The following is a 57,671-nucleotide window of genomic DNA, read 5'->3' as shown; positions in this document are numbered from 1 at the left end:
GTACGCTGGGCCGAGACCTGACGACAGGTGTTCTGCTGTCTCCGTTTAACGGCTACCTCGATGATATCCAGATTTACAACTATGCCCTCAGCTGGGAGGAGGTGGTTGATTTGTACTATCCGGTGATGCAGCAGCGGGTGTGTGTGAATTCGGACAATCTGGACCTTCGTATGGATGTGGCCGGCGGCGGTCAGGCCGGTGACCAGCCGGATTGCCGGGTGGGTTTGGCGGATTTTGCGGTGTTAGCTTCTTCGTGGCTGAATTCCGGGCTGTATCCTGCTGAGGAATAACAGCTGCTCTGTTTCTTGCGTCACAGTGCCGCTGGATGGACCGGTTTTAAGCCGGTCCATCCGGCGGATTTGCAGAAAGTGAAAAATGGATAGGGGGTCAAATGATATTCGGCAAAGAGGCGGGAACTTTCCTGATATGGCTTGCCGCCGTCGGATTGGGTGCCGCTGTGCAGGCGGGTGAAATTGTTCCGGGCCTGGATGACAGTTCGGCCCTGGTTACCTATACAGCGGCCCGGGCGGGTGTAGCCGGCGACCACACCAAGATTACCACGGGACAGATTACCTTGGCGGCCCGGTTTAATCCGGATGTGAGTATGATGACGGGCGGGCCGACCATTGTGATTGAAACCGGCGGCACCACGAACGGGACCGGGTTGTATCTGGGGGACGGAAATCTGATTTTTGCGGCCAAAAGCAATAATCAACTGGGGCTGCCGACCAGCATGAACGATACCGACTTTTCCGACAATGCTCTGGCCATTACGCTGGGGCCGGTCGATTTCGGTGCGGAAAATGTCGTGTATGCTTCGTTTGATGCTGCAGCGGGCAGACTGGTCAGCTGCATCAACGGGACTGTCCGCGTTTATACGATTACCGGCTCAGATGCTTCCAAGAATCTGGACGGCAATACGTCGGTGAGTTTCTTGGGTTCCGGAGAGCTTATTGCCGGTCATATGGGCGGTCTTGTGGAGACCGGGGCTGCGCAGTTTCCTCTGCTGTTCTGGACCAATGCCCGAAATATGACGCTGACGGCTGGTTATGCCAATCAGCGGGGGCAGATTTTTGCGGCCGCGGTCCCTGATGAGATTCTTCCGTATACGGTTCTTATTTCGCAGACAGACGGAACCACGGCTGTGTGGGAAGGCGGGCCTTCGGATACAATCTCCGTTCGTCTCAGCAGCGACCCGGGGCCTTATCCGGTTACGGTTGGGATTGCGGATTCGTCCATGCCCGCTCAGGTTCTGGCAGTTCCTTCCCAGATTGTCTTTGATTCAGGCACCTGGCAGAGTTCCCGAACAATTTCCATTACGGCAGCGGATGATGAGGCCCAAGAACCCAGAGTCCACCCAGCGCTGCTGATGTTTCAGGTGCAGACGGACCCGGCTTCGCCGTATTTCGGACGCCATCCGGACCCGTTGACCGTTTCAATTCACGAAAACGACTGCGGACTGTGGGGGTACGACGCCGTGGATATCAATCAGGACTGCCAGGTGGATTTGGCGGACTTGTCTGTTTTGGTTCAGCAATGGCTGGGGTGCAGTTTTCCGGAAGGAAATTGTACCGACTATCGACCGTAAAACATTTGAACGGCTGAATTGACGGAGAACGAAATGAGATTGTGGAAAGCAGTGCTGCTGCTTTGTCTGGGCGGGGCCGTCCGGGCCGATTTGGTGACGGAGAATCTGATTATTCATTTAAAAGCGGATGCCTTGACGGGATTGACGGACGGCGGCGCGGTGACAGTCTGGCCGGACTCAGCGACCGGCGATTCGGTGGACGGCACCGTGCGGACTGTCAGCGGATACGGCAGCCCGACTTACAAAACCGGCCAACTCAACGGCAAGCCGGCGGTTCACTTTGTCCGTGCCGAGCAGGATGTGATGGTTTCGTATCAGTGGATTTTACCGAATCCGTCGGCGGGGCTGACCGTTTTTATCATGTGTACCGGAGGCAGCAGCGGGTCGGTTGAACGGGCGGCCCAAATCGGTGCGGCTTCGGGTACGGCCTCTCGGATGATGGCAGTGGATGTGTCCAGCGGGTCCTCGGGCTGCCGGTTTAATAACGGCTATGCGCTCAGTCCGGCCGGCAGCAATCCTGTCAGTTCCGGTGTGTATCATATCGGCATCCGGCGGATGGCTCAGGGGGGACGGCACGACAGCCTGTATTATGCGGTGAATGACTTGATTGCCGAACCCCTGACGTGCAATAATCCGGCCAATGTGATTACCTTTGATTCGGCGGGCAACCATCTTTCCATCGGCAACGGGGTGGATACGGCCGGGGCGTGGTGGCCCGATTTTTACAATGGGGATTTGGCGGAGATTCTGGTTTACAACGCCCAACTTTCTCTTCAGCAGATTTCCCAGACGGCCGACTATCTCCGCACCAAGTACGGCATACCGTTTCAGGGTGCCTCCATTCTGATTTCAGAAAGCGGCGGGAATACGACGGTTCGGGAAGGCGGCGGGACGGATGCGATTGATGTGTCACTGACGTTCAATCCGGGTGCTTATCCTGTAACGATTCGGGTCGAGGATGTTTTGAATCCGTCACAGGTTCAGGTATTGCCGACCGAAAGGGTGTTTACTTCGTCCGACTGGCAAAGCCCGCAAAGTTTTGCTGTTGCAGCCCTTGATGACGACCAGATGGAGCGGGCCGTTCATGATACCAAAGTAAAACTGACGATTTTGACAGACCCGTCTTCTCCCTATTATGGGATTTCTCTGAATCCCGTCTGGGTAAATATTGAAGACAATGACTGCGGTTCTCTCGGATTCAGTCCGGCCGATTTCAATCTGGACTGTCGGGTGAATTTGGAGGATTTTTCCATTTTTGTTCTCGAATGGCTGGGATGCAGCATTCCCGACCCTACCTGTCAGAACTTTGCCGGCTGAGTTTTTCCGGGAAATACGCGTGTGGGAGAGTGTGAAAGTTCTTTAAAGAATTTATAACCATTTTGTGGAGGAAAGGAAAGATGAAAAATGTCTGTACAGTTTGTTTGGCGGCGGTTGTGTTTGCAGGGATTGCATCCGGCGGAGTAATTATCCCCAGTTTAAATGACAGCACGGCCCTCGGGACCTACACGGCGGCCCGCAACGGTCTTTTGAATGAAGTGCCGAAAATCACAACCGGAAAAATCACATTGGCTGCCCGGTTTAATCCGGATGTCAGTCAAATGACCGCCGGTCCGGTTATTGTTATCGAAAACGGCGGAACATCTAACGGAACGGGCCTGTATCTGGCCAATGGGAATCTGATTTTTGCCGCCAAGGCGGCGAACGGCCGATATGCCGTTCCCACGAGTCTGAATGATACGGATTTTGCGAATGAAGGCGGTCTGGGCAAGTCCATGGCGGTTTCGGCGGGCCCCGTCAACTTCGGCCAGGAGAACATTGTCTATGCTTCAATGGACCTTGTGAACGGAAAGCTTTTTATCTCCATCAATGGGGTCGGGAGTTTGTACACAATTACGAACGCCACCGGCACGGAGAATCTGGACGGAAACTGTTCGGTCAGTTTCCTCGGCGCATCACCGATTCCTTCGGACCAGTACGGATGGCTGGGCGGTCTGCTGGAGGATAACGGGACCAACAATGCGTTGGCCCTGTATCCGCAGTTATTCTGGATGAACGCCGTGCCGATGATTCAGACGCCTGGGTATGCCAATCAGCTGGGACAGGTCTTTGCGGTGTATGTTCCGGAGCCGGCGACGCTGTGTCTGTTAGGACTTGGGGCGTTGGTTCTGCGGCCTCGACGGCAGCTGTAAACGAAAGTGGAATGCACCATCAGGCGAATGGATGTCGAATGAGTTTTTATCTGCCGCCTGCAGGGAGGGGGTATGAGGAGTTTGCTCCGCACCCTCTCTTTGCAGGCAGCGTTCTTTTCGGATTCTTCTGAGCTGAGGAAGCGGTGAAAATGTGTTCTCTGACTCGACGCGATTTTTTGGGCACTCTGGGAGCCGGGCTGTTTGTTCCGGGTCTCGGCGGATGTTTGGCGGATAAATCCGGCTTGTCTGGCACAAAGACAAAACCAGTCCGGCCGAATATTCTGATGATTCTGGTCGATGATATGGGTTATGCGGACCCGAGCTGCTATGGCGGCGATTTGACGATTCCGACGCCCAACATAGACCGTCTGGCTCGGGAAGGAATTCGGTTTACCCAGTTTTATGTGAACTCGCCGGTTTGTTCGCCGTCGCGTGTGGCCCTGATGACAGGCCAGTATCCGGCCCGGTGGCGTATTTTTACCTATCTGGACCGGCGGGAGCTGAATCGGAAGCGCCGGATGGCGGATTTTCTGGACCCGAGCGCCCCGTTTCTGGCACGTCAGTTTAAAGCAGCCGGTTATGCCGTGGCTCATTTCGGCAAGTGGCACATGGGCGGCGGGCGCGATGTCGGCGATGCCCCGCTTCCGACGGAGTACGGTTTTGATGAGTCTTCCGTGGCGTTCGAGGGGCTGGGCGACCGGCTTTTGATACGCGGCGACGGCCTGTCCAATCAGAGTGCCCGTCTCGGGCGGGGACAGATTACGTGGGTGGAGAAGCACCAGATTACGCAAATCCGCGTGGATCAGACGCTGGATTTTATCCGCCGGAATAAGGACAAGCCGTTTTATGTGAACGTCTGGCTCAATGATGTGCACGACCCGCATTTTCCCGCTCCCGAACAGCTGGAAAAGTTTCGTTCCTATTCGGCCAACCCATATGTGCAGAAGTTTTATGCCGTTCTGGAGGAGATGGACCGCCAGATTGGGCGGCTCTTGGACGGGCTGGCAGAAATGGGTCTGGAGGAAAAGACGCTGGTAATTCTCACCAGCGATAATGGACCGACGGACTGGGCCAGCTATTACAAAGAAGGATGGCCGCCGCCGGGCTCCGTCGGGGACTTTAAAGGCCGCAAATGGAGTCTGTATGAAGGAGGCATCCGGATGCCTTTTCTTGTGCGGTGGAAGGGGACTGTTCCGGCGGGAAAGATCAATCAGTCAACCGTTGTCTGCGGGGCGGATTTGTTCCCATCGCTGTGTACGCTGGCCGGCGTCGGTCTTCCGTCGGGTGTGCAGCTGGATGGGGAGGATATGAGTGCGGCCTTTTTGGGAACAGAGATAGAAAGAAAAGAACCGATTTTTTGGTATTATCCGAATGACCCCAGACCGGGCAAGCCGGAAAACGTCAGTCCGGTGCTGGCGGTTCGGGAGGGGCCGTGGAAACTGCTGGCCGGTTTGAAAGGACAAAACAGACAGCTTTATAACCTTGCGGATGACCCAAACGAGCGGGAGAATCTGGCCCGGCAGAACCCGCAGACGGCTCAGAGGCTTTGGGAAAAACTGCGGACCTGGGCGGATTCGATAGGGTTGGAACGATAGGCAAGGGAGCAGGGACTTAAGACGTCAGGATGCGGCAAAAATGGAAACGTTTTCTTCAGGGATGAGCGGTTTGATGCGGCTGGTTTTTCTTTTTCTGGCTGGATGGGGGGCAGATGAAGTCCGTGCGAAGGAAACCGCCGCAAAACCGCAGGAAAAAATGTATCAAAATCCGCTCCTTGAGGTGCGGCTGGCGGACCCGACGGTGATTCGGCACAACGGACTTTTTTATCTTTATGCGACGGGAGATGTTCGGGGAGGCGGCTATCGGTATTGGACGTCTGCGGATTTGGTCAGCTGGACGCGCGGGGAGGTGGTTTTTCGGAGGGCCCGAAGCTGGGCACCGGATGTATGGCAGGACCCGGTTTCCGGAACGTTTTATCTGTACTACACGGCCCAATCTACTTTGAATCCGGATTGGCAGGTTGTCGGGGTGGCCGATTCCAACAGCCCGAAGGGGCCTTTTGTGAATCCGCAGGATTTATTTGAAAACGCCATTGATGCCCATCTGTTTCGGGATGAGGACGGCCGGCTGTATCTGTATTTTGTGCAGTTTCCCGGTTTCCGGATTACGGTTCAGCCGATGAGCGGTCCGCGAATGCCTTCGGGACCTTCGAAGGTTGTTCTGGAGCCGCAGGAGGACTGGGAGAAAAAGCACGGGGCCGTAACGGAAGGCCCGTGGATGCTCAAACACAACGGTGTTTATTATCTGCTCTACAGCGGCTCCCACGCGGCCTATCCGGACTATGCGGTCGGCTATGCCGCGGCGGACAATCCGATGGGGCCGTTTCGCCGGGCCGCCCACAATCCCATTATCCGGCGGTCGGAAGGTGTTTTCGGGCCCGGTCACGGCTGCGTGATTCGGGATGATGCCGGAAACTGGTGGCATCTGTATCATCAGAAGCAAACCAGTCGGGAAAATGATTTCGCCCGCTTTCTTTGTCTGGACCGGCTGTGGTTTGATGCGGTCGGGAATCTGCACGGCGCGGCAACCCGGGGAGTTCGTCTGCCGGCGCCGATTGTCGAAAGACGCGGCGGCTGATAAACTTGTGGAAAGAGGAAAGCAATGGATAGGCGTGTATTTCTCAAGACGGCGTCGGCGGCGGTGACGGCCGGTTATTTGTCGCGCGGGTTGTTTGCCGCCGAAAATCGCCGCAAACCGAATATCCTGATGATTCTGGCGGATGATGCCACCTACATGGATTTTCCCTTGTACGGCGGGGTTAATGTCCGGACGCCGTGCATCGACCGGCTGGCCTCGGAGGGAATGACTTTTTCGAAGGCATATCTCTCGATGGCGATGTGTGTTCCCTGCCGAACGGAACTCTACACAGGTCTGTACCCGATGCGAAGCGGCTGCTGCTGGAATCATGCTCCCGCCCGCATCGGCACCCGAAGCATTTGTCATTTTCTGCGGGACCTGGGCTATCGAGTCGGGCTGACCGGGAAACTGCACGTATCGCCGAAAAGCTGCTTTCCGTTTGACAAGGTCGAAGGGTTTGAGGACAACTGCGTTGCAGAAACGGCCGATTATGACTGCCGCGGGATTCGGGCTTATATGGAAGCGGATAAAAGCCGGCCGTTTTGCCTGATTGTCGGGCTGGTGCTTCCGCACGCGGTCTGGACAGTCGGCGATGCCGGTCATTTTGACCCGGAAAAACTGAAGCTGCCTGCGAATCTTGTAGATACGCCCCAGACGCGTCAGGATTATGCGAGTTATCTGACGGAAATCGAGGTGCTGGATAAACAAGTGGGGGATATTCTGGATACCCTCGAGCAAAGCGGGCAGTCGGACCAGACCCTTGTTCTTTTCTCCACCGAGCAGGGCTCACAGTTTCCCGGCTGCAAATGGACTAATTATGAATGCGGACTTCATACAGGCATAACGCTGCGCTGGCCGGGGGTTGTGAAACCGGGCGTTCGTACGGAAGCAATGATTCAATATGCGGATATTCTGCCGACGCTGATAGAAGCAGCGGGTGGAACCGTTCCGACCGGGCAATTCGACGGGACCAGCTTCCTGGAGGTGCTGACCGGGAAGAAAGATACACATCGCCGGTACACCTACGGAATGCACAATAATATTCCGGAAGGGGGTCCTTATCCGATTCGTTCGGTTCGGGACAGCCGTTATCGTTATATCCGCAATCTTCTGCCGGAGCGCATTCATATTCAGAGATATGTAATGGGGCCGATGGGGCACAAACACACCCATTACTGGAGTTCCTGGATGCTGGCCGCTGCGGAGGATGAAAAGGCCTATCAGCTGGTGAGCCGGTATCTGAAACGGCCGCCGGAGGAGCTTTACGACAGCGAAAACGACCCGTATGAACTGAATAATCTGGCGGATAATCCGCAATATGCGGATATCAAAAAACGCTTGTCGGAGGAGTTGGACCGATGGATGAAAGAGCAGCATGACCCCGGTGCGGCTTTGGATACGCTGGAGCGCTATAATCAGGCACGACGAAATCAAAATGAAGCATGAGAATTGTTTTAATCAGCAAAAATGATGGAAAACGAAAGAAAGAACGGATGAAAAAGGCAGAATGGATGGTCTGTTTGATGGGGATGGGACTGGGAGTTTATGCTCAGGCCGCAGAAACGAATTGGCAGCCCAAAAGCGGCGGGCTGATGACCCGGTGGGGCAAGGCCCTGACGCCCGATTCGGTCTGGCCGGAGTATCCCCGTCCGCAGCTGGTGCGTTCGGAATGGCTGAACTTAAATGGGCTGTGGGATTTTGCCCTGCTGCCGAGAACCGCCCCGATGCCGAAGGATTTTTCCCAAAAGATTCTGGTGCCGTTCTGTGCGGAATCGGCACTTTCGGGAGTTGGACAAACGGTGACGCCGAAGGACCGAATCTGGTACCGCAGGACGTTTACGGTGCCGCCGTCCTGGGCCGGCCGCCGGATAATTCTGCATTTTGAGGCAGTCGATTGGGACACGGCCGTCTGGGTCAACGGCGCCTATGTCGGCTCACACCGCGGGGCCTATGACCGTTTCAGTTTTGACATTACGGAGTATCTCAAAGAGGGGATGCAGGAGCTGGTTGTTTCCGTCTGGGACCCGACGAATTTCGAGTCGCAGGCCCGCGGCAAACAGCAGATGCCGCAGGAGGGGATTTGGTACACACCCGTCAGCGGCATCTGGCAGACGGTCTGGCTGGAGCCGATTCCCAAGGCGGCCGCCCTTCGCGAGATCAAAATTACAACTGATATTGATAAAAATCAGGTGACTCTCATCCCGATTGCCTGGGAACCGGATTATCGGAAATACACCGTCAAAATCTCCGTCTTCGAAGACCAAAAGCCGGCGGCGGAAGGACAGACCGCTGTCAATAAGGCGCTGACCCTGCGGATAGACAATCCGAAGCTGTGGTCGCCGGACAATCCCTTCCTGTATGATGTCAAACTGGAGCTGCTCGGGCCTTCCGGGGAGGTCCTCGAGCGGCTTTCCAGTTATTTCGGAATGCGCAAAATCAGTCTGGGACAGGGGAAATTCGGGAAGGAATTGTTTTTGAACAACCAGCCGCTGTTCCACTACGGCACACTGGACCAGGGCTGGTGGCCGGACGGCCTGCATACGCCGCCTTCGGATGAGGCGATGAAGTACGATTTGGAGGTCACCAAACAGATGGGCTTTAATATGATTCGCAAGCACATCAAGGTCGAGCCCCAGCGCTGGTACTACTGGTGCGACAAACTGGGGATCCTGGTCTGGCAGGATATGCCGTCGGGGATGGTGGTGCTGCCGGACCCGGACGGCCGTCGCCAGCACCATATCCAGCATGTTCCGGCGGATGGGCCGGATTTGAATCAGCGGTCGGATCATGCGGTCCAGTTTGAATGGGAACTGCGGCGGATGGTGGATCAGCATTTCAACGCACCGTGCATCGTTATATGGGTGCCGTTCAATGAGGGCTGGGGCCAGTATGACACCTGCCGCATTAGTGCGTGGCTGAAGGCGTATGACCCGACTCGGCTGGTGAATGCCGTCAGCGGCTGGGCCCTGCGTCCCTGCGGTGATGTGTATGACATTCATACGTATCAGAAAGATCTGACGCGGCCCGAAATCCAGAAAGACCGGGCGACGGTCATCGGGGAGTTCGGCGGCATCGGTTATCCGATCGAAGGGCATCTGTGGAATCCGAAGATGCGCAATTGGGGTTATCAGACCTACCACAGTGAGCAGGAACTTTTGGACAATTACATCTACAAGTTTAACCAGATTGCCGAGATGAAAAAGCAGGGCGTATCGGGGGCTGTCTATACCCAGACCACGGATGTGGAAGGGGAGGTCAACGGACTGATGACGTATGACCGAGAGGTCATTAAAATGCCTGTGGAGAAATTACGGGAGCTGCATCAGGTTCTGTACAAAGAGAGCCCATAAGGAGTATGCCCGATGAAAAAGGGGTATTTCACTCTGGCGGTCTGTTTGCTGTGGAATGCGGCTGCTCAGATGCCGGATCCGCCCGGACAGGTCAAGCCGGGCCAAAAGCCGGTCTATGAGGCCTACCTGTTTGCGCATATGATGGAAGGCGACTACGGCCGACTGTATTACAGTGTGAGCCTGGATGGTCTGCATTGGACGCTTTTGAACGGAGGCAGGCGGGTATTCGAGGAGTACCGGGGGCATCCGGATATCTGCCGGGGGCACGACGGGCGGTATTATCTGGTTGGGAACCGACGCGATGAGAGTCTGGTTATCAATTTTTGGGTCTCAGAGGATTTGCTCCATTGGAGCAAATACAGCCAATATGAGCCGAACCTGAGAAGCATTCCGGATTATCCGAAGGCTCTGATGCGGGTCGGGGCGCCGAAGCTCTTTTATGATGAGCCGTCCGCTCAGTATATTTTAACCTGGCATACGACACATGATTTGGGGCCGACCAACCTTCCAGAGCCGTACTGGGCGGGCCAGCGGACGATTTACGCCCTCTCCAAGGACCTGAAGACGTTTTCCAGTCCTCCGAAGAAACTTTTCGGATGGGATATGGCCACGATTGATGTGATTATCCGCCGAGCGGGTGAGTTCTATTATGCCGTCATTAAAGATGAGCGCTATCCGACGCTCGATTGGCCGACGGGAAAGACGATTCGAATCTGCCGAGGCCGCAGTCTGTTGGGACCGTATTCAATGCCCGGCCCGCCGGTGAGCCCCAACTTTCGCGAGGCGCCGATGCTGATTCCTTCGCCGGACGGCAAATTCTGGTACCTGTACTATGAGCAGTATCCGGGGATTTCCTATGGACTTTCGATAGCGGAAAAACCGGAGGGGCCCTGGTATCAGGCCTACGGCAATTCACCCAGAAAGGACTGGAACAAATATGAGGTCCCGGCCAAGGCCCGTCACGGGTGTATGCTTCCCATCAGCCGCAGGGAATATGAGGCGCTGGTGTCCGCGCTGAAATGAGCGGATTTTCTTTTATTGCTGCCCCTTTTTCCTGCCCTTGCGGATGGGGCTATCCCTATGTCGCCGGCTGAAGGGGGCTCAAGAGCGATTTGAATTGTCGGCAGGCGGCCAGCGGGTCGGGTGCGGCACAGACAGCGGATGAGAGGGCGACGGCGCGGACCCCGATTTGCAGCAGGCCGGGCAGATTGTCGAACGTGATGCCGCCGATGGCGACGTGGGCGACGGAGGTATCCTTCAGGATGGCCAGGGCCCGGCGGATATAGTCCGGCCCGGCGGGGGGCAGCTGGGGCTTGGTGGGACTGGGAAAGCAGGGGCCGATGCCGACATAATCAGCACCGGATTCAACGGCCCGGCGGACTTCTTCTTCGCTGTGGGCGGTCAGGCCGATGAGGGCGGGTTTGAGAAAGAGCTTGCGGGCTTGCGGTGCCGGCAGGTCCTCGATGCCCAGATGGACGCCGTCGGCCTCTGCAGCGGCGGCGATGTCCGCACGGTCATTGATGATGCTGAGGCAGCCGTGCGAGCGGCAGAGGGCGGCAAACTGTTCGGCCAGACGGAAGAGCCGGGCGTCGGGGATGTCTTCGGCGCGAAGCTGAAGGGCGTCGGCTCCGCCCTGAATGCACAGCTGTACCAGTTCGAGCGTGCGGCTGTCGGACAGGTCTTTGCGGGCGGGGATGAGCACATACAGCCGCACATCGCGAAATCGCACCGCAGGCAGCCGGCACAAGACGTCTTTTTCGAGCGTATAAACGTCGAATCGGATTTGTTCGAGCGGACCGGCGATGTCCGGGCAGGCAAGCTGCGCCGTTTCGGTCAGAACCCGCAGGGCCTCCGAGGCGCGTTTGGCGGCGGCCAGAAAGATATCGGTGAATGTGCGGCGCTGCTGCGGGGATTCGATTTGAAGCGTCCGGCCGACATCGCCCTGACTGTCGCGCTGGGCGAGCAGTTTCTCGGCATCCAGCCGGCCGATTTGTGCGCAGAGGTGATGACGCATCTGTTTAGCCCGGGCGGACAGGGCCGTATCGTCCAGCACAAACCGGCAGAACTCCTCCATTGTGCGGAGGGCCTCTCTTGCGCGATTGAAGTCGGCATCGATGATTCGATAGATTCGTCGCTCCATAGGAATTGTGATTATACGCGGTCGCAAAACGGCGATAAAGCGCAATTTTCGGCAGACTCACGAGGACAGAAGGTGCTCGAGCAGGATTTTGAGGCCGATGCCGATGAGAATCAGACCGCCGGCCAGCTCGATTTGCGTTTCGAAGAAGCGTCCGATGCGTTTGCCGATTTCCCAGCCGAGCAGGGCGATGACGAAGGTAATCAGACCGATGAGCAGAACGGAGGAAAAGATGTGCTCGGTAACCAGCGAGAGCGTCAGTCCTACAGCAAGGGCGTCGATGCTCGTGGCGATGCTCAGGGCCAGCAGGACGATAAGGTTGGACGGGTCGGACGGGGCCTTTTCAACTTTGCCGATTTTGAGGGATTCAAACGCCATTTTGCCGCCGATGAAGGTCAGCAGGCCGAAGGCCAGCCAGTGGTCGAAGGGCTGGATATGAGATTGGAGCCCTTTGCCTGCCGCCCAGCCTAAAAGCGGCATCAAGGACTGAAAAGCCCCGAAGAAAAGGGCCATCCGGATGCCGTGGCGGATATGAAGATGGCGAAAGACAGAGCCGCTGACGATGGAGACGGCAAAGGCATCCATCGCAAGGGCGACGGCAATGGCGGCAATCATAAAAAATTCACAGCAGTTCACGGAGCAGGTTCCTCTCGAATTGGTTCGGATGTTTTTAATGATGGGGTTGCATTCTGAGGGACAATATCGAAGACGGTGATTTCCGGCGGGGCTAAAAAGCGGATGCGCGGCGCCCAGCCGCCGGTCATTCCGAGACCGCGGTTTACATAGATATAAAAGCGGTCTTTACGGTAGAGACCAGCTTCGTAGGTTTTCCCGTGCAGAGACTGGGTTACGAGGGCCCCCCAGAGCGGCAGAGCGATTTGCCCGCCGTGGGTATGGCCGCACAGGTACAAATCGACCGGCGTCTTCTCCAGATAATCCACCAGGTCGGTGTTGTGGAAAAGCAGGATGTTGAACAGGTCCGGCCGGAGCTGCCGGACGGCCTCCCAGCTTCGTCGGCCCTCGGCATGGTCGATTCCGCACAGACCGAAGGATTGACCGTCTTTTTCGAGAATCAGCGCATCCATCGACAGCTCGACAAAACCGGTATTTTCAAACAGCGGGACTCCCGGGAAGAGCCGGTTGTCCACATTGCCTCGAACGGCGAACTTGCCCAGCGTGGCCCGGATGGCCGAGAGTGTCCGGTACAGCAGGGGCAGGGCTCGGATGTCATTGAGTGCATCGCCGGTAAAGACGACTACGTCAGGGTTGAGCCGGTTGACTGCATCCGGCAGGCGGGGCTCCAGCCGCGGTTTGCGGTCGCAGTGAAGGTCGGAAATCTGGACAATTCGGATCGATGTGCCGTGCAGCTTTGGGGTTGGGATGGTGATGAAGGTCGTTTGGATCCGGTAAGGTTCGACAAAAGTTCCCCACAAAAGACACAGCAGGCCGATGAGGGTCAGGAGATGGAGGAGAAGGATTCGGCGGCGGGTGAGAAAGCGAGGCGGGCTCAGACGGCGGAGCCGGCAGGTCAGCAGGAGGATTTCCAGGCCGAAGATGCAGACAGCGGCGGAAACGAAGAAAAAGGCCGGAATCTTGCAGACAAGAAAGTAGCGGAGCGTCATGGCTGCGGTTCCCTCAGACAGAGGCCGGAAAGGTCTTCCGGGACGGGCTGGTTGGGGTTCAAAACGAGAAAGTCCTCGGAATTCCACGGGCCGTTCAGGAGCCGGCAGAGCCAGTCGGGGCTGCCTTGGATTTCGGTATAGTTCCAGCCCGCATAGGCGGCACAATCCTGAACAATTCGGCGGTCTTTGGCACTGTCCGGCAGGTTCCAGCTGATATAGACGGCCTGTTTGTATTTTTTCCGCCAGGCCAGTTCGGTTTGGAGAAGATAGTCCGCATTGTCCGGTCCGTACAGAGCGGTGTATTCTTCCAGCAGACGGCGGTCGTTCTGGGCGGAGGGGACAGGGGCCTCCTGCAGCCAGCCGGCACTGAAAAAGTAGGAGCCGGGGTGTTCCCGAACGTACTGTTCGTGTGCTTCTCGGGAGCCGAAGAGCAGACTGATGCAGTCATGGGCACGGGGGATGACCAAAGGGCGGCGGCAGTGAAGTCCGCGAAGGGCTCCGCCGCACAAACCGTAGGCGAGCAGCAGGGCATCGGCATCCGGGACAGCATCCAGCTTTTTCTGGAGTTGGGTCCGCAGCTCCTCCGGCGTATTGTGGAGTCCCTGCTGCATCCAATCGACCGTCAGCGAGTTTTTCGGCGGCTGTTTGGCCAGGCAAAACTCGATTTCGGGTTTCAGTGCTTTACAGGCGATTGCGTACAAATGAGCCATAAGACGAATTATTGTAAAAGAAAATCGGTTTTTGAAAAGGACGAATTGAGGGCAGAAAAAAAACCGCCTGCGGAGAAGGAGGACCAGGCCGGGGAGGCCTGGCAGGGCTAACCGCAGGCGGCAGAAGGAGCATTAGAATACTCTTATTATGGCATAATTCTTTGGAATTGTCAAGAGAAGGAAACAAAAGAAGAAAAAACAAACAGGATATACTCTGTCTATTAGTTAAAATAAGAAGGGAAAAAGGGTTTTGAGAAACAAATCCGGACTGGAAATCATAGAGCAGATATAGTATGTTTCGAAAGCAGCTGTAGGTGAGCGATGTCAGAGCAAAAAGAAAACAAAAAACCGGTTCGAATCTTGGGAATCTCAGCGTTTTACCATGACAGTGCGGCAGCGCTGGTGGTGGACGGCCGAATCGCAGCCGCTGCGCAGGAAGAGCGGTTCACGCGGAAAAAGCATGACCATAATTTTCCGGTGAATGCGGTCCATTATTGTCTGAAGGAGGAAGGAATTGACGCGTCGCAGCTCGATTATGTGGTTTTTTATGAAAAGCCGCTGGTTCGGTTCGAGCGGATTTTGGAGACCTATATTGCCTATGCCCCGCGGGGATTTAAACAATTTTTGATGAGCATCCCGCTGTGGCTGAAGCAAAAACTGCATCTGCCGCGGGAAATGGACCGAGCCCTCGATTTTCAGTATAAAGGCCGGTATCTGTTCTGTGAGCATCACGAATCGCATGCGGCCAGCGCATTTTTCCCCTCGCCGTTTGAGGAGGCGGTGATTTTGACGATGGACGGCGTGGGGGAGTGGGCTACGGCGAGCATCGGGGCCGGACGCGGCAATCGGATTGAGATGCTCTATGAACTGCGGTTTCCGCATTCGCTGGGGCTGCTGTATTCGGCCTTTACCTATTTTACCGGTTTTCGGGTTAATTCAGGGGAATACAAGCTGATGGGGCTGGCGCCGTACGGCAGGCCGATTTATTATGACAAAATCATGTCCGAAATGATTGATTTGAAAGAGGACGGCTCTTTTCGTCTGAATCTGGATTATTTTGCCTATTGTTATTCGGATGTGATGACCAGTCCGAAATTTGACGAAATGTTCGGCGGGCCGCGCCGCAAGCCGGAAACGCAGATTACCCAGCGGGAGATGGACATTGCGGCCTCGATTCAAAAGGTCACCGAAGAGATTATGCTGCGGATGAGCCGTTATGCGCATCGGCAGACGGGGATGAAGAATCTGGTCCTGGCCGGCGGGGTGGCGCTGAATTGTGTAGGCAACGGGCGGATTTTGCGGGAAGGGCCGTTTGAGCATATCTGGATTCAGCCGGCCGCGGGAGATGCGGGCGGGGCGCTGGGGGCGGCACTCTTTGTGTGGCATCAGCTGCTGGACAATCCGCGAAAGCCCGCCCCGCAGGATATGCAGAACGGCTCGCTTCTGGGCCCGGCCTTTACCACGGAGGAAATCAAGGCGTATCTGGATTCGCAGGGGGCGGTTTACGAGGTCTATGAGAGGGAATCGGATTTACTGGAGGTCGTTTCGGATGCCCTGATTGACCAGAAGGTGGTCGGCTGGTTTCAGGGGCGGATGGAATTCGGGCCGCGTGCGCTGGGCTCGCGGAGCATCCTGGGCGATGCCCGGAACGAGCAGATGCAGTCAAAGATGAATCTGAAGATTAAGTTCCGCGAATCCTTCCGGCCGTTTGCTCCCAGCGTCCTGGCGGAGCGGGCGTCGGAGTATTTCGGGCTGGGGGACGGGTGCAGCAGTCCGTATATGCTGCTGGTGGCGCCGGTGCGGGAGGAAAAGCGGATTGCAACGGAAAAGACGGACGGGCTGTTTGGGCTGGACCTGCTGAAGGTGCGGCGCAGCTGTGTTCCGGGGATTACTCACGTGGATTATTCAGCCCGCATTCAAACGGTGGATGCCCAGCGGCATGGGCGGTATTATCGGCTTCTGAAGCGCTTTGAGGAAAAAACGGGCTGTCCGCTGGTGATTAATACGAGCTTCAATGTGCGGGGCGAGCCGATTGTCTGTACGCCGGAGAATGCGTACCGGTGTTTTTTGGCAACCAATATGGATATGCTGGTGATGGAAAATGTGGTGCTGCGGAAGGAGCGGCAGCCGCAGGCCCAGTCGTACGAGGTCGATGAATATCTGGCGAAGTTCGCTTTGGATTGAGCGGAAGGATAGGCGCGATGGCGATGATGGAAATCAGCTGGAAGCCGTCGGAGAAGACGCTGCGGCAGTTCGGCTTCGGGTGTCTGGTGATGCTGCCGGTGCTCGGGTATCTGCTGCACTGGCGGTTTGGACTGCCTGCAAAGGCCGCCTGGGGAATGGCGGCGGCGGGGGTGCTGCTGTTTGCAGCCGGATTGAGTGTGCCTAAGGCGGTTTGGCCGTTTTATGTCCTGCTGACGGCGGTCGGCTTTCCCATCGGCTGGCTGATCAGTCATGCGGTGATGATTCTGTTTTATTTCGGGATTCTGACCCCAATCGGGCTGGTGTTTCGGCTGATGGGGCGGGATGTGTTGCACTGCCGATGGGACAAACAGGCCCAGACGTATTGGGTGCGGTGTTCGCGTTCGGTTTCGGCCCGCCGCTATTTTCGCCAGTTTTAACAGGACGATTTCGGAAGGTATTTTATGACAGAGTCCAGCGGTTCTTCGGTGCGGAAAGAGTTTGAAGAGCAGGCCCGGCAGGGCCGAACCACGCTGTTGGCGGAGTTTGTTGATTTTCTCAAACACAACAAAAAATGGTGGCTTCTGCCGATTCTGCTGATGCTGCTGCTGTTGGGGCTGATTGTTCTGCTGAGCGGTACGGCCGTGGCGCCGTTTTTGTATCCGCTGTTTTAGAAGGTGGGTGCAGGATGAGCAGGCCGACCTTGGGGAGAGTTTTTTGGACGGCGGTGATTGCGGGGGGGCTGGCGGTTCTGTATTTAAAGCCGGTGCCTCTGGCCTACTGGGTGGCGCAGCATCGGGAGGTACTGCTGGGCCGCTACAGTGTGGGGCAGGTGACGGCACAGCTGATTTTAACGCCGATGGGGCTTTGGCTGCTGTGGGGGATTTGGATGGGCAAAGTCAAGACCCCCCAACAGCGACGGCAGGGTGCGTTTAAAACAATTTCGGTCGTTCTTTCCGTTCTTTTTTGTCTGGTATTTGCAGATATTCTGCTGCGGGTTGTACAGCGAAGTTCCTATCAGAAGGTCGGGGCCAGTTATCACCGCCCCCCCCATCAGCGGATTGAGGGAGTGTTCAGCGATGAACCGGTGTCGGCGTTTACCTATCCGAATGCCCCGAGCGGCTATCCTCCGGTGCGCTATGTGTTCTCCACGGACAGTCGGGGGTTCCGAAATCCCGCCCGGATAGACAAGGCGGATGTGGTGGTGCTGGGGGATTCGTTTGCGGAAGGTTCGAGCGTGTCGGACGAGCAGGCCTGGCCGGTGCTGCTGGGCCGGGCGACGGGCAAAACGGTGTATAATCTGGGTATGTCCGGCACGAGTGCGGCGGGGTATCTGGAGGTTCTCGAACGGTTCGGTTTGGCGCTGAAGCCCCGGTGGGTGCTGTGTCTTCTGTACGAGGGCAATGATTTTCGGGACAGCAATTTCCAGCGGGACGAAAGGCCCGGTCGGGCTTCTTTGGGGGATGTGATATTCAAGGGCTCACCGCTGCGGCGGCGGATTCAGACATTTTTGATTCGGATGCTGGGGCCGGTGGGGAGCCGGCGGTTTTGGGATGCGCCGGAAAAACTCCGTCAGCCCTCTCATCCGATGTATCCGGTGTCGTGGCTGCCGCTGGAGGTGCCCGCCGGTTCAGGCCATTTTTATGCGTTTGAACTCAAGCGGGTGCTGGACCATTGGGTGCGTCCGGAGCAGTTTGCCGGGTCAGCGGCGTTTGAACACACGCGGGCCGCTCTGCGGCGGATGAAGGAACTCTGTTCCGCTCAGGGGGCGGAATTGGTGATTGTGTACGCGCCGGATAAGCCGCACGTGCTTTTGGAGAGTGTCAGGGAGCGGCTCCGTGCGGAGCAGGTGCGGGCCTTTTTGGCCCTCAGGCGAAAAAATCTGCCGCCGGCGGAAACCCTGCTGGAGGACCTTATCCCGTCGATGGATGTCTTTGAGCAGGTTGTCAAGGGATTCTGTCAAAGCGAGGGGATTCGGTTTGTGAGTTTGACCGAGGTTTTGCGGCAGAAGATTGAAGAGGGGGTTTGGGCGTATTACACGTATGACCAGCATTGGAGTCCGGATGGGCATCGCGTTGCAGCGGACTATCTGGCCCAAATCGTGTTTGGTGCGGAGAAGGCAAGGTGAATCGGAGGGATTTTCTTCGGCAGGCCGTTTCGGCGGCGGCCTGCGGGGGGGCGATGGGGCTGGCCGGCTGTGCCGAACGGAAACGCGGACCGGAGCGTTTGCCTGTTCAGCGGCCGAATATTCTGTTTATTCTGGCGGATGACCTCGGATATGGGGATTTGGGTTGCTACGGTCAGCAGCGGATTCAGACGCCGAATCTGGACCGGATGGCGCAGGAAGGGCTTCGTTTTACACAGCATTATGCGGGCAGTGCGGTTTGTGCGCCGTCGCGATGCAGTCTCTTGACGGGGCTTCACACGGGACATGCGCGAATACGGGGCAACGACCGAAGGCCGCTGCTGCCGGAGGATAGCACGATTGCTCAGCGGCTTCGGGAGGCGGGCTATACAACGGGGGTCGTCGGCAAATGGGGACTCGGAGAGGCCGGTTCGACCGGAATTCCGACTCGACAGGGTTTTGATTATTTCTTCGGCTATTTGAATCAGCAGCATGCTCATAATTATTATCCGGAATTTTTGTGGCGAAATGAAGAAAAGGTGCCGCTGCCGAATGTCGTCGAGCGTCCGGCGGGAAGACCGAATCATCCGGGCGGGGTTTCAACGAATCGGGCGGTTTATTCCCATGATTTGTTTATGGAGGAGGCGGAGAAGTTTGTCCGGCGAAATGCCTTCCGGCCTTTTTTTCTGTATCTGGCCCTGACGATTCCGCATGCGAACAATGAAGCGGGGGTCAAGGGGATGGAAGTGCCGGACTGGGGGCCTTATGCGCAGGAAGATTGGCCTGAGCCGCAGAAGGGATATGCGGCGATGGTTACGCGGATGGATGAGGGAATCGGCCGGCTGCTGGCGGTGCTGAAGGAATTGGGACTTGATGAGAAAACGGTCGTGTTTTTCTCCAGCGATAACGGACCCCATCAGGAGGGCGGAGCAGACCCGCGGTTTTTCCAAAGCAGCGGGCCGCTGCGGGGGATTAAGCGGGATTTGTATGAAGGGGGGATACGGGTGCCGATGCTCGTCCGCTGGCCGGGGGTGATTCGCCCGGGCAAACGGACGGAGTATGTGAGTGCATTTTGGGATTTTTACCCGACCTGTCTGGAGCTGGCCGGATTGGAGCCGGAAGAGGGACTGGACGGCATCTCGTTTCTGCCGGTTCTGCTGGGCGAGGAAAACCGGCAGAAAGAACATTCTTATCTGTATTGGGAACTGCATGAGGCGGGCGGCATCCAGGCGCTGCGGAGGGGGCGATGGAAGGCGATTCGACGGAATCTTGCTCAGGAGTCGAATCCGCCGATTGAGCTGTATAATTTGAATTTGGACCCTATGGAAAGCCGTGATGTATCCAGAGACTATCTGCCTATAACCAAAAAAATGCAGCAGCTTTTTCAAACGGCCAGAACCGAAGCGCCGGGTTATCGGTTCGGGGCGGAGCGGACGGCGGCTGACTCGGATTGAGTATCGCAGGGGGTTGTCCGTCGCTGCCGGCAGCCCGGACCGGTGCCGATGGTGCGTCCGATGGAGCGGATACGCTGGGCCAGACAGGACTGACAGGCCTGAGCAGTCTCGCTGATGCAGGCCTTGCCCGGGTAGATTTCATAGAGCTGCCGATAATGCGGCGGGGTGCAGTTGGGCATGACAATATTGGCGCCGCGCTGTAGCCCCAGCTCGCGTCCGCTTTCCCGATTGATCGTCGCCAGCGCGGTTGTGCTGGGGATATTGGCCTCCGGGCAGACAAGTCGGGTCAACGCAATCACTTTGTAGGTCATCTCTTCCGTGTTCGGCACTTGTTCAGCAGGACTGACGGAGGGCCTGATTCGGCCTTTCCCCAGCGGGGTGTGGGGGTGCGGGATATAGGGGCCCACGCCGATCATATCGAGGTCCAGCTGCCGGAACAAATCAATATCTTCCGCCAGCGAGCGGTAGGTTTGCCCGGGAATGCCGACCATCACACCGCTGCCGACTTCATAGCCCAGCGAGCGCAGCTGCCGAAGGATATCGATGCGGGAAAGCGTCTGTCCGCCAACCGGCGGGTGAATGAGCCGAAAGAGCTCCGGGTCGGAAGTTTCAAATCGCAGAAGGTAGCGGTCGGCGCCGGCCTGCCGCCACAGACGCAGCTCATCCAGCGAGCGTTCGCCCAGACTGAGGGTGACGGCCAGCGGGGTCGTTTGTTTGATGGTGCGGATGATGTCGGCCAGCCAAGCGGCCTCGATGCCGTCGTCCTCTCCTGCCTGCAGGACGACGGTCCCGTAGCCGAAGGCGGCGATTTGCCGGGCGGCGTCGAGGATTTCCTCTGCAGTCATTCGATACCGGGCTAGAGAGCGATTGTGTCGGGACAGGCCGCAGTAGGCGCATGAACGGCGGCAGTAATTGGATATTTCAAGGAGACCGCGAAGATGGACGGCGTCGCCGACATGTTCGCGGCGCACCCGGTCGGCGGCCTGCCAGAGTTTTTCCAACTCGGCCGGGTCGGTCTGACGGAGCCAAAACTCGATTTCAGATTTTGTCAGTTTCGGATTCATTCTGTTTTGCAAAGTCGGCGTTCAGGAGTCTGTCGGTCAGACGCTGGGCGAGCGGTGCACAGAGAAACGCGGTTGGATAGGCGGCGGCAAAACCGATGCAGAAGGCCCGCATCCATCGCAGGAAAAAGCCGGGACCTGCGCCGGTGTTGACCAGCGTCATCACGGCCGACATCACAGAGGCCATCAGAAGCGACATAAAAAAGCCGTTCAGCAGCCGGCGTTTGAGCGCATTGTTCCTCTGTACGGTCATTTTTTCTGAAGCTCCCCAAGCATATTTTGATAGACGGCAAGCGTTTCCGGAAACGGTTCAAGAGCACGTTCGAAGAGGCCGAGTGTATAGGCAATCACCAGACCGTAGTTGGTAATGGGGACGCCCGCCTGCTGACAGCGGAGGATGCGGGTGAGCATTTCTCTTCGATTGACCATACAGGCGCCGCAGTGAATCACGAGTTTGTAGGGTGAAAGGTCTTCGGGGAAGTCGTGTCCCTGAACCGTGGTAAACTGCAGCGGACCGCCGACGCGGCTGGTGAGCCATTTGGGGATTTTGACGCGTCCGATGTCGTCGCCGATTGGATGGTGCGTGCAGGATTCAGCGATAAGGACACGGTCGTGCGGGCGAAGGGTATCGACGGCCAGAGCGCCGAGCATCTGGGTGGTCAGGTCTCCTTTGAGCCGGGAGTAAAGGACGGAAAAACCCGTCATTTTGACGCCGGGGGGAACGATTTCAGCGACTTTGGCAAAGGCCTGAGAGTCCGTGACAACCAGGGCCGGCGGTGCTTTGAGTTTTTCGAGGGCCTCCGTCAGGGTATGTTCTGTCGTGACAATGCACATCGCATTGTGGTCGAGGAGGTCGCGAATGGTCTGCACCTGCGGGAGGATGAGCCGGCCTTTGGGGGCCTCTTTGTCAATCGGCACAACCAGCACAGCCACGCCGCCCGGTCCCACAAGGTCGGCGGCGATAACGGGCTGATTGATGAAGTCGGCAGGGACGGTGCGGATGAGGACCTCCCGAAGCGGCTCGATGCCCAGGCCGGATGCGGCGGCTGTTCGGACAAACGGAATGGAGCGATTTTGCAGCTGCTCGAGAATCGACGGGGCGGGCTCGGCCAAATCCGTTTTGTTGAAGACGGCAATCAGCGGAATTTTCCGGGCGGACAGTTCCCGGGCAATCTGCTCTTCGAATTCCCCCCAGATGCCGTCCGTGACGAGCAGGCCGATGTCCGTTCGGTCAAAGACCTGACGGGTTTTTCCGATGCGCATTTGGCCCAGCGCCCCGACATCATCGATGCCGGCGGTGTCGATAAAGAGCACAGGCCCCAGCGGCAGCAGCTCCATCGGTTTTTCAACGGGGTCCGTGGTGGTGCCCGCCTGGTCGGAGACAATAGAGACCTGCTGGCGGGTCAGGGCGTTCAGCAGACTGGATTTGCCGACATTGCGCCTGCCGAAGATGCCGATATGAAGCCGAAATCCTTTCGGGGCTGCCTGCGTCATCGGGTGTTCCTTTCAACGGTCAACAATACACATCGTGCTGGCCGGCGCGGACTTTCTGGAGCATCGCTTCGGTGCGCCGGCGGGTGAGCGGTTCCATTTGCCCAAGGGCCTGGTGAATCAGGACCAGGCCGGCTTCCTTCGTCTGCGGGGAGGCGTAATCGATAAGGTATTCCAGAAACGTGGACAGGGCGTTGGGGTCGCAGTGCTGCTTAATCAGACCGGGTTTGGCCAAATCCATAAAATCCTGTCCGGTGCGTCCGAGCCGGTAGCAGCCGGTGCAGAAGGAAGGGATATAGCCGAGCCGGGTGATGTCGTAAATGACTTCGTCCAGCGGGCGGTGGTCACCGAGCGAGAACTGGGCTTCTTCCAGGACTTCTTTGCCTTCTGCATAACCGCCCGGATTGGTGCGGCTGCCGGCGGAGATTTGAGAAACACCCAGAGCGAAGGTTTCTCGCCGCATATTGGGGGTCTCGCGGGTGGACATGATAATGCCCGTATAGGGGACGGCCAGGCGGAGGATGGCGACGATTTTGCGAAAGTCAATGTCGCTGACAGGCTGCGGCGGATGGAGGGACATATCGGAGCCGGCGGCCGGCTCGAGCCGGGGCACACTGATGGTGTGAGGGCCGACGCCGAAACGCTCCTCCAGATGGCGGATATGCTGCATCAAAGCCAGGATTTCAAAACGCCAATCGAAAAGACCGAAAAGGACCCCGATGCCGACATCATCAATGCCGGCTTCCATCGCCCGGTCCATCGCGGTAACCCGCCAGTTGTAATCCGTTTTTTTGCCGCCCTGATGAACCTTCTGATAGGTCTGGCGGTGGTAGGTTTCCTGAAACAGCTGATACGTCCCGATGCGGGCGGCTTTCAACTGGCGAAACTCATCCGTGGTAAGCGGGGCAATATTGACATTGACCCGGCGGATTTCGCCGGTCGGGGTTTTGACGGAATAGATGGTTTCGATGGCCTTGAGAATATAGGAAAACCCTTCGTTTGGATAGGATTCACCGGCTACCAGCAGGATTCGTTTGTGTCCCTGATTGACGAGGATTTCCACTTCGCGGCGGATTTCCTCCTGCGTGAGGGCACGGCGTTTGACCGCTTTGTTTCGAGCCCGAAAGGCGCAGTAGAGGCATTCATTGGAACAGAGGTTGGAGATATACAGAGGAGCGAAGAGAACCAGGCGCCTGCCGTAAATGGTTTCTTTAACATATTTGGCGGTTTCAAAGAGTTCGCTAAGAAGCTCGGGGTCGCTGATGGAGGTCAAAACGGCGATTTCCTCCGGCTCCAGACCGTGGAGTTCTTTTGCTTTGGCCAGGATGCTCCGGACACAGGATGCATCTTTGGCGGCGGCAGAGGAAAGGGTTTCTGCAATTTGCTGTTCGTTTATGAACGGCTCGAGTGTTTGTTCAGTTTTCATAATTAATGCGCCTTAAAGGGAAAAGTTATTCAATTTTCTATGGCCAATTTAACGAATCTATTCTACAGATGCAACAAGAAAGAACATAAATCTTTTGATAGAAGTTTTTATTGATTTGTAATGAAAATATATTGTTATATAATATACAACATATCCTATCTTAATATGACAATTATGTTTTCCTTGTTCTGTATATTTTACCGGTTATAATGCGTCCAAGAGAGAAAAAATGTTTGCAAAGGAAGGGCCCATGAAAACAAGTCTTTTTTGGATTGGAGCGGTATTTGGAATTATTGGGATTGTCGGCTGCAACGAAAAGGACAAGGTAAAAACAGATCCGGCGGTGGAGGAGTTGGTGCAGGAGGTTGTACCCGCCAAGGAGCCGGCGGCTGAACCGTCGATGCCGGCAGCGGTTTCGGGAACGGCGGACCAAGAGAAGAAGGAAGAACAGCCGGCGTATCCGAAGGTCAAAATGATCACATCGATGGGGGTCATCGTGCTGGAGCTGTATCCGGACAAGGCACCGGTGACGGTGGAAAACTTTCTTAAATATGTGGACGATGGGTTTTACAACGGGACTATCTTTCATCGGGTGATTCGGCGGTTTATGATTCAGGGCGGCGGGTTTACGGCTCAGATGGTCCAGAAGCCGACCCGCAGTCCGATTGTCAATGAGTGCGGGCCGCAGCTGCGAAACCTGCGGGGGACGATTGCGATGGCTCGAACCAGCCAGCCGAACAGTGCGACCAGCCAGTTTTTCATCAATCAGGTGGACAATCCGTTTCTGGATTTTGACGGGCCGAACAAGCCCGGTTATGCGGTGTTCGGCCGGGTGATTGACGGAATGGATGTGGTGGATCGGATTGCAACGGTGGCGACCACCCGCCTGCCGAACGGAATGGCGGATGTGCCGGTTGAGCCGGTGGTGATCGAGCGTGTGGAACGAGTGCGGTAGCAAAGGGAGCGGATATGAAGCAGGTTTTGATGAAAACAACGCTGGGCGATATAAAGCTGGAACTGGATGAAGAGGCGGCACCGATTACGACGGCCAACTTTCTGGAGTATGTTCAGAACGGTCATTACGACGGGACGATTTTTCATCGGGTTATCAAAGATTTTATGATTCAGGGGGGCGGGCTGACAAAGGAGATGCGTCCCAAACCGACCTATGAGCCGATAGTCAACGAGGCGTCCAACGGACTGAAGAATAAGCGCGGGACGATTGCGATGGCCCGGACGTCGGAGCCGGACAGTGCGACCTGCCAGTTTTTTATCAATCATCGGGACAATGATTTTCTGAATTACCGGGGACCGCAGCCGGACCGAATCGGCTATGCCGTTTTCGGAAAAGTGATTGAGGGGATGGAGGTGGTAGACCGGATTGCTTCGGTTAAGACCGGCCGCAGGCAGGGCTATGAGGATGTACCGCTGGAGCCGGTGGAGATTGTATCGGTGCGGCTGGTTTAGGGCCTTTATGGAATCCGTTGTTTTCAAGCCGATTGGGGTTCTGCATATGCCGTTTCGTCAGCGGGAGGGGACCCCCCGTCAGGCGGCGGGGGCGCAGGCATACACGGCCACCCTGGAGGTTTTTGAAGACTATCAGGAGGGGCTCAAGGATGCGGAGGGATTCAGTCATCTGGTGGTGCTGTTTTATCTGCATCGGGTTGAGCGGGCGGATTTGACGGCCTGTCCTCCGTGGGACGACAAACCCCATGGCGTGTTTGCGACATGTTCTCCCTTTCGTCCCAATCCTATCGGCGTGTCGGTGGTCCGGCTGGAAAAGAGGGAAGGACGATTCTTAACGATTCGCGGGGTGGATATGCTGGACGGAAGCCCCGTGCTGGATATCAAGCCGTATGTGCCCGACTTGTACCCCCGAGAGAATGTGCGGGTGGGCTGGATGACCGGCAAGGTGGGTGGAATGACGGATTCACGAACGGGGGAGAAATGAACCCGGCAGTCCAAGAGACAGGTCATCCAGCGGACGAAAAGGATAAGCAGCGATGAGCCGGAGGAAGAAAGGGCGGGTTTGGGTGGGGACGTCAGGGTGGTCATATGAGGACTGGAGGGGGCGTTTTTATCCGGAGGGGCTTTCGAAAAAGGATTGGTTTGCCTTTTATGCCCGGCATTTTTCGACGGTGGAGCTGAACGCCCCCTTTTATCATTTGTTTCCGGCGGCGACCTTTGAGGGCTGGAAAGACAAGGCCCCGAAGGGGTTCGTTTTTGCCGTGAAGATGTGGCGGCAGGTAACTCACCGCAGACGGCTGGCGGATGCAGCCGAGCCGACCGAGCGTGCCCTCGAGCGGGCGGCGCTGCTGGGGGAGCATCTGGGACCGATTCTGATTCAGCTGCCGCCGGGACTGCATCGGGACCAGCCGCGGCTGGAGGCCTATCTGCAGGTGCTGGCGGGGCTGCAGGAAAAACTCGGGCGGGCCTTTCGGTTTGTCTTTGAGTTTCGCCACGAAAGCTGGATGGCCGAGCCGGTGCCGGAAATGCTGGAGCGGTTCGGATGCGGGCTTTGTCTGGCGGACGGATTGGGGCCGGCGTTTCCCAGGCAGGCCGTCGGCGGTTTTGTCTATGTTCGCTTTCACGGCCGGACACAGCGGTATCGGACGCTGTACACAAAGGTGATGCTGGAGGAATGGGCGGGTTGGCTGCGGGAGCAAATCGACACAGGTCTTGATGTATATGCGTATTTCAATAATGATTACCAGGCCTATGCGGTGCAGAACGCCCGTGAGCTGATGGAGATGCTGAAAGGATAGAACAGATGCAGTTTTCACGATTTGGGCAGAAACTGGCGTGTCGGTCAGGCATTGGAGAACTGATGAAGGATCTGGCGGCGGGGACCGGGCGAGGGCCGGTGTACATGCTCGGCGGCGGCAATCCGGCGCATATTCCGGAGGTCGAGCGGGCCTGTCATGAGGCGACGGAGAAGATTTTGTCGCAGTCCGGCGCGTTTGAAAAGGTGGTGGGGGAATACGACCCGCCCCAGGGAAATCCCGCCCTCATTGAGGCGCTCTGTGAAATGCTCCGAAGGCGGCTGGGCTGGGCGATTGGGCCCCAGAACATTGCCCTGACCAGCGGCAGCCAGACGGCATTTTTTATGCTGTTTAACCTGTTGGGCGGAACGTTTGACGGGGGCGTCAGGAAGCGGATTCTGCTGCCGATGGTGCCGGAATACATCGGATATACGGATTTGGGGATTGAGGAGGATTTGTTTGTTTCCTGCAGGCCGCGCATTGAATTTGTCGCAGATCATCAGTTTAAGTATCGGGTGGATTTGGACTCGCTGCGGGTGGATGAGACGGTCGGGGCGATTTGCGTGTCGCGTCCGACCAACCCGACGGCCAATGTGCTGACGGATGAAGAGGTGCGGCGGCTGGATGAACTGGCCCGCCGGCACAGGGTGCCGCTGATTCTGGACAATGCCTACGGACTTCCGTTTCCGAATATTCTCTTTACGGAAGCGGCGCCGTTCTGGAATGACAATACGATTGTGTGCATGAGTTTGTCCAAGCTGGGGCTGCCGTCGGCGCGAATCGGCATTGTGATTGCGCAAAAGGAAATTACCGCGGCGGTGGCGGAGATGAATGCGATTATTACGCTTACGCCCAGCGGCATCGGGGCCTCCATTGGGACCGAGCTGATTCGCAGCGGACAGATTGAACGCCTCAGCCGGGAGGTGATTCGACCGTTTTATGAGCGGAAGTGCCGTCACGCCCTGTCGTGTCTGGAGGAGCATCTGAAAGGGCTGCCGTATGCGGTGCACAAACCGGAGGGGGCCTTCTTCCTGTGGCTGTGGCTGCGCGGGCTGCCGATTTCCTCCGAGCAGCTGTATCAGCGGCTCAAGGAACAGGGTGTGATTGTCGTGCCGGGGCATTACTTCTTTCCGGGTTTTTCGGAGGATTGGCCGCACAGGCAGGAGTGCCTTCGAATCAGTTATGCGGCGGATGAGCAGACCGTCGAAAAAGGCCTGGCAATTTTGGGCCGGGAGGTTCGCCGGATTTATGCAGCCGGCTGATGCTTCTTTTGGCCGATGCGGCTTTCGGTGCCTGCACGAATCCGCTGGATGTTGGCCCGATGACGCCAAATCACCAGAGCGGGTACCGGGACGGCAACCAAAAAAAGCGGCCAAAGATTGGCAAAGGTCCAGCCGGGCAGCAGGCATACCGCGGTCAGCAGAATCAGCGGATACGCTGCCGCGGCAAGGATAGACGCCAGCGATACATACCGCCAAAGGACGGCGGCGGCCAGCCAGACAAGCAGGGCCGCCAGACCGCAGACTGTAAAATAAGGCCACAGTCCCAGAACCACCCCCAGACTGGTGGCGACGCCTTTGCCCCCTTTGAAACCCAGATACACCGGGAAGATGTGGCCGAGGATGGCGGCGGTGCCGACGGCCAGCCAGCCGAGAAGCTCCCGATCAGACGGAGACGGTCCGGTCAGACCCGTCAGGGGCGGAATGAGCATCGGCAGAAGCCCTTTGGATACATCCAGGAGAAAGCAGACGATTCCCCATTTGCGGCCCAAGGCGCGCACGACGTTGGTGGCCCCGATGTTTCCGGAGCCGACACGCCGAAGGTCGATTCCGTGAAGCCGGGCAATCAGCAGCCCAAAGGGAATCGAACCGAGCAGATACGCAGCGGCAATCAGCGTCAGCCATTTCATAGGGACGTATTTTTGCGGGAGAGAATCTGTTTGTAAAGAGAAATCAGCTGCCGGACGTGTCGGCGGATGGAGACCTGCTCTCGAAGGTTGTCCTGAAGGACGGCCTGGGCAAAGGCGGCACGGACCTTTGCATCGGCCAGCTGCAGGAGACCGTCGGTGATTTGCCGGCGGCTGCGGGGGTGTTCAACGAGGATGCCGTGACGACCGGATTGGATAAAGTCCGATGCGCCGTTGAGGGCGGTCGTGAGGACGGATTTTCCCATCGCGAGGGCTTCGAGAATAAAGCGGGAGCTGGGGTCGTACCAGGTCGGCAGGACGGCGGAGTCGGCGGCGGCCAGCGATGCGGAAAGGTTCGGCAGCGGGCCGGTGAAAATCAGGTTTTTCTCGATGCCGGCCAGCCATGCGAGATTGCGGGCCTTGCGGGGATTGTCTCTGCCGGCGATGACCAGCAGAAGCGGGACGGGACTTTTTCGAACGGCGTCGGCAAAGGGGACGATGAAATCATAGAGCCCCTTGAGCCGGAAGTTGTTGGCGGCAAAAAGGAAAAGAACAGCGTCGGCGGACGGATGCAGACCCGCCGAAGCCAGCATTCGGCGGCGGAAGTCCGCGACGGTTTCGGGTGCGGGGGCTTCGGGAAGGCGGATGCCATTGGGAATGACGGCAATCCGCTGCGGCGGAAGATTGTAATGGCGGATGAAGTGTGTTTTGACGCTCTCGGACAGGGCGGCCGCGACAACCGTTTCATCGGTTGTCAAAAGACGCTGTTCGGCAAGGAGGTACCGGGTGCGGCGGCGGTTGAGAAAATGAAGGCGTTTTTTCAGAAAGCGGCGGATGGGGTCCGGATAACTTTGAGCATGCTGGAGGACGGCCTGTTTCCAGCTGCCGCCGCGCGGCTGATACACATCGGCCCCGCGAACGGGCAGGGTGCTGTGGAGCAGACTGCACGGATGGGTTTTGAGGTACTCCTGAAGAGCGGCTTCGATGCGGGACAGAGGGATTCGTTTGGCGTTGCCGTCTGGAAAAAGGGAATGGAGAGAATTGCCGTCGGGGACTCCGGCGGCGGTCAGCAGGGTGGTTTCAATGCCCTGTCGGTTCAGTTCTTCCGTCAGCTCGCGGACGCTGCGTTCGGCGCCGCCGCGTGCGGGGTCGGCCTGTTCAGCCAGGATTGTGATGCGGATAGGTTGGGTTTCCATAGTTTTACTGGGCAAAGGGAACAGGTCGGCCTCGGCGGATATCGCGGTCGGCGATGCGCCAGGCCTTTCGTTTGATTTTTCGAATCAGACGGCGGTCGGCGGCGGTTAATTTGCTGCGGCCGACATAACGGAGATAAAAGCGGAGCCGGTCGGTGCGGCTAATCCATTGTCCCGGTGCAGAATAATACAGCTGGGTGAGGTCTTTCAGACGCCAGCGCTGCCGGAAGAGGCGAGGACGAAAGGTTCGATGCAGGTCGATGAGAACCAGCCGGTCATCCTCCGTCAGGAAGATATGCGACAGGTACAGGTCACGGTGACGGAAACCGCTGCCGTGAAAAGCGGCGACCCAGTCCGCCAGCCGGTTCAAAAACTGCCGGCGCGGGGCGGGATTGTGCAGAGGATTGGAATCGGTCAGGCAGTCCGGAAGGCGTTTTTCCAAAGACGAGCCGGAGATTTCCTCCGTGATAATGAAACTTTGCTTCTCAAACAGCCGGCCCCAGCGGGTTCCGCAGGCAACAATTTTGGGAGTCTGGATGCCGATTTGTGCCAAGGGGGCCGCGGGAATGCGGTCAAGGTCGGCGCAGGAGACACGTCGGCCCCATTGAAGCCAGCCGGCGATTTGATGTAGAAGCGGCGGCTGGCTGTATCGCTTCAGATAAAGGGCCTTGCGTCCGGGCACGAGAATGCGGTCCCGACTGCGAAAGGCGGACAGATTGGGTTTGGTCAGCGATTGCCCGGCCCGGAAGGAAAAAACGGCTTCGAAGGTTGTCAGGCCGAGCTGACGAAGGGTTTCGTGCCAGTCGGGAGCGGCCCAGACGTTTTCCGCAAACTCTGTGAGGGTCGGCTGGTTCATCGGCAGGGTTCCTTCCAGAGCCGCCGGACGGCCTCTAATACCTGTTCGACGGTGATGGATTCCATACAGTAGTGCTGTTTCTGCCGGCAGACGGGTTTGTCGCAGGGCACGCAGGGGCCTGTGCCGATGATTTGGATTTCTTCGGACCAGCCCGTTTGCGTCCATTGGGGATTGTTAGGGCCGAACAGGGTGATGACTTTGCGTTTAAAGGCAACGGCGATATGGCGCGGGCCGGTGTCGTTTGTAATCACCAAATCCGCCCGGGCAATCAGGGTCTTCAGGTCCGAAAGATTCAGCGGAATGTCGGCAGTGCAGAGAATCGGATGACAGGCCAGCCGGCGGATGGTTTGAGCAATCTGCTGTTCGGCGGGGGTGGGAGCGATGGAGACGATGACCAAAGCCCCGTACTGTTCCTTCAGGGCATCGGCGGTCCGGGCAAACCTCTCCGGCGGCCAGCACTTGCTCGGCCCGAACGCCCCGCCGGGAACCAAAATGACTTTGGGGCCTTTGTGGGAAAAGAAGGCAGGCAGATTCCGGCTGAGCTGCTCTTCGGCGCCGTCGTCCAGAGAAAGCTCCATCGTGCGGTCGGATGCCTCGATGCCGAGAAAGCGGGCGATGTTCAGGTAATAGTCGATGGCCGGCATCGGGACAAAACGCCCGTTCGAGTCTTTCAGCGGCCGAACCGGGCGGGTCAAAAGTCCGGTGCGTCCATCGCGGGCGTAGCCGATGCGGGTGGGAATGCCCGCAAGGGCCGCTGTCAAAGCCGAGCTGAAGGAGTTTTTCAGCAGGATGCAGGTCTGAAAGCGTCCCTGCCGGATAGAACGGATATTTTTCAGGAATGACGGCTGAAGGTCGAGCCAGTCGTTGCAGAACGGAGAGGGGCTCAAGACCTGCCGGACTGAAGCAGAGCCCAAAAAGGTGATGTGGGCTGAGGAAAAGCCGGTGCGAAAGGCGCGAAGGGCGGGAGTTGCCATGACGGCATCACCTAACGGAGAAGGAAGCCAGATGAGGATTTTTTCTTCGGCCATTCAAACACCTTTTCACGGGGGTTTGTTTTTATTTGCGAATCAGCAGCAGGACCACAGTCAGCAGCAGCAGGGCGACGGCATATCCGAGGGTCATTTGGGCAGGAAGGGCGGACTTGGCGGAATCAAACCAGAGCCAGATGCTCAAAACCAGACAAAAAACAGACAAAACGCCGGTTATCATCGCCAGCATCTGCGGGAAGGAGAAATCTTCATACATCCGTTCGCGATGCTGGAGCCGAACCAGACGAAGGATTTCCTGAAGGACAGAACGAATGTCCGAATGAGCAGAATGAGGCAGAATGTCTTCTGAAGACGGCTGTTCAGGAAGTGAACTCGTTTCTTCATTCGGTTCATCCGGAAGTGTCTGTTGTGCTCCGACTTCTGCGGAAGAGATTTCTTCGGAAGCGGCCTGGGGCGGCTGGGGCTGAACACGCGGCGGTTCAGAGACCGGCTGCGGTTCAGGGGCTGGGACGGTCTTTTCCGTTTTCGGCATCGGCGGTGTATAGAGCGTTGTCGGGTCGGGCTGCGGGGACGTTTGGACGGTCGGTGCAGCGGACGTCTTGGAGGGCTGTTCGAGCATTCGAATCAGATTGGCGGCCTCCCGCAGACTGGCGACCTTTCGGTCCGGGACGGGGTCGGAAGGACCCGGCTGGAGGCGGCGAACGGGCGATTCGATTAAGATGGTTTTGCAGCCGGCGCGGATGCCCGCTTCGATATCCCGAAAGGAGTCCCCAATCATCCACGAACGCGACAGGTCAATCGATAAATCCTGGGCGGCCTTCAGGAGCATGCCGGGATTGGGTTTGCGCAGGTCGCTTTCGCATCGGTACTTTGGGATGACCCCTTCCGGATGAAAGGGGCAGTAGTAAATGGCATCCAGATAGGCCCCTTCATCGGCCAGGAGTTTTTTGAGCTGATGGTGAATCTGCTGGAGGGCTTCTTCCGTGACCAGACCGCGGGCGACGCCGGACTGATTGGAGACGACAACCAACAGATACCCCATTTTTTTCAGCTGGATTAGGGCCTGCGCGACGCCGGGAAGCAGACGCACCTGGCTGGGATGGTTGATATAGCCGGGGTCCTCGATTAAAGTCTTGTCTCGGTCGAGAAAGACCGCTTTATTCTGCATCATGAGGGTTTGCCTCCTGCCGGCTGCCGGATTGTCCGCTGCGGATTTGCTGGATGATGTTTGTGGAGCTTTTGCCTTCAACCAGAGGCGCCAGTTTTACGACTCCTCCGTAGGATTCGACGAATTCGCGTCCGACGACGCCTTTTTGGGCCCAGTCGGCGCCCTTGACCAGGACATCGGGACGGATTTGCTGAATGAGCCGCAGAGGGTCGAGGTCGTCGAAAAAGACGACATAATCGACCGATTCAAGGGCAGCCAGAACCGCGGCTCGGTCATGCTGGTTATTGATGGGCCGGTCCGGACCTTTGAGGGCACGCACGGAGGCGTCGGAGTTCAGGCCCACCACAACGACATCTCCCTGCTGTCTGCAGAAATTCAGGTACTCGATATGGCCGCGATGGAGCACATCGAAGCAGCCGTTGGTAAAGACGATGGTTTCCTTCTGGCGGCGGCGCAGCTGGAGTTCTTTGAGCAGGACAGACCAGTCATCGCGGATTTTTCCGGTTTTGCCTTTGGAGCGGGAAATGATTTCGTTGACGATTTCGTCGATGGAAACGGTGGCCACGCCGAATTTTTCCACTTCGAGTCCGGCGGCGATGTTGGCGATTTGCAGGGCGGTTATCCAGTCGCAGCCGGCGGCGAGGGTGACGGCTAAAACGGCCAGCATCATATCGCCGGCGCCGGTGACATCATAGACAACGCGCGGCACAGTGGGGATATGCTGGTCGATGTCATCGGTGCGCAGGTAGGCCCCTTCTTTATCGAGAGTAATGACAACGGCTTCGAGCTGAAGCTGTTTGTGAAGCAGGGCGGCGGCCCGGGCGGCATCCTCGATGGTTTCGATGGGAAAGCCCACGGCGGCGGCCGTTTCCTTGCGGTTGGGCGTAATGACCGTGGCACCGGTGAATTTGGAATAGTCGGACTGAAGCGGAGGGTCAACGAGAACTTTTTTCCCCGCTTTCCGGGCGGCTTCAATCAGCCGACGGCAAAAGTCCGGGACCAGCAGCCCTTTGTTATAGTCCTGGAGGCAGACGACATCACACTGGTTCAGACGGCTTTGAAACAACTCGAAAAGCTGTTCATACTGGCTTGCCGTGTACGGATTCGTGCATTCATCATCGATGCGGAGCAGCTGCTGGCGGTGGCGATGCTGCGCCAGCCCGATGATGCGCTGTTTGCTGATGGTAGGCCGGTCGCGGACGGTCAGCAGGCCGGAGCAGTCGGCTTTCAGTCCGCTGAGCAGTTCGAGAAGCCGGCGTCCTTCGTTGTCGTCTCCCACCGTTCCAATGCACAGGCAGCGGGCTTCGAGGGTCGTAATGTCGGCGGCGACGGAGGCGGCCCCGCCCGGACAGTACTGCCGGTCCACCACTTTCAGAACCTGCACAGGGGCTTCGGGACTGATGCGAAGAGCATCGCCGTAGATATAACTGTCGAGCATAAAGTCGCCGGCCAGCAGCACTGTCGGAGAGCCCAGATGGGTTACGGTTTTCAGCAAATGTGCAACACTCATTTCTGCTCCTGATATTTGGCTTCAATTTGTCTGAGAACGGCACGAACAATCGGTTCCGGGTCTGTCAGAAATTCCAGTTCAACCGGAAGATAATAAAAAGGAATGAGTTCCTCCTGCCCGACCAGAAGGGCGGTTTTGACCCAGTCTTTTTCGGTGGTCAGAATTGCGTCCGCATTGCTTTTGCGCGCCTGGCGAAGAATTACATCCATATCATCCGGCGTATAGGGGTGATGATCTTCGAAGAGGAACCGACCGGATACGATAATGCCGAGAGACTCGAGACTGCGGAGGAATGCGGTCGGGTTGCCGATGCCGCAGAAGACAAAAGTCTTTTTTCCCGCCAGCTGTTCAACCGGAATGGAGCGGCCCTGAAACGTGCGGGCCTGCCGTTGTTTATGGACGGCGTGAAAAATAGCCAGGTTCGGCTGAAATCGGCGGAGGGTTTGTTCGATGTCGGCAATCTGTTCTTCCGTGGCCAGGTCAAACCGTGTGATCACGGCGATGTGAGCGCGGCGGACGGAGGAAACAGGTTCCCGCAGGAGACCGGCCGGCAGCAGTCTGCCGTACCCAAACGGACAGGAGGCGTCTACGGCCAGAATATCAAGGTCTCTGTTCAGACGCCGATGCTGGAAGCCGTCGTCGAGGAGAAGAATGTCCGGATGATATTTTTCGACGGCCTTTCGAGCCGCCTGGACTCGGTCGGGGTTGACGAGAACTTCTGCACCGCCGCAGGCCTTGGCCAGCAGAGCCGGTTCATCGGAAAAGCGATCCGGGGCGGTTCGATATCCGCGTGTGAGAATGACACAGGAACGGCCCTTCGCCAGGAGCTGATTGGCCAGCCAGATCACCAGCGGAGTTTTTCCGGTGCCGCCGGTCGTGAGATTTCCGATGCTGACAACGGTGCAGGGTACAGAATACGATGCCAGCTGTCCCCGGTCATACAGCCGGTTTCGAACGGAAACCGCCCAGCCGTAAGGGCAAGAGGCCGCTCTGAGTGCTGTTCGGAGGAGGGCCGGTCCTGCTCCCTTAACTTTGCCGGAAACAAGTTGACGAAATGCTGTTTCGTTCAAACCGGTTCCCTCAAATCCACGGACTATCCTCTGCGGATTTTTCGAATAATGGCGTCGGCCATCTGCCGAGTTCCGACGGCAGTCGGGTCATCCCGTTCGGGCTTGAGATCGTACGTGACCTCTTTGCCTTCCGCGATGACGGCCGCGACGGCTTGTTCGAGTTTATCGGCTTCTTTTGTGAATCCCAGATGCCGGAGCATCAGCATTCCGCTGAGAATCAGTGCGGTGGGATTGACTTTGTTGAGTCCTTTGTATTTGGGGGCGCTGCCGTGTGTCGCTTCAAAAATTGCTCCCTTTTCACCGATATTGGCTCCCGGGGCCACACCCAGCCCGCCAACCAGTCCGGCGCACAGGTCGCTGATGATGTCTCCGTAAAGATTCGGCAGGACAATCACATCATACAGTTCGGGTTTTTGCACCAGCTGCATGCACATGTTGTCCACAATTCGGTCTTCAAATTCGATGTCGGGATATTCGGCGGCGACCTGCCGGCTGACTTCCAGCCACAGTCCGTCGGTGTGTTTCATAATGTTGGCTTTGTGGACGGAGGTCACCTTTTTTCGGTTCATTTTTCGGGCATATTCAAAAGCAAACCGCACAATCCGCTGAGTGCCTTCGACAGAGATGGGTTTGATGCTGATACCGGAGGTTGGACTGATTTTCTTTTTACTGTGCTTGTTCAGCCAGTCAATCAGTTCGAGGGTTTCCTGTTTTCCTTTTTCGAATTCGATGCCGGCGTAGAGGTCTTCGGTATTTTCCCGGATAATGACCAGGTCGATGTTTTCATAACGGCTTCGGACGCCTTTGTAGGATTTGCAGGGTCGAACGCAGGCATACAGGTCAAAAAGCTGGCGAAGGTGAACATTGACGGAGCGGAAGCCCGTTCCGACGGGAGTGGTAATGGGTGCTTTCAGGCCGATGCCGTTTTTTCGAAGGGATTCGATTGTTGCTTCCGGCAAAGGAGTACCGGCCGTTGTCATAATATCCGTGCCGGCTTCCTGGATATCCCATTCGATGGGGGCACCGAGGGCATCGATGCATCGTCGTGCTGCTTCGGCTAATTCGGGACCTGTTCCATCCCCTTTAATCAATGTCACTTTCGGCATTCGAAACTCCCTATTTTTAATCGTTGAACCTATTCTGTAAATCTGGATGCAAAGAGAAAACGGCCTGAAGAGGCCGTAAAGTGAAAAAAGTATCGATATTTTCTCTGATTGTCAACCAGAGAATCCCTGCTTGAGTCTCTTTTAGAAAGGAAAGCGGCTCTTTAGACGACCGTTATGGGTTTTTCTGACTGCCAGAGTCCGTGAATGTTGCAGTAGGCCAGAGCGTAAAGCGTGCCGGACTTGGAAATCTTCAAAGCGGCCGTTGCTTCGTGGTGCGTGAACAGGGGGCCTTTGTCCGGACCTTCGATGGATTCGCCATGGCAGGTAAACTCAACATGGGCTGCCTGGCGGGGGTATTTTCCGCCATTTTCCTGATAATAGAGGGAAATCCACCGGATATGGTGTTCGGTTTTATTCGGGTGGGCAATTTCTTTTCCGATGCTGACGGTGACACGGAAGATTTCGTCTGCTTTGACCTTGTCCGGGGCTTCGATTACAGGAACATGCTTTTCGCTTTTCCAATCGGCGGTTTGGACTTGTTCGGTCAGGCGTGCCATCTGTGAATCCTTTCTTGAAAAACGTTTTCTCCGGTTCCGGTACGAATTGGAGATATTATAGGGAAGGATTTGAGTTGGGGCAAGGGAAGCGAAAAATTTTTTAGTGCAAGTATTTTCGCAAATATTATTATTAATTTTTTCTTTCGGTCTGTGTAAAGTGAATCCTGCAGGAGATGAGGAAGCGACTGAGCGGGAAAGGGGTAGATATGAAGATTCGGACGGCATTTACGCTGATCGAATTGCTGGTAGTGATTGCCATCCTGTCGCTTCTGGTTTCGATTCTTATTCCCGCCTTGAAGGGGGCAAGGATACAGGCGCATATGGCGGTTTGCCTGGCGAACCTGAATGGACTTTCGAAGGCCTATCATTCCTATGCGAACAATAATCAGTCCAAGCTGGTGAATGGAGATGTTCCCCGTTATCCCGGTCAGCAGGGGCTGGATTTGAGAACCCTCGGGAACCGTCCGCCGTATTGGGTGGACTGCCCGCAGGATGAAACCTATCATTATATGGGGGAGCCGTCGCAGGCCCCTTGTCCTCCTACCCTGGAGCATAAGAAGCTGGGGATTATGCGAGGGGCTCTTTTTGATTATGTGGGCGACCCGACGGCCTACCATTGTCCGGGGGATTTGAGCCGAATTCTGGTGCCGAACGGGCTGAGCGGTCAGGATGCCAATCCGTATCCGGACAATTATTCCTACTGCAGTTATTCCGTTTCGGATATGCTGAATGCGTGGAACCCGACCAATGACCGGCGGGCTGTCAAAAAGATGACGGACATTGTTCTGCCGGGTTCAAAGTTTGTTTTTATTGAATCCACGGATAACCGGGGCTGGCTGATGGGCAGCTGGAACTTTTTGATGGAGCGGATGCCGCCGCAGAGTGATACGCTGGCGATTTGGCATCGCAAACGCAGCGGCTTCGGCTATGCAGACGGGCACGGGGAGATTCATACCTGGACAGACCCGGATATTATTGCCGCAGCAGCCGATCCGAAACGGACCTGGTTTTCCTATACGAATACAAACTCGGATGATTATAAGTTTCTTGTCCGAGGCTATATTCCCGGCAGAAATACGAAATAATCTTTTGTCCGTATGAATTTACGGGGTGATAGGGCTCAGTCGGAAAAAGGCGACCCCGTGAGGGGCAATTTTTCCGCGGAAGATCTCTTCGGTGGTGCCGAGGTCTTTTTTGCTCCAGATGTTTCGAACGCGGAAGGTGCCTCTGAGGAACGTCAGGTCATTCCACGGGAGGGTCATTTCGGCGGGCTGATTGGCGGGATTGAGCAGGCAGACCGCCCAGTCTCCGTTGGACAATTCTTTGGCCCAGATTTCTTTTTCAGGGGCACAGAAGAATCGGAAGCCCTGTTTGCCGAGCGGGTCCTGATTGACGGCGACGGCCTCACGATTGGTGAGGATGTCTCGAATTTCGGGGTTCATATTCCGCACGTCATTGCCTGCAATGAGAGGGGCGGTCAGGATGCACCACAGGGTAAAATGGGAGCGGGATTCTTCGAGGGAGAGTCCTTCACAGCCGACCTGGAGCATGTCCGGGTCGTTCCAGTGGTCGGGACCGGCGTATTTTTCGAGACCGACTTGCCGGTCGAGGATGCTTTTGATGCTGTTTTCCCATTCTTTTTTGGGTTTGCAGTCCCAGCAGGGGCCGATGTCGCCGGTGGTTCGCCAGAGGTGGGCGACTTCCTGTGCCCATTCCCAGGGTTTGTTTTGGCCCCATTCACACATACTGAAAACGATGGGGCGTCCGGCGGCATAGAGGGCGTCCCGCATAATTTTGTAGGTTTCGCGTGCATCGGCGGTTCCGGTTTCACACCAGTCATATTTGAGATAGTCCACGCCCCAGGATGCATAGGTTCGGGCGTCCTGGAATTCATGGCCGCGTCCGCCCGGGTAGCCGCCGCAGGTTTTTCGTCCGGCACAGCCGTAAATGCCGAACTTAAATCCCTTTTCGTGAAGCCAGTCTCCGAGGGCTTTCATCCCGCTTGGGAATTTGGCTGGATCGGCGACGAGGTTTCCGTCGGCATCGCGTTCTTTGGCGCTCCAGCAGTCGTCGATGATGATATAGACGTAGCCGGCCTTCTGCATTCCGGAATCAATCATGGCCTGAGCGATTTCTTTGATGAGGGATTCGCTGATGTTGCCGGCAAAGGTATTCCAGGTGTTCCAGCCCATCGGGGGAGTCGGGGCCAGCCCTTCAAATTTCTGAGCTTGAGTCAGAGACAGCAGACCGCAGAAGAAGGCAGCGAGAACAGTTTTCATGGCAAAACTCCTTACGCAAATATTGTCATTTGTTGTTGTAACGAGTTTTGCCGGAGAGAGCAAGAAAGATTTTTAAATGGCGCGTGTGGATTTTCTTATGACCAGTTCGCAGTCGATGACTGTCCGCACCCGCTTGGCGGATTTTTCTTTGCCGCTGAGACGCTCCATCAGGATACGGGCGGCTTCAATCCCGATTTGGCGGGACTTCTGCCGCACGGTGGTCAGCGGGGGCGGAATCAGCTGGGAGAATCTGTTGGAGTCGCTGTAGCCGACAACAGAAAGGTCATCGGGGATGCGCAGCCCCATTTCGGCGGCAACTTTATAGATTTCGAATGCGGCCCAGTCGGAGAAGGAGAAGACGGCAGTGGGTTTTTTTTCGAGCATCTGGCGGATAAGCGGGGGAATTTCCTCGACGAAGTCGGAGCCGACCTGGAGGATGTAGGTGACATCAGGGTAGGCGGAGAGGGCTTCTTCGAAGTAGCGACGGCGGAGTTTGGCCCAGGTCCACTCCTGATGGCCGGACAGATGAGCAATTCGCCGGTGGCCGAGCTGATAAAGGTGCTGGGCGACCAGTTCAGCCCCGAGCCGTTCATCCGTGATGACGGAGTCTGAAAAATCCAGTTCGTGATCGATGGTGACGACAGGAAGATTTCTGGATTCGAGTTCATCCAGATGCGCTCCGTACACTTCGCTGACGCGGGGCCAGAGGATGACGCCGTCCACCCGGCGGTCGATGAGACGGTGCATTTGTTTGAGCATAAAGGCTTCTTTTTCTTTCTGAGAGAGGATTTTGCCGAAGCAGCTGTCCCAAAGCATAATCCCGGCATAGTCGTATTCGACGAGGGTATCGTGAATGCCTTCGATAACGCGGGACCAGTGTTCATCGAAAGGGGGAACCATAATGCCGATGTTTCCGGTTCGTCCCGTCTGGATTCCCTGGATGAGAAGATTGGGGCGGTAATTGAGTTTTTTGGCGCACTCAAGGACTTTTTGTCGGGTTTCTTCAGAGATTTCCCCTTTGTTGCGCAGGACGCGGGAGACCGTCGAAATAGACAGGTTGGTTTCGGCGGCGATTTGTTTTAAGCTGACTTGTGTTCTCGGTTTCATTGTAATTTGGATATCTTCCTGGGTACAGAATTTCAGATTCTCTTGAATATCCTATCGATTTGTCGTTTTTTGGCAAACAACTATTTGAGGAAATTTGCGGATTTTACCGCAAAAGGAGAAACAATATATCAGGACATAGAGGAGGTGTATTGTCTTGACAACGGTTTTTTTGAGAAGGAAAGATATATAATGTTTTCTTTTTCAATTACTTACGTGCAATGCAGGTTTTAGTATAAGATGTCAGAAAGACAAGCTTTCCCCCGGCGGCGGAAGGAACTGAGCGGCAAATAAAAATGGAAGGGCAAATATTAACGCAAATATTTTTTATTGACATTACTTGTTCGTCTTTCTATAGTGAAGTTGGTAAGGAAGAGGGGTTTTGGGAAAACGGAAGACGGCTCTGTTTAAGGAGATTGTTATGAGTCGCAAAAACGGATTTACTTTAATTGAATTGCTGGTGGTGATTGCCATCATCGCCCTGCTGCTGACGATTGTGATGCCGTCTTTGAAAATTGCTAAAGAGCGGGCGCAGGAGGTTCTTTGTGAGAACAACCTGCGGCAGTTTGGGATTGGAATGACTGCGTACTGCAATGACAATAACGGGACATTTCCGGATGCAGAAGACTGGCTTTTGATGAATCTGGTGCGGAATGACCCGGCCAGTCCGTTTCCGGTCAGTTCGAGTTCGCTGATGAATTTTGACTGTGTCTGGCACAATGCGGCTATTATTCCGGATGGACTGATTATCCGGTATCTGACGGATGATCGGGTTCGTGCCTGTCCGGCCTTTAAGCGGATTGCCCTCCAGAAGAGCAACTGTGCCCGCGGGCTGGGCACGCACAATCCGGCGATTCCGGTTGTGCCGCAGTTTACGTATTCTCAGAATCCTTTTTTGGGACCGTTGGGGTATCTGAGGGCCTCTGTCTTTGCCAGAAGGATTACTCAGGTGAAGTCTCCCTCTCAGGTCTTTGCGTACGGAGAGGAAAACCCCTATACGCTTCCCAGTTCCAATCCGCGTCCGCTTTATACAGGGTTTACTGTACGGGTTTCTTCGCAGACGCCTCTGAATGACTGTCTGCTGTACAGCATCAATCCGGCGGCGGCGAAGGCCACGATTGATAATGCAGGCGGAAAATATAAGGTGCCGCCGACGTTTGTGGACTGCATGGGCAGTTTTCATCGTGCTAAGGATGCCGACGGGTATCTGGGATATTCCAAGGCGGTGTTTGTGGACGGGCATCTTCAGAATGTGCTGCCGGAGGAAACGCTGATTTATTCGTGGCCGTTTTAACCGGCTGCCTCCGTGGGCTCTATTCGGTTTTTCCGGTGCCGAGGGAGGATTCGTTAAAGCCGTCCTCAGGGCAGGGAGTTCCGTGTTTGTTTTCGGTGAGAGGGATTTTCTGTTTTTTTTGAAGCATTGATACGGGAAAACAAGTGAAGTTTACAGCAATTGACATCGGCATAATTGTTTTGTATCTGGTGAGCGTGCTGGCAATCGGGTTTCTGTGCTCGCGGCGGGCGGGCCAGAGCATTCATTCCTATTTTCTGGGGGGCAATCGGATACCGTATCCGCTGTTGGGGATTGCCAATGCATCGGGGATGTTTGATATAACCGGCACGATGTGGCTGGTGACCTTCTTTTTCATCTACGGGATGAAAAGCGTATTTATTCCGTGGCTGTGGCCGATTTTCAATCAGGTATTTTTGATGATTTATCTGGCCCGATGGCTGCGGCGTTCCGGAGTGATGACCGGGGCCGAATGGATTGGGTTTCGGTTCGGTCAGGGAACGGGGGCGACTTTATCCCATTTAAGCGTAGTCGTCTTTGCGCTGGTGAGCGTGGTGAGTATGCTGGCGTATTCGTTTCAGGGAATCGGCAAATTTGCCGCGGTCTTTTTCCCCTGGGATTGGCCGCCTTCGGTTTATGCGATTGTCCTGATGGGAATTACGACAGTGTATGTGATTGCCGGCGGGATGTACAGCGTGGTGGTGACGGATTTGCTTCAGTACGCCATTCTGACCGCCTCGGGTGTCTGTATTGCCTGGATTGCTATGACGAGAACGACCGCCGGTCAGATTGCGGCCTCTGTTCCGGCCAGCTGGGCGGATTTGTTTTTCGGCTGGAAACTGAATCTGGACTGGTCAGGGCTGCTGGAGGCGGGCAATGCCAAGATTGCTCAGGACGGCTGGGAGTATTTTACGGTTTTTGTGCTGCTGATGCTTTTTAAGGGGATTCCGGCCAGCATGGCAGGACCAGCGCCGAATTATGATATGCAGCGGATTCTGGCGACGCGGAACCCCCGGGAGGCCGGGCTGATGAGCTGGTTTACCTGTGTGGCGCTCTTTGTGCCGCGGTATCTGATGGTGGCCTCCATTGGAGTGCTTGGGCTGGTGTTTTATCGGCAGACGCTGAATGAGATGGGCTCGCGGGTGGATTTTGAACAAGTGATGCCGTATGTGCTGAATCATTTTGTTCCGAGCGGTCTGTTGGGGTTTGTGCTGGCGGGTCTGCTGGCGGCGTTTATGAGCACGTTTGACTGCACGGTGAACGCCGGCGCTTCCTATGTGGTCAAAGACCTTTATCAGCGGTATATTCGGCCGGATGCTTCGTCCAAGCGGCTGGTTCGGATGAGTTATATCAGTTCCCTGCTGATTGTTCTGGCGGGAATCGGGGTGGGATTTACGGCCAAGTCGATTCATCAGATCTGTGAGTGGATTGTCGCGGGGCTGTACGGCGGGTATATCGCGCCGAATGTGCTCAAGTGGCACTGGTGGCGGTTTAACGGGTATGGATATTTTGCCGGAATGGCGGCCGGACTGGCGGCGTCGCTGGTCTTTCCGCTGATTCTGCCGGGGCGTCCGTCTTTGTATACGTTCCCGCTTCTGTTCGGCATCAGTCTGGCGGCCTCCATCGGGGTTTCTCTGATGACCAGAGCGGATGGCCCGGAGGTGCTGAAGCGGTTTTATGTCCGCACGCGTCCGTGGGGATTCTGGGGACCCGTCTTGCGGGCTGTTCAAGAGGAAAATCCTGCATTTGTCCCGAACCGCTGTTTTCGGCAGGATATGGTGAATGCAGCGGTTGGGATTGTCTGGCAACTGAGTTTGTGCACGCTGCCGTTTTATTTTGTGCTGCGGCACTGGAAGGGATTCTGGATTTCAGGGGCGGTGCTGGCGGCAACGTCGATTTTTCTGAAGCGGAACTGGTACGATCGTCTGGGAGACGAAGTGGAATCTGTTGAGCCTGCAGCGGGATAAGAGAGAGAAGCGATGAATGAAGCGACAATCAGGCAGTTTTTAAAGCAAGTCGAGAAGGAGCTGAACGGGAATATTCTGCCGTTTTGGCTGACGCATCTGCGGGACGGCAAGAACGGCGGATTTGTCGGCTGGATGAGCAATGATTTGGTGGTGGATGAAAAAGCGCCGAAGGGGCTGATTCTCCATACGCGGCTTTTGTGGACCTTTTCGGCACTGGCTCGCTTTCTGGGAGACAGCCGGTGTGAGGCGATGGCCCATGATGCCTTTGAGGTTTTGCGAAGAGATTTCTGGGATGAACGGTACGGAGGGGCCTACTGGCAGGTTGGAGCGGAAGGCCCGCTCCAGGTGCAGAAGAAAACCTACGGGCAGGCGTTTTTGATTTACGGACTTGCGGAGTATTATCGTTTGACGCAAACCTCGAAGGCCTTGGCGATGGCGATGGAGGTTTTTGAGCGGTTGGAGAAACAGGCTCTGGATCAAGAGTATGAGGGCTATTGGGAGGTGATGGAGCGGGACTGGACCCTGGCGGCCAAACAGCAGCTTAGTGAGGGGGATTTGGTGGCCCCCAAATCGATGAATGCACACCTGCATTTGCTGGAGGCCTTTACGGAATTGTATTCGGTTCGGCCTGTTGGGAAGGTCGGCAGGCGGCTGGAGGAGCTTCTCGAGATTTTCCAGCGGTTTATTCTCGACGGTCAGACGCATCATTTTGGTCTGTTTTTTGAGCGGGACTGGAAATGGCTGACCCGACGTGTTTCGTTTGGGCATGATATTGAAGGCAGCTGGCTGCTGTACCGAGCGGCTCAGGTGCTTGGGGAGGAAAAGCGGGGGCCGCAGACCGCGTCGGTTTCGCTGGAGATTGCGGAAGCGGTTTTGCGGGAGGGACTTGATGCGGACGGCAGTGTGCTGTATGAGCGGGATGAAAAAGGCCGAACGAATGCGGAAAAGCATTTCTGGTGCCAGGCGGAAGCGGTGGTCGGCTTTCTGAATGCCTGTCAGCTGAGCGGCCGACAGGAGTATCTGGAGGCGGCGTGGAGACTGTGGCGGTTTATTGAAGATTATCAGATTGACCGGACCTACGGCGAGTGGTTCTGGAAGCTGGATGCACGGCGAAAGCCCGATTTGTCCATGCCGAAGGTTTCGGAGTGGAAGTGCCCGTATCACAACAGCCGGGCCTGTATGGAGACCATTCAGCGGCTGGAAATGATTTTGAAGGAACGTGTTTTGAACGGACAGACAGTACGATGAAGACAATTGACAATTACCCCCAGGCGGTTCGCCGTCTTTATGAAAAGTATAATCAGCTGATTGAGCGGAAAAATCGTCCGGCAGAGGAAGAAGGACTGTTTCATCGCTATTTGCATCCGGTGCTTACGCGGGACCATATTCCTCCGTCGTGGCGGTATGAATTTGACCCGCAGCACAATCCGTTCCTGCTGGAACGGCTGTCCGTGAACTCCGTATTTAATGCCGGCGCCATCCGGATAGGGGATTCGTTTCTGCTGGCGGCTCGTGTGGAAGGGGCGGACCGCAAATCTTTTTTTGCGATTGCCGAGAGCAAATCGGGAATCGAAGGATTTCGCTTCTGGGAGCGGCCTGTAGAGATACCGGAACTGGATGAGTCCGAGACGAATTTGTATGATTTGCGGCTGACGGCACACGAAGACGGCTGGATTTACGGGCTGTTTTGTGTGGAGTCGAAGGACCCTGCGGCTCCGCCGGAGGATACCTCGTCCGCCGTGGCTCAGGCGGGGATTGCACGGACGAAGGATTTGAAGAAATGGGAGCGGCTGGCGAATCTGAAAACCCCCTCGCCGCAGCAGCGGAATGTGGTGCTGCATCCGGAGTTTGTCAACGGCTGTTATGGGTTTTATACCCGGCCTCAGGACGGATTTATTCAGACCGGCTCCGGCGGCGGAATCGGCTGGGGGACCTGCCGGAGCATCGAAGAAGCCGTTCTCACGGAGGAAATCATCGTCGATGAAAAGCGGTACCATACGATTCAGGAAGTCAAAAACGGGCTGGGGCCGGCTCCCATAAAGACCCGATACGGCTGGCTGCATCTGGCCCACGGCGTGCGCAATACGGCGGCGGGGCTTCGGTATGTTTTGTATGTTTTTATGACGGATTTGACGTGTCCGTGGAAAGTGACTCATCGTCCGGGGGGATATCTGCTGGCCCCGCGGGGGTCGGAACGAGTCGGCGATGTTTCCAATGTGCTGTTCAGCAACGGTTGGATTTTGGATGACGAAGGGACTGTTTACCTTTATTACGGTTCGTCGGATACACGGCTGCATGTGGCAACCTGTCCGCTGGAGGCACTGGTGGACTACACGCTGAATACGCCGGAAGACGGCGGACGAACAAGCAAGTGTGTGCAGCAGCGGATCGAGTTAATTGAGCGAAATCAGACCTGGCTGCAGAAGGAGGGGCTTCTCTAAAAGCTCGGATTTATCGGTACATTTCAGGCATCTCGCTCAGAAACAATGTGAAGGGATGGGCATAGAAGGCCCGAAAGTCTTCGGCGGCCGGATGCTCCGGATAGACGGCGAAGAAGTGGCGGGGGCTTTCGTTTCTCCAGAGACAAACCCAAACGATTCGGCGGGTTGATTCATCAGCGGTCATGGCCTGAAGGAGGACTTGTGTGAACCAGTTTGGGTCGGGCATTTTGTTGACGCCTGTTTCAGTGAGGGCGGCGGGTTTGTTTTTTTCTGCGGCGATTCGGGCAAGCAGTTGAAGGTCGCGGACGGCCTGTTCGAGCACCTCTCCATTGCGAAAATGGTAATAATTATCCATTCCGAGGATATCAACGTACTTATCACCGGGATAGCGTTCGAGGTAATCCTGCGGGCTTTTGCAAATGTCGGGGCTGTAGGCGTAAAGGAACTGGTGCATCTGCTTTTCGTTTCGGAAGTAGTCGACCGTAAACCGCCACAGGCGGATGAATTCCTCAGGGGTGCAGGTCTTCCGTCCCCACCAGAACCAGTCTCCGTTGTGTTCGTGGAAAAGCCGCAGGACGATGGGAATCGGTTCGTTGTTCGGGCCGCGGATGTCGAGGAATGCAGCGGCCAGCTCGAGTGTCCGGCGGTAGGTTTCGTGAAGGTCGCCGCCCGGCAGGAGCCGGGAGACGGCGGGGGTTGTATCCCACGAGCTGCCGCCGGTGGCGGGATTTCGCATATGCCAGCTGATGGTGTTGATGCCGTTTTTTTCATAAACCTGCCGAATCCAGTTTTTCATTCGGTCGAAGGGAACATGGTCAATGTTGGCCGGACGTCCGATTTCTCCGAGGTCCCAGCCGAAAACCGCCGGGTAGTCTCCGCAGACCCGGGCAATGTCGCTGTCCCAGTTATGATTCCTCCAGCCGATGCCGTAAGCGAGCGTTTCATGGTGACCGAAGAGAACGGCACGGCCGGAGAGGAGTTTGAGATTGCGGTACAGCGCGGCAGCTTGAGGCGATGCATTGGGGTCGGAAGGGCCGTCTGAGAGGCAGGCGGATGCAGCAGGGAGCGGATGACTCAGCGGCGTGCCCTCGGACAATTGCGGACTGCGGCTGCAGCCGGCATTCCAGATAACGGACGACAGGATAAAAAGAAAAGCGGGCAATTGCATTATTCTGCCTGGAAAGAGAAAGGTCTGTTTTTGCTGTACCATTGTTTGACGATGTCTTCTGCAGGTTTGCAGTAGATTTCGAAATTGACCTGATAAGAAGCCTGTTCGCACGGATAAAGAAACGAAGGCCAGGCCCACCAGGTAAATCCCATAAACCAGGGCTGATCCCAAAAGATTTCAAAAGCGGCCTGATAAAAGTCTGCCTGTTCCTGTCCGTCATAGATTAATTCCGGAGTCGAATGCTGCCAGGGAGTTCGCGAAACGCCTTTGGCACTGCAGACTCCGATCTCAATAAAGAAAAGGGGTTTTTGCCATTTTCGGCAGAGTTCCTGAAGTTCTTTCCGGACGGGAAGCCAGGCGGTCTTGAGCTGTTCGAGGGTCGGCTGGAAATCAGGCTGTTCGACCCCTTCAATCCCGGCCTGCTGCATAAAAGAACCGAGTGGGTAGTATCCGCTCATTCCGATTACATCCAGTGCATCCCAGAAACGGACGGAATCGCCCCGTCCGTGATTGACGTTATATGTGAGGAGGCCGCTGTAGCGTTTTCGGATTTGGCTGATTAATTCACGCCATTGCTGCTCGAAGGTTTCCGTGGAGTTCATCTCACAGCCGATACAAAGCATTTCGCATTGGGTTTTTTGGGCGATGTCGGCATAGTGAAGGATGAAAGACCGATACTCTTCCCACCAGGTCTGCCAGGCGGCCAGGTCCTGACTTCCGTCCTGTTTGATAAAATCAATCCAGGCCCGCCAGATGGTATCGCGGCAGTTGACCATCGGTTTCAGAATGATTTTCAGCCGATTTCGGCGGGCGATTTCGATGGCTTGACAGAGCATTTCGTCCGAGAATCCAATCGACGGCCCCCAGAGGATTTGAGGGGTATTGAAGGTTTCCATATCAGCCATTACGGCCAGACAGACGTAGTCGGCGTTGGTTTGGGCCATTGTTCGCACGGATTCCTGGAAAGAATCAACTGTGTTGTTCGTCAGCGGAGGCACGAGAAGGGTGTGCCCCTTGATAAACTCCAGGGGCGGTTTTGCGGTTTGCGGGAGAGATGCGGGTTCTTTCAAATAGGACAGGACGGCGTCGAGGCAATCCGGGATTCCGGATTGCTTTGAAAGACGGATTGTCCACCCATCGGGAGCTGTGATGATGGTTTCATTGGATGTGTCCTGAAGGGGCAAATCGGCCAGCTGTTCATACAGAAAGACGGCGGCTTTCGGAGGGTCGGGAAAGGCGCTGTACAAAGAAGGACGGTTCATCAGGCAGGCGTATGCTTTGCCGGAGAGGAAATACACGGCGTGGGTCGAGAAGATGCACAGGATGCCGTCAGGGCTGGTTTTGTCGCAGGCGGTCAAAATGAAGGATTCACCCGGAATAAATCGACAGTAGGTCCGCAGGTCATCTTTGGAAACGGCGGCTCGGTGGGGGAGTACAAGAACATAACGGGGCGGATGATAGGGATAAGACCGTTCGAGAATCAACCCCAGTTCTGATGGAATCTGCTTTCTCTGGGCCTGTTCAAAAGTTTGCTGAAGGGCCTGCTTAACGGCAGCCAACTCTTCTGCTGAAGGAGAAGGGGACAGGAACGTCCTTTGTGTGGGACGGCAGCCGATATTCAAAAGAAGGAGGATTGAATATACCGCAAAAAATAATTTCTGGACTTTAGTTTGTCTCATGACTGACCTCCAGAATAAGGATTCTAATCTATGTTTATTGTGGACATTTATAGTATTGTTGTTCCAGAATACAAGTTTTTTTGATTCAACGACTTAAGAGTTCTTTGTCCTCCCCCGCATCTTGAGGAGAAACGAAGATGCTATCGGACTATACAAGGGGAGTTTTTAAAAATCAAACAAATATTTACGCAAATATTATTTTTGGCTTTTTTTAAGGTTTTTGGGTTGACTTGAAAGGGGGGTTTTCGGATAATTGTACAATGAAACGGGATGGGTAATAGTAAGGAACGAAAATGCGCATCATCACTTTGACATGTCGTAGGTGTCGAAAATTTGCCAAATCAACGTTCTATTCATCAATTTAGGAAAGGAGAGTGGTTATGAGGAAATGTTTGGCGGCGTTGATGATTTTGGGCTGGGTGTCTGCCGGCTATGCGGTTATGTTGGCGGATTTTGAAACCGGTTTGGATGGTTTTGTGGCGACGGGGTCTCCTGCTCCGACTCTCAGTTTGAGTACACAGCCGGGTGCGGTGACATCGGGTTCTCAATGCTTGAGGGTGTATCATAACGGGACGAATTTCTGGCCCCTGCGCTGGGTGGCTCCGTCTGTGCCGACTCGTCTGGGGAAACTTCAGATTGATATTACCTGCTTTGCGGCGGATTGGCCGACTCAGCCGTGGACGCGGTTCTGCGAGAAAATTGCCCTGCAGAGCAATGCGCCCGGCGGCGGATGGGTGGAATATACAACCACCACGGCAAACTGGACCAATCGTCTGACAGGCGGGCCCGCACCGGTGGACTGGGGTGCCTGGGACGGGGATATGTTCCGGACGGTGACCATTGACATTTCCAACTATAATTTGACAGGGGCGACTTATTTCCAGATTAACCTGTCTTTTAACTGTTCCACAGCCGGGCCGTACTACATTGATGCGGTACGCTTCTTGGATGAGCCGCATAATCCGCATCCGGCGGATAACGGCGTAGCGGTGATTGGATATGATACGGAACTGTCGTGGGAGAATGCGACGAATTCTCTGAACTGGGTGAAGGTCTGGTTTGGGGCTCCGGTGGAAAATCCAAATGACCCCAATACAATCCTTTCACCGGACACGTACAAAAACCTGCTGACGAACATCTATACAGAAACGAATCCGGGTGCGGCCAGCAGCTGTCCGATGCCCTCTCTGACCGATGGGGTCAAATACACCTGGGTTATCGAAAGCGATCCAAACACAGTTCCTCTTGCGTTCTGGACATTCACGGCTTCGACGAATGTGCCGCCGACGGCGAATGCAGGGGCTGATCAGTATCGGTGGCTGGGCGGCCAGCCGAGTGTGGTAGTGACACTCAATGGAAGCACTTCGACGGATGACGGTCAGCCGGGACCGCTCAGTTATCTGTGGGAACAGACGGCGGGACCTGCGGTGACAATTGCCAATCCCAATGCAGCCGTAACAACGGTAACCCTGACAGAACTGGCGAATACGACCGAAGAAGGTTCGGCGGAACCGTATATATTCCAGCTGACGGTGAATGACGGACAGTTTACCTCCACCGATACGGTTCAGGTGACTTTGAATACGGATTCGTGCCGTGCATCGATTGAAGCGGGCGGTTATTATTTCTACGGTGATATTGCCGGGCCGAACGGGATCGGCGGGAATAACCGCGACTGCAGGGTGGATTTGTATGACCTGGCCGAAGTGGCGGTCAACTGGCTGGGCTGCTCGAACATCTTTGAGGCCTGTAATTAAGGAGAATCAGGTGCGAGGGTCTTGCTGCCGGAAAGGCAGGGCCCTCGCCTTCTGTGTTTCGGGTTCGGAAGGTTTAAAAAAGTGTGCGTGTGAGAGTGTGTGAGGGTGTTTACGGCAGTCGAGAATGATTCGAATTCAATTAGGTTCTAAGAAAGGAGAAGGATAAGATGAAGAAATGTTTGCTGATGTTGTTTGCGATGGGGATTGTCTCCGTCGGCCAGGCCGTGGTGATCGGCGATTTTGAAGCCGGGATGGATAACTGGGGTCCGAGCTGGGAAGGCGGAGCTTCGTTTACGATTGGTTCAGTGCCGGGAACGGTTACGCGGGGAAACAACAGCGTTGCTGTGAAACTTTCCGACGGCGGATATTGGAAAATGATGTGGAGTGCACCCTCGGCCCCGGGACTGATGAACAACGTGATTCTGACCTTCGATGTGACGATGTATGCCAATGAGTGGTCGGGCAACAACTGGACCAAGGTTGCTGACAAGATTGCCTTTAACAGCGACAGCGGCTGGCAGGAATGGACCACAGCGACGGCCGTGGACCGGCTGACGGGACTGCCGACCTCGACCGACTGGGGGCCCTGGGCCGGCGATGCTTTCAAGAGTTATCGGCTGGAAATTCCCAGTTACAATGCCCTCAACTGGTTCCAGATTGTGATTTCCTTCCAGCAGAATCCTGTTGCCGGCGCCGGGAATTTCTATATTGACAATATCCAGCTGATTCCGGAGCCGACCACGATTGCTTTGCTGGGTCTGGGAGCCCTGCCGCTGCTTCGCAAGAGGCAATAAAGGCCGAAGGGAAAGAGGAATTGTTGATTGGGGTGGACGAAAGGGCCGCCGAAGAAATCAGTCCGGCGGCCCTTTTTTGCCTGCGCAGATGCCCCCGGAGGGCCGTTGATGAAGTACGCGGGTTCTTGGTTTATCGGAGTTGTTTTGTCGCTGCAGTCCATAAGCGGGGCGGAGTTTTCTCGAATTCCTTTTCACAATCAGAGTTTGTTTCTGAACGGGCTGAATCTGGCCTGGCACCATTTTGCCGACGATATCGGGCCGAACCCTGCTACCCCGGATTTGGCTCATTTTGAGAGTGTGTTTTCGCAGCTGGAGTCCAGCGGGGCAAACTGTATGCGGCTGTGGCTGCATACCAACGGAGCCAATACCCCGGCCTGGGACGGCTTTACGGTGACGGGACCCGGAGCGAATACCATTGCGGATTTGGAAGCGATTCTGGATTTGGCGTGGGAGCATCGGATTTCTCTGATGCTGTGTCTGTGGTCGTTTGATATGCTGCGGGAATCCTATGGGACGACGATTACGGACCGGTCGATGGCGATTCTGACGGACCCGACGTATCGGCAGACCTACATTGATAATGCACTGATTCCGATGGTATCGGCTCTGGCGGGGCATCCGGCGATTCTGGCGTGGGAGATTTTTAATGAGCCGGAAGGAATGAGCAATGAGTTCGGCTGGTCGGGGATACGGCGGGTTCCGATGTCGGCGATTCAGGCTTTTGTCAATCGATGTGCGGGGGCGATTCATCGGGCGGCGCCGGGAGTGCCGGTGACCAGCGGCTGCTGGGATATGCAGGCGGGAACAGATGTGGACGGGCATACCAATTATTATACGGATGCACGGCTGATTGCCGCCGGCGGGGACGCGGACGGGACGCTGGATTTTTACTGCATTCATTATTATGACTGGGCGGGAGCGGCTCATTCGCCGTTTCTGCATCCGGCTTCGTATTGGGGGCTGGATAAGCCGCTGGTGATTGCGGAGTTTTATCCAAACTGTACGTATTGTACAGGCCAGTCCTATGAGACCCTTTATCAAAACGGCTATGCGGGGGCGCTGGCATGGTCGTGGACGGATACGGTTCCTCAAAGTCAAATGCTTGAACATATTCTGGCGGTTTCGTCGGCCCATCCGGAGGATATTCTGATTCGTCTGGAAGGAGACCCGCTGCCGCCGGTGTGCCGAATGGTCTGGCCGGCGGGCCCGATTCGAATCCCGGCGAATGTCAATCTGACTCTGGAGGCGGAGGCGGAGGATTCCGACGGCTCGATTGTGAAGGTGGAGTTCTATGAGGGAGCCACGAAATTAGGGGAGGATACCCAAAGCCCGTATCAGTTTCTCTGGAGCGGTGTGCCGGAGGGGACCTATTCCCTGACGGCTCGTGCGACAGACAGCGAGAATCTGAAGGGGACTTCGGAAGCAGTCCTCCTTCGGTCGGGCGGCAGTGTCGGCGTGCAGCCGCAGCGATATGAGGCCGAGGCGGCTGTTTATACAGGTACGATTGTTGTCCGCAGTTCCTCCTCGGCCGGCGGCGGTCAGTATCTTCGAATGACGGAGGATGGGACGATTACCTGGACGGTTCAGGTGCCTGCTTCAGGGACATATCCGATGACCGTTCGGTACAATCTTTATTATGGAACGCCGAAAACACAGTATCTGCGGATTAACGGCGGTCCGCAGATGCTGCTGGTTTTTGATGATGCACAGACCCAAACCTGGCTGACGAAGACGGTAGAGGTCGGGCTGTCGGCAGGCAGCAATACGATTGCGATTGAGAAATTCTGGGGGTGGATGTATTTTGATTATATTGAGCTGACCTTGCCGACGATTTGTGCATATGGAGATTTGAATTTGGATTGTCAGGTGAATCTGGAGGACTTAGCGGTTTTGGCGTCAGGATGGCTGAATCCTTACGAGATGTCGGAGCTGGCGGATATTTCAGCAGATTGGCAGGATTAAAGCAGGAATGACAGGAGACCTGTAATGAGAACATTGATTTGGAAGGTGCTCTGTTTCTGGACAGTGTCTGGAGCGGCTGCGGGAGCGATTGTGGTCAATTATACGATACAAACGGAAAAAGAGCGGGCGATGATCAGTCCCTATATTTACGGGGCCAATTTCGACCACGTAACATGCGGGAATCTGACGGTTCGGCGGATGGGAGGCAACCGCACAACGGGGTATAACTGGGAGAACAATTTTTCCAATGCAGGCAGCGACTGGAATCATTCAAGCGACCGGTATATGTCCAGCTATCTGCCGTGGAATCAGCAGCTGATACCCGGCAAGGTCTATGCGGATTTTCGGCAGGCCGATATCAATGCCGGACGCGCATCGGTTCTGACGCTCCAGATGGCCGGGTATGTGTCGGCGGATGACTGGGGGACGGTCACGGAAGCTCAAACGGCCCCCTCCTCCCGCTGGAAAGAGGTCGTTTATAAGAAGAATGCCCCGTTTTGTGTGCCGGCGGGAAGCCCCAATACGACGGATGCCTACGTGTATATGGATGAATTTGTCAATTATCTGGTGACAACCTTCGGAAACGCCAACACTCCGACAGGGGTCAAGTTTTACTCGCTGGACAATGAGCCGGCCCTGTGGGCCTATACGCATCCGCGGATTCATCCGAACAAGGTGGGCTGTGTAGAGCTGATCAGCAGGAGTACGGCGCTGGCGGCGGCGGTCAAGGATGTGGACCCGTATGCGCAGATTACCGGGCCGGTTCTGTATGGCTTTGCGGCGTTTTTGAGTTTGCAGGATGCACCGGACTGGAACAGCGTCAAAGGAAGCTGTTCCTGGTTTATCGATTATTATCTGGCTCAGATGAAGGCGGCGGAAGTGGCCGGCGGGAGGCGGCTGCTGGATGTGCTGGATGTGCATTGGTATCCGGAAGCACGGGATGACAATGATGTCCGGATTACTAATTTTGCGGCGACGGAGACCAATTATATCACGCGGATGCAGGCGCCGCGAACGCTGTGGGACAGCGGGTATATTGAAAACAGCTGGATTGGGCAGTGGTTCAGCAGTTATCTGCCGCTGCTGCCGAAGATTTTCAATTCCATTCAGACGTATTATCCGGGGACAAAACTGGCGTTTACGGAATACAATTACGGCGGGGAAAATCATATTTCCGGCGGGATTGCTCAGGCGGATGTACTGGGGATATTCGGGAAATACGGCGTCTATCTGGCGACATACTGGGGCGGCAACGGGATCTATACGAATGCGGCGTTTCATCTGTACCGCAATTATGACGGAAACAACTCGACATTCGGCGATGTGAAAGTGTACGCTTCGATGTCAGATAAAGTCAACAGTTCGATTTATGCATCGATGTTTTCGGGAATTAACAATCAGCTACATTTGATTGTTCTGAACAGACATTTGACGGAACCCATCAGCGGCAGCTTCACAATTACCAGCCCCTGCCTTTATACATCCGGTCGTGTGTGGGCCTTTGACAGTTCCAGTGCCGTCATCACGGAGCGGACGCCTGTTTCCTCGATTGTCAATAATACATTTTCCTACAGCATTCCGCCCCTGACGGCCTGCCATTTTGTGCTTCAGTCCGAGCGGCCTTTGGCGGATTTGTCAGGGGATTGTCAGGTCGGATTGGAGGATTTGGCTTTGTTCTGCGGACAGTGGCTCGCAGAAGGATTGGGACCGCAAAGCAGCTGCAGCGATTTCAACCGGGACGGTGTGATTGACGGAGCTGATTGGGTTGTCTTGTCGGGTGAATGGCTCCGATAGCAGCCGCTTTAGCGAGGGTCCTGTTTTTTATGACGGATGATGTGCCCCTCTACCAGGTAAATCACATCTTCGGCGATGTTGGTGGCATGGTCGGCGATGCGTTCCAAATGCCGTGAAACGGACAGAAGGTGCATCAGCGATTCCATCTGTTCCGGACGTCGGCGGATTCGTTCCTGAATGTGCTCATACATCGATTTATGAAGGGCATCCACTTCATCATCGCTTTGGCAGACGCGATGGGCTGTGCTGCAGTCGAGATTGACCAGAGCATCGATGCTTTGACGGACCATCGCTTGGCTGTTTACCGCCATCCGTTCGAGGTCGGAGGGAATTTCAATCTGTTCATGGGCGGACAAATATTCGGCCCGTTCGGCGATATTCACGGCTAAGTCGCCGATGCGTTCCAGGTCATTGTTGATTTTCAGGGCCGTGATAATATACCGAAGGTCGATGGCGACGGGCTGATAGAGGGCCAGCATCTTCAGGCATTCTTCTTCAATATCGACTTCCTTGCGGTCAATCTCCGTGTCCCGGTCGATAACCTGTCGAGCCAGTGTTCCGTCCCAGGTTTCAACGGCCCTGACCGATTTCCAAAGATGCTCTTCGACCCGTGAGCACTGCTCCAGGAGCATTTGCTTGAGATGGTCGATTTCGCGTTTGAGATGAACGGACATGTCCGGATTCCTTTCGTTTATCCGAATCGGCCTGTAATGTAGTCTTCGGTTTCTTTTTTGGCGGGGTTGGTAAAGAGCACATCGGTTCGGCCGTATTCGATGAGTTTGCCGAGGCAGAAAAAGGCGGTGCGGTCGCTGACGCGTGCGGCCTGCTGCATGTTGTGGGTGACAATCACAATGGTATAGGTTCCTTTGAGAGCGGCAATCAGGTCTTCGATTCGGGCGGTGGCCAGCGGGTCAAGAGCGGAACAGGGCTCGTCCATCAGGATGACTTTGGGTTTGTTGGCCAGTGTGCGGGCGATGCAGAGCCGCTGCTGCTGTCCGCCGGACAAGGCCAGGGCGGATTTGGACAAATCGTCTTTGACCTCCTCCCAGAGGGCTGCATCCCGCAGACATTGTTCAACAATCGCATCCAGTTCGGAACGCCGCCGGATTCCCTGCAGACGCGGGCCGTAGGCGACGTTATCATAAATGCTTTTGGCGAAGGGATTGGGTTTCTGGAAGACCATGCCGACCTGCTGACGGAGGTTGACCAGATTGGTGTTTTTGTCATAGACATTCTGGCCGCCGACAGCCAGCAGGCCTTCCGCCCGAGTGTTTGGAATCAGGTCGTTCATTCGGTTAATGCAGCGGAGGAACGTGCTTTTGCCGCAGCCGCTGGGACCGATGATGGCGGTGACGGAACCGGCTTCAATATCCATTGTAATCTTTTCGACACCGATTTTAGAACCGTAGTAAAAACTGAAATCTCTGGAGTGGATGATGACGCGTTCGGGCCGAATGGTTTGCTGAAGTTCCGGATTTCTGTTCGGGTCGGCCAGACGAATAGGACCCGGCTGTCGGTCGGCAGTCTGTGAAGAGAGACGTTCCATGTGCGGCCTCTGGGGTTGTTGTTTTTTCTGAATTTTATCCGAGGAAAGCAGCATTTTAAAGCCCTTGCATTTTTTTACTCATTCGCCATCGCAGGACAATAGCCGCGGAATTCAGCAGCAGGACCAGCAGGATCAGCGTCATCACCATTCCAAACTGGTTGTGAGGCACCTGCATGGCCAGCCGGTCGCCGACGGTAATGTCATAACAGCCGTAGGAAAGAGCGCGGGTCGGCTGAAAGAGCCATTGGAGATGAAGGCCGATGTCGGGGATCGGCCCCAGCGCGACGGCTCCGGCAAAGAGAATCGGAGCGGTCTCGCCGGCGGCGCGGCTTAAGCTCAGAATGATGCCGGTCAAAATGCCCGGACCGGCGGCCGGCAGGGTGACGGTCAGAAACGTCCTGAATTTGCCCGCTCCCAGGGCCAGCGAGGCCTCTTTATAGGACTGAGGAACAGCCCGAATGGCTTCTTCAGAGGCCCGAATAATCACGGGCAGAACCAGCAGTCCCAGCGTCAGCGAGGCAGACAGAATGCTGGGTTTGCCGGCCAGCAGTACAAAAAAGGCCAAACCGAACAGGCCGTACACAATACTGGGTACACCGGCCAGGGTGTTGATGCAGGTACGAATGATCCGAGTTGTGATTCCGTCTGCGGCATATTCGACCAAATAGGCGGCCGACAGAACGCCCAGCGGAACGGCAAAACACATGGAAAGAACGGTCAGCAGAAGGGTACCGAGGACTTCCGGGCCGACGCCGCCGAAGTAATGGCCCGCTGTGCTGTCGTCCAGAAAATACCGCCAGTAGA

At 55.9% G+C, this 57,671-nt stretch carries 52 protein-coding genes (2 of these 52 cut by a window edge); 28 read left to right on the top strand and 24 right to left on the bottom strand.

From position 1 onward, the window contains the following. From PKY88_06335 to PKY88_06295, 9 genes are all read left to right on the top strand, one after another. Positions 1–290, top strand: the 3' portion of a protein-coding gene (locus PKY88_06335; protein HOQ04813.1) for an immunoglobulin domain-containing protein. Its footprint begins 1,912 nt before the window's first position; 290 of the gene's 2,202 nt are visible here — the last part of the coding sequence; its start codon lies beyond the left edge, outside the window; its stop codon occupies positions 288–290. 101 nt (positions 291–391) lie between these two features. Beyond that, a complete protein-coding gene (locus PKY88_06330) occupies positions 392–1,588 on the top strand; it encodes a hypothetical protein (protein HOQ04812.1) in 1,197 nt (398 codons plus the stop codon). Positions 1,589–1,621: 33 nt separating this feature from the next. Further along, complete coding sequence (locus tag PKY88_06325; protein HOQ04811.1) at positions 1,622–2,905, top strand: hypothetical protein; 1,284 nt, start codon at positions 1,622–1,624, stop codon at positions 2,903–2,905. A gap of 80 nt (positions 2,906–2,985) precedes the next feature. After that, positions 2,986–3,777 carry a PEP-CTERM sorting domain-containing protein gene (locus tag PKY88_06320; protein HOQ04810.1) on the top strand — a complete coding sequence of 264 codons (792 nt, stop codon included), beginning with the start codon at positions 2,986–2,988 and terminating at the stop codon, positions 3,775–3,777. 149 nt (positions 3,778–3,926) lie between these two features. Continuing rightward, the gene (locus PKY88_06315; protein HOQ04809.1) at positions 3,927–5,372 is read left to right on the top strand and encodes a sulfatase-like hydrolase/transferase; all 1,446 of its coding nucleotides are present in this window, start codon (positions 3,927–3,929) and stop codon (positions 5,370–5,372) included. Positions 5,373–5,412: 40 nt separating this feature from the next. Continuing rightward, entirely contained in the window at positions 5,413–6,411 is a 999-nt protein-coding gene (locus PKY88_06310) for a glycoside hydrolase family 43 protein (GenBank protein ID HOQ04808.1), read from the top strand. Between the two features lie 24 nt (positions 6,412–6,435). Beyond that, positions 6,436–7,857: a sulfatase gene (locus PKY88_06305; protein HOQ04807.1), complete on the top strand. Its 1,422-nt coding sequence runs from the start codon at positions 6,436–6,438 to the stop codon at positions 7,855–7,857. A gap of 47 nt (positions 7,858–7,904) precedes the next feature. Further along, entirely contained in the window at positions 7,905–9,761 is a 1,857-nt protein-coding gene (locus PKY88_06300) for a glycoside hydrolase family 2 TIM barrel-domain containing protein (protein HOQ04806.1), read from the top strand. Positions 9,762–9,773: 12 nt separating this feature from the next. Then, positions 9,774–10,784 carry a hypothetical protein gene (locus PKY88_06295; GenBank protein ID HOQ04805.1) on the top strand — a complete coding sequence of 337 codons (1,011 nt, stop codon included), beginning with the start codon at positions 9,774–9,776 and terminating at the stop codon, positions 10,782–10,784. Positions 10,785–10,839: 55 nt separating this feature from the next. On the opposite strand, the gene thiE is transcribed toward PKY88_06295, so the two are convergent. The 4 genes from thiE to PKY88_06275 are packed head-to-tail and all read right to left on the bottom strand — an operon-like array spanning position 10,840 to position 14,230. Next, positions 10,840–11,901, bottom strand: coding sequence for a thiamine phosphate synthase (gene thiE / locus PKY88_06290; protein HOQ04804.1), 1,062 nt, complete (start codon positions 11,899–11,901; stop codon positions 10,840–10,842). 57 nt (positions 11,902–11,958) lie between these two features. Further along, positions 11,959–12,534 carry a manganese efflux pump MntP family protein gene (locus PKY88_06285; protein ID HOQ04803.1) on the bottom strand — a complete coding sequence of 192 codons (576 nt, stop codon included), beginning with the start codon at positions 12,532–12,534 and terminating at the stop codon, positions 11,959–11,961. Beyond that, on the bottom strand, positions 12,531–13,520 hold the full coding sequence (locus PKY88_06280) for a metallophosphoesterase (protein HOQ04802.1): 990 nt from the start codon (positions 13,518–13,520) through the stop codon (positions 12,531–12,533). The genes PKY88_06285 and PKY88_06280 overlap by 4 nt, the downstream gene beginning before the upstream one ends. Further along, complete coding sequence (locus PKY88_06275; protein ID HOQ04801.1) at positions 13,517–14,230, bottom strand: DUF1638 domain-containing protein; 714 nt, start codon at positions 14,228–14,230, stop codon at positions 13,517–13,519. Before PKY88_06275 ends, PKY88_06280 begins: the two co-directional genes overlap by 4 nt. A gap of 321 nt (positions 14,231–14,551) precedes the next feature. Here PKY88_06275 and PKY88_06270 point away from each other — a divergent pair, with 321 nt between their 5' ends. Genes PKY88_06270 through PKY88_06250 form a run of 5 tightly spaced genes read left to right on the top strand, consistent with a single transcriptional unit; the run spans position 14,552 to position 19,990 of the window. Continuing rightward, the gene (locus tag PKY88_06270) at positions 14,552–16,414 is read left to right on the top strand and encodes a carbamoyltransferase (GenBank protein HOQ04800.1); all 1,863 of its coding nucleotides are present in this window, start codon (positions 14,552–14,554) and stop codon (positions 16,412–16,414) included. A gap of 17 nt (positions 16,415–16,431) precedes the next feature. Further along, entirely contained in the window at positions 16,432–16,851 is a 420-nt protein-coding gene (locus PKY88_06265; protein ID HOQ04799.1) for an SxtJ family membrane protein, read from the top strand. Between the two features lie 24 nt (positions 16,852–16,875). Then, positions 16,876–17,085 carry a DUF5989 family protein gene (locus PKY88_06260; GenBank protein HOQ04798.1) on the top strand — a complete coding sequence of 70 codons (210 nt, stop codon included), beginning with the start codon at positions 16,876–16,878 and terminating at the stop codon, positions 17,083–17,085. 14 nt (positions 17,086–17,099) lie between these two features. Then, positions 17,100–18,539 (top strand): GDSL-type esterase/lipase family protein, encoded by a 1,440-nt coding sequence (locus PKY88_06255; protein HOQ04797.1) that lies wholly within the window; start codon positions 17,100–17,102, stop codon positions 18,537–18,539. Further along, a complete protein-coding gene (locus PKY88_06250) occupies positions 18,536–19,990 on the top strand; it encodes a sulfatase-like hydrolase/transferase (protein ID HOQ04796.1) in 1,455 nt (484 codons plus the stop codon). Before PKY88_06255 ends, PKY88_06250 begins: the two co-directional genes overlap by 4 nt. On the opposite strand, the gene hydE is transcribed toward PKY88_06250, so the two are convergent. From hydE to hydG, 4 genes are read right to left on the bottom strand one after another with little or no spacing between them, the layout of a single operon-like run. Next, entirely contained in the window at positions 19,948–21,054 is a 1,107-nt protein-coding gene (hydE, locus tag PKY88_06245) for a [FeFe] hydrogenase H-cluster radical SAM maturase HydE (GenBank protein ID HOQ04795.1), read from the bottom strand. The two genes, PKY88_06250 and hydE, sit on opposite strands and share 43 nt — an antisense overlap. After that, positions 21,029–21,304 (bottom strand): DUF2798 domain-containing protein, encoded by a 276-nt coding sequence (locus PKY88_06240; GenBank protein HOQ04794.1) that lies wholly within the window; start codon positions 21,302–21,304, stop codon positions 21,029–21,031. Before PKY88_06240 ends, hydE begins: the two co-directional genes overlap by 26 nt. Then, positions 21,301–22,545 (bottom strand): [FeFe] hydrogenase H-cluster maturation GTPase HydF, encoded by a 1,245-nt coding sequence (hydF, locus tag PKY88_06235; GenBank protein ID HOQ04793.1) that lies wholly within the window; start codon positions 22,543–22,545, stop codon positions 21,301–21,303. Before hydF ends, PKY88_06240 begins: the two co-directional genes overlap by 4 nt. Positions 22,546–22,564: 19 nt before the next feature. Continuing rightward, complete coding sequence (hydG, locus tag PKY88_06230; GenBank protein ID HOQ04792.1) at positions 22,565–23,968, bottom strand: [FeFe] hydrogenase H-cluster radical SAM maturase HydG; 1,404 nt, start codon at positions 23,966–23,968, stop codon at positions 22,565–22,567. A gap of 250 nt (positions 23,969–24,218) precedes the next feature. On the opposite strand from hydG, the gene PKY88_06225 reads away from it, so the two are divergent. The 5 genes from PKY88_06225 to PKY88_06205 are packed head-to-tail and all read left to right on the top strand — an operon-like array spanning position 24,219 to position 27,992. Further along, positions 24,219–24,923, top strand: coding sequence for a peptidylprolyl isomerase (locus PKY88_06225; GenBank protein ID HOQ04791.1), 705 nt, complete (start codon positions 24,219–24,221; stop codon positions 24,921–24,923). 14 nt (positions 24,924–24,937) lie between these two features. Next, complete coding sequence (locus tag PKY88_06220; GenBank protein HOQ04790.1) at positions 24,938–25,435, top strand: peptidylprolyl isomerase; 498 nt, start codon at positions 24,938–24,940, stop codon at positions 25,433–25,435. A 7-nt stretch (positions 25,436–25,442) separates the two neighbouring features. After that, positions 25,443–25,919 (top strand): tRNA (N6-threonylcarbamoyladenosine(37)-N6)-methyltransferase TrmO, encoded by a 477-nt coding sequence (tsaA, locus tag PKY88_06215; GenBank protein ID HOQ04789.1) that lies wholly within the window; start codon positions 25,443–25,445, stop codon positions 25,917–25,919. 52 nt (positions 25,920–25,971) lie between these two features. Next, positions 25,972–26,733: a DUF72 domain-containing protein gene (locus tag PKY88_06210; protein HOQ04788.1), complete on the top strand. Its 762-nt coding sequence runs from the start codon at positions 25,972–25,974 to the stop codon at positions 26,731–26,733. Positions 26,734–26,738: 5 nt separating this feature from the next. Continuing rightward, on the top strand, positions 26,739–27,992 hold the full coding sequence (locus PKY88_06205) for a valine--pyruvate transaminase (protein ID HOQ04787.1): 1,254 nt from the start codon (positions 26,739–26,741) through the stop codon (positions 27,990–27,992). Here the strand turns inward: PKY88_06205 and plsY are convergent. The 9 genes from plsY to PKY88_06160 all read right to left on the bottom strand — a co-directional run bounded on the left by plsY (position 27,977) and on the right by PKY88_06160 (position 37,085). Beyond that, on the bottom strand, positions 27,977–28,639 hold the full coding sequence (gene plsY / locus PKY88_06200) for a glycerol-3-phosphate 1-O-acyltransferase PlsY (protein HOQ04786.1): 663 nt from the start codon (positions 28,637–28,639) through the stop codon (positions 27,977–27,979). The genes PKY88_06205 and plsY overlap by 16 nt on opposite strands. After that, a complete protein-coding gene (locus PKY88_06195) occupies positions 28,636–29,832 on the bottom strand; it encodes a glycosyltransferase family 4 protein (protein ID HOQ04785.1) in 1,197 nt (398 codons plus the stop codon). Before PKY88_06195 ends, plsY begins: the two co-directional genes overlap by 4 nt. 4 nt (positions 29,833–29,836) lie before the next feature. After that, positions 29,837–30,685, bottom strand: a complete 849-nt coding sequence (locus tag PKY88_06190) for a lipopolysaccharide kinase InaA family protein (protein ID HOQ04784.1) — start codon at positions 30,683–30,685, stop codon at positions 29,837–29,839. Next, positions 30,682–31,713, bottom strand: a complete 1,032-nt coding sequence (gene waaF / locus PKY88_06185; GenBank protein ID HOQ04783.1) for a lipopolysaccharide heptosyltransferase II — start codon at positions 31,711–31,713, stop codon at positions 30,682–30,684. The genes PKY88_06190 and waaF overlap by 4 nt, the downstream gene beginning before the upstream one ends. A 28-nt stretch (positions 31,714–31,741) precedes the next feature. Beyond that, positions 31,742–32,845 carry an HAD-IIIA family hydrolase gene (locus PKY88_06180; GenBank protein ID HOQ04782.1) on the bottom strand — a complete coding sequence of 368 codons (1,104 nt, stop codon included), beginning with the start codon at positions 32,843–32,845 and terminating at the stop codon, positions 31,742–31,744. After that, on the bottom strand, positions 32,832–34,352 hold the full coding sequence (gene rfaE2, locus PKY88_06175; protein ID HOQ04781.1) for a D-glycero-beta-D-manno-heptose 1-phosphate adenylyltransferase: 1,521 nt from the start codon (positions 34,350–34,352) through the stop codon (positions 32,832–32,834). The genes PKY88_06180 and rfaE2 overlap by 14 nt, the downstream gene beginning before the upstream one ends. Continuing rightward, positions 34,349–35,422 carry a tetraacyldisaccharide 4'-kinase gene (gene lpxK, locus PKY88_06170; protein ID HOQ04780.1) on the bottom strand — a complete coding sequence of 358 codons (1,074 nt, stop codon included), beginning with the start codon at positions 35,420–35,422 and terminating at the stop codon, positions 34,349–34,351. Before lpxK ends, rfaE2 begins: the two co-directional genes overlap by 4 nt. A gap of 23 nt (positions 35,423–35,445) precedes the next feature. Then, positions 35,446–36,528 (bottom strand): isocitrate/isopropylmalate dehydrogenase family protein, encoded by a 1,083-nt coding sequence (locus PKY88_06165; GenBank protein ID HOQ04779.1) that lies wholly within the window; start codon positions 36,526–36,528, stop codon positions 35,446–35,448. Between the two features lie 161 nt (positions 36,529–36,689). Then, positions 36,690–37,085 carry a class II SORL domain-containing protein gene (locus tag PKY88_06160; GenBank protein HOQ04778.1) on the bottom strand — a complete coding sequence of 132 codons (396 nt, stop codon included), beginning with the start codon at positions 37,083–37,085 and terminating at the stop codon, positions 36,690–36,692. A 206-nt stretch (positions 37,086–37,291) separates the two neighbouring features. On the opposite strand from PKY88_06160, the gene PKY88_06155 reads away from it, so the two are divergent. Then, positions 37,292–38,170 (top strand): prepilin-type N-terminal cleavage/methylation domain-containing protein, encoded by an 879-nt coding sequence (locus PKY88_06155; protein ID HOQ04777.1) that lies wholly within the window; start codon positions 37,292–37,294, stop codon positions 38,168–38,170. Positions 38,171–38,188: 18 nt separating this feature from the next. Here the strand turns inward: PKY88_06155 and PKY88_06150 are convergent, their stop codons facing one another. Both PKY88_06150 and PKY88_06145 read right to left on the bottom strand, forming a co-directional pair. After that, positions 38,189–39,364 carry a glycoside hydrolase family 27 protein gene (locus PKY88_06150; GenBank protein HOQ04776.1) on the bottom strand — a complete coding sequence of 392 codons (1,176 nt, stop codon included), beginning with the start codon at positions 39,362–39,364 and terminating at the stop codon, positions 38,189–38,191. 72 nt (positions 39,365–39,436) lie between these two features. Beyond that, positions 39,437–40,471 carry a LacI family DNA-binding transcriptional regulator gene (locus PKY88_06145; protein HOQ04775.1) on the bottom strand — a complete coding sequence of 345 codons (1,035 nt, stop codon included), beginning with the start codon at positions 40,469–40,471 and terminating at the stop codon, positions 39,437–39,439. A gap of 418 nt (positions 40,472–40,889) precedes the next feature. Here PKY88_06145 and PKY88_06140 point away from each other — a divergent pair, with 418 nt between their 5' ends. From PKY88_06140 to PKY88_06125, 4 genes are all read left to right on the top strand, one after another. Further along, positions 40,890–41,762 (top strand): type II secretion system protein, encoded by an 873-nt coding sequence (locus PKY88_06140; GenBank protein ID HOQ04774.1) that lies wholly within the window; start codon positions 40,890–40,892, stop codon positions 41,760–41,762. Positions 41,763–41,905: 143 nt separating this feature from the next. Further along, complete coding sequence (locus tag PKY88_06135) at positions 41,906–43,726, top strand: Na+:solute symporter (protein ID HOQ04773.1); 1,821 nt, start codon at positions 41,906–41,908, stop codon at positions 43,724–43,726. Between the two features lie 12 nt (positions 43,727–43,738). Continuing rightward, positions 43,739–44,974 (top strand): AGE family epimerase/isomerase, encoded by a 1,236-nt coding sequence (locus PKY88_06130; protein HOQ04772.1) that lies wholly within the window; start codon positions 43,739–43,741, stop codon positions 44,972–44,974. Further along, a complete protein-coding gene (locus PKY88_06125; GenBank protein ID HOQ04771.1) occupies positions 44,971–46,167 on the top strand; it encodes a glycosidase in 1,197 nt (398 codons plus the stop codon). Before PKY88_06130 ends, PKY88_06125 begins: the two co-directional genes overlap by 4 nt. Positions 46,168–46,177: 10 nt before the next feature. Here PKY88_06125 and PKY88_06120 read toward each other — a convergent pair whose 3' ends face one another. Continuing rightward, positions 46,178–47,335 (bottom strand): glycosyl hydrolase, encoded by a 1,158-nt coding sequence (locus PKY88_06120; GenBank protein ID HOQ04770.1) that lies wholly within the window; start codon positions 47,333–47,335, stop codon positions 46,178–46,180. Next, positions 47,335–48,894: a hypothetical protein gene (locus tag PKY88_06115; protein HOQ04769.1), complete on the bottom strand. Its 1,560-nt coding sequence runs from the start codon at positions 48,892–48,894 to the stop codon at positions 47,335–47,337. The genes PKY88_06120 and PKY88_06115 overlap by 1 nt, the downstream gene beginning before the upstream one ends. A 500-nt stretch (positions 48,895–49,394) precedes the next feature. On the opposite strand from PKY88_06115, the gene PKY88_06110 reads away from it, so the two are divergent. From PKY88_06110 to PKY88_06095, 4 genes are all read left to right on the top strand, one after another. Next, on the top strand, positions 49,395–50,771 hold the full coding sequence (locus PKY88_06110) for a hypothetical protein (GenBank protein HOQ04768.1): 1,377 nt from the start codon (positions 49,395–49,397) through the stop codon (positions 50,769–50,771). A 167-nt stretch (positions 50,772–50,938) separates the two neighbouring features. Further along, positions 50,939–51,565, top strand: a complete 627-nt coding sequence (locus PKY88_06105; GenBank protein ID HOQ04767.1) for a PEP-CTERM sorting domain-containing protein — start codon at positions 50,939–50,941, stop codon at positions 51,563–51,565. Positions 51,566–51,673: 108 nt separating this feature from the next. Beyond that, complete coding sequence (locus PKY88_06100) at positions 51,674–53,527, top strand: CBM35 domain-containing protein (protein ID HOQ04766.1); 1,854 nt, start codon at positions 51,674–51,676, stop codon at positions 53,525–53,527. A 24-nt stretch (positions 53,528–53,551) separates the two neighbouring features. Continuing rightward, positions 53,552–55,321: a glycoside hydrolase family 44 protein gene (locus tag PKY88_06095; GenBank protein HOQ04765.1), complete on the top strand. Its 1,770-nt coding sequence runs from the start codon at positions 53,552–53,554 to the stop codon at positions 55,319–55,321. 8 nt (positions 55,322–55,329) lie between these two features. On the opposite strand, the gene phoU is transcribed toward PKY88_06095, so the two are convergent. The 3 genes in view from phoU to pstA are tightly spaced (at most 55 nt apart) and all read right to left on the bottom strand, a layout consistent with a single transcriptional unit that may run on beyond the window. Then, complete coding sequence (gene phoU, locus PKY88_06090; protein ID HOQ04764.1) at positions 55,330–55,995, bottom strand: phosphate signaling complex protein PhoU; 666 nt, start codon at positions 55,993–55,995, stop codon at positions 55,330–55,332. 17 nt (positions 55,996–56,012) lie between these two features. Continuing rightward, complete coding sequence (gene pstB, locus PKY88_06085; protein HOQ04763.1) at positions 56,013–56,867, bottom strand: phosphate ABC transporter ATP-binding protein PstB; 855 nt, start codon at positions 56,865–56,867, stop codon at positions 56,013–56,015. Between the two features lie 55 nt (positions 56,868–56,922). After that, on the bottom strand, positions 56,923–57,671 hold the 3' end of the coding sequence (pstA, locus tag PKY88_06080) for a phosphate ABC transporter permease PstA (GenBank protein ID HOQ04762.1). 886 nt of this gene lie beyond the right edge of the window; only the last 749 of its 1,635 coding nucleotides appear in the window; the start codon falls outside the window, past its right edge; it ends in the stop codon at positions 56,923–56,925.

The organism is Anaerohalosphaeraceae bacterium (genome assembly GCA_035378985.1).
Taxonomy (GTDB): Bacteria; Planctomycetota; Phycisphaerae; order Sedimentisphaerales; family Anaerohalosphaeraceae; genus JAHDQI01.
This window is presented reverse-complemented; position numbering and strand designations above follow the sequence as displayed.

Bases quoted from the DNA above. Each gene is read 5' to 3' on its own strand.
- PKY88_06330 (HOQ04812.1), top strand. From the start codon at position 392: ATGATATTCGGCAAAGAGGCGGGAACTTTCCTGATATGGCTTGCCGCC.
- PKY88_06325 (HOQ04811.1), top strand. From the start codon at position 1,622: ATGAGATTGTGGAAAGCAGTGCTGCTGCTTTGTCTGGGCGGGGCCGTC.
- PKY88_06320 (HOQ04810.1), top strand. From the start codon at position 2,986: ATGAAAAATGTCTGTACAGTTTGTTTGGCGGCGGTTGTGTTTGCAGGG.
- PKY88_06315 (HOQ04809.1), top strand. From the start codon at position 3,927: ATGTGTTCTCTGACTCGACGCGATTTTTTGGGCACTCTGGGAGCCGGG.
- PKY88_06310 (HOQ04808.1), top strand. From the start codon at position 5,413: ATGGAAACGTTTTCTTCAGGGATGAGCGGTTTGATGCGGCTGGTTTTT.
- PKY88_06305 (HOQ04807.1), top strand. From the start codon at position 6,436: ATGGATAGGCGTGTATTTCTCAAGACGGCGTCGGCGGCGGTGACGGCC.
- PKY88_06300 (HOQ04806.1), top strand. From the start codon at position 7,905: ATGAAAAAGGCAGAATGGATGGTCTGTTTGATGGGGATGGGACTGGGA.
- PKY88_06295 (HOQ04805.1), top strand. From the start codon at position 9,774: ATGAAAAAGGGGTATTTCACTCTGGCGGTCTGTTTGCTGTGGAATGCG.
- thiE (HOQ04804.1), bottom strand. From the start codon at position 11,901: ATGGAGCGACGAATCTATCGAATCATCGATGCCGACTTCAATCGCGCA.
- PKY88_06280 (HOQ04802.1), bottom strand. From the start codon at position 13,520: ATGACGCTCCGCTACTTTCTTGTCTGCAAGATTCCGGCCTTTTTCTTC.
- PKY88_06275 (HOQ04801.1), bottom strand. From the start codon at position 14,230: ATGGCTCATTTGTACGCAATCGCCTGTAAAGCACTGAAACCCGAAATC.
- PKY88_06270 (HOQ04800.1), top strand. From the start codon at position 14,552: ATGTCAGAGCAAAAAGAAAACAAAAAACCGGTTCGAATCTTGGGAATC.
- PKY88_06265 (HOQ04799.1), top strand. From the start codon at position 16,432: ATGGCGATGATGGAAATCAGCTGGAAGCCGTCGGAGAAGACGCTGCGG.
- PKY88_06260 (HOQ04798.1), top strand. From the start codon at position 16,876: ATGACAGAGTCCAGCGGTTCTTCGGTGCGGAAAGAGTTTGAAGAGCAG.
- PKY88_06255 (HOQ04797.1), top strand. From the start codon at position 17,100: ATGAGCAGGCCGACCTTGGGGAGAGTTTTTTGGACGGCGGTGATTGCG.
- hydE (HOQ04795.1), bottom strand. From the start codon at position 21,054: ATGAATCCGAAACTGACAAAATCTGAAATCGAGTTTTGGCTCCGTCAG.
- PKY88_06240 (HOQ04794.1), bottom strand. From the start codon at position 21,304: ATGACCGTACAGAGGAACAATGCGCTCAAACGCCGGCTGCTGAACGGC.
- hydF (HOQ04793.1), bottom strand. From the start codon at position 22,545: ATGACGCAGGCAGCCCCGAAAGGATTTCGGCTTCATATCGGCATCTTC.
- hydG (HOQ04792.1), bottom strand. From the start codon at position 23,968: ATGAAAACTGAACAAACACTCGAGCCGTTCATAAACGAACAGCAAATT.
- PKY88_06225 (HOQ04791.1), top strand. From the start codon at position 24,219: ATGAAAACAAGTCTTTTTTGGATTGGAGCGGTATTTGGAATTATTGGG.
- PKY88_06220 (HOQ04790.1), top strand. From the start codon at position 24,938: ATGAAGCAGGTTTTGATGAAAACAACGCTGGGCGATATAAAGCTGGAA.
- tsaA (HOQ04789.1), top strand. From the start codon at position 25,443: ATGGAATCCGTTGTTTTCAAGCCGATTGGGGTTCTGCATATGCCGTTT.
- PKY88_06210 (HOQ04788.1), top strand. From the start codon at position 25,972: ATGAGCCGGAGGAAGAAAGGGCGGGTTTGGGTGGGGACGTCAGGGTGG.
- PKY88_06205 (HOQ04787.1), top strand. From the start codon at position 26,739: ATGCAGTTTTCACGATTTGGGCAGAAACTGGCGTGTCGGTCAGGCATT.
- plsY (HOQ04786.1), bottom strand. From the start codon at position 28,639: ATGAAATGGCTGACGCTGATTGCCGCTGCGTATCTGCTCGGTTCGATT.
- PKY88_06195 (HOQ04785.1), bottom strand. From the start codon at position 29,832: ATGGAAACCCAACCTATCCGCATCACAATCCTGGCTGAACAGGCCGAC.
- PKY88_06190 (HOQ04784.1), bottom strand. From the start codon at position 30,685: ATGAACCAGCCGACCCTCACAGAGTTTGCGGAAAACGTCTGGGCCGCT.
- waaF (HOQ04783.1), bottom strand. From the start codon at position 31,713: ATGGCCGAAGAAAAAATCCTCATCTGGCTTCCTTCTCCGTTAGGTGAT.
- PKY88_06180 (HOQ04782.1), bottom strand. From the start codon at position 32,845: ATGATGCAGAATAAAGCGGTCTTTCTCGACCGAGACAAGACTTTAATC.
- rfaE2 (HOQ04781.1), bottom strand. From the start codon at position 34,352: ATGAGTGTTGCACATTTGCTGAAAACCGTAACCCATCTGGGCTCTCCG.
- PKY88_06165 (HOQ04779.1), bottom strand. From the start codon at position 36,528: ATGCCGAAAGTGACATTGATTAAAGGGGATGGAACAGGTCCCGAATTA.
- PKY88_06160 (HOQ04778.1), bottom strand. From the start codon at position 37,085: ATGGCACGCCTGACCGAACAAGTCCAAACCGCCGATTGGAAAAGCGAA.
- PKY88_06155 (HOQ04777.1), top strand. From the start codon at position 37,292: ATGAAGATTCGGACGGCATTTACGCTGATCGAATTGCTGGTAGTGATT.
- PKY88_06150 (HOQ04776.1), bottom strand. From the start codon at position 39,364: ATGAAAACTGTTCTCGCTGCCTTCTTCTGCGGTCTGCTGTCTCTGACT.
- PKY88_06145 (HOQ04775.1), bottom strand. From the start codon at position 40,471: ATGAAACCGAGAACACAAGTCAGCTTAAAACAAATCGCCGCCGAAACC.
- PKY88_06140 (HOQ04774.1), top strand. From the start codon at position 40,890: ATGAGTCGCAAAAACGGATTTACTTTAATTGAATTGCTGGTGGTGATT.
- PKY88_06130 (HOQ04772.1), top strand. From the start codon at position 43,739: ATGAATGAAGCGACAATCAGGCAGTTTTTAAAGCAAGTCGAGAAGGAG.
- PKY88_06125 (HOQ04771.1), top strand. From the start codon at position 44,971: ATGAAGACAATTGACAATTACCCCCAGGCGGTTCGCCGTCTTTATGAA.
- PKY88_06120 (HOQ04770.1), bottom strand. From the start codon at position 47,335: ATGCAATTGCCCGCTTTTCTTTTTATCCTGTCGTCCGTTATCTGGAAT.
- PKY88_06110 (HOQ04768.1), top strand. From the start codon at position 49,395: ATGAGGAAATGTTTGGCGGCGTTGATGATTTTGGGCTGGGTGTCTGCC.
- PKY88_06105 (HOQ04767.1), top strand. From the start codon at position 50,939: ATGAAGAAATGTTTGCTGATGTTGTTTGCGATGGGGATTGTCTCCGTC.
- PKY88_06100 (HOQ04766.1), top strand. From the start codon at position 51,674: ATGAAGTACGCGGGTTCTTGGTTTATCGGAGTTGTTTTGTCGCTGCAG.
- PKY88_06095 (HOQ04765.1), top strand. From the start codon at position 53,552: ATGAGAACATTGATTTGGAAGGTGCTCTGTTTCTGGACAGTGTCTGGA.
- phoU (HOQ04764.1), bottom strand. From the start codon at position 55,995: ATGTCCGTTCATCTCAAACGCGAAATCGACCATCTCAAGCAAATGCTC.
- pstB (HOQ04763.1), bottom strand. From the start codon at position 56,867: ATGGAACGTCTCTCTTCACAGACTGCCGACCGACAGCCGGGTCCTATT.